The sequence below is a fragment of the Rapidithrix thailandica genome, from assembly GCF_039710355.1.
In the GTDB taxonomy this organism is placed as follows: Bacteria; Bacteroidota; Bacteroidia; order Cytophagales; family Flammeovirgaceae; genus Rapidithrix; species Rapidithrix thailandica.
Genome location: NZ_JBDKWZ010000028.1, coordinates 1 through 47,548 on the forward strand (window position 1 = coordinate 1; position 47,548 = coordinate 47,548).

Annotated in this window: 47 protein-coding genes; 13 read left to right on the forward strand and 34 right to left on the reverse strand. The window is 42.6% G+C overall.

Going from position 1 to position 47,548, the window contains the following annotated elements:
• Positions 1-270: 270 nt before the first annotated feature.
• From AAG747_RS28165 to AAG747_RS28195, 7 genes are all read right to left on the reverse strand, one after another.
• A complete protein-coding gene (locus AAG747_RS28165) occupies positions 271-708 on the reverse strand; it encodes a hypothetical protein (protein ID WP_346824606.1) in 438 nt (145 codons plus the stop codon).
• On the reverse strand, positions 698-1,939 hold the full coding sequence (locus AAG747_RS28170; protein WP_346824607.1) for an RHS repeat domain-containing protein: 1,242 nt from the start codon (positions 1,937-1,939) through the stop codon (positions 698-700). The genes AAG747_RS28165 and AAG747_RS28170 overlap by 11 nt, the downstream gene beginning before the upstream one ends.
• Complete coding sequence (locus AAG747_RS28175) at positions 1,887-2,039, reverse strand: hypothetical protein (protein ID WP_346824608.1); 153 nt, start codon at positions 2,037-2,039, stop codon at positions 1,887-1,889. The genes AAG747_RS28170 and AAG747_RS28175 overlap by 53 nt, the downstream gene beginning before the upstream one ends.
• Positions 2,040-2,835: 796 nt before the next feature.
• Positions 2,836-3,144, reverse strand: a complete 309-nt coding sequence (locus AAG747_RS28180) for a hypothetical protein (protein WP_346824609.1) — start codon at positions 3,142-3,144, stop codon at positions 2,836-2,838.
• Complete coding sequence (locus AAG747_RS28185; RefSeq protein WP_346824610.1) at positions 3,145-3,315, reverse strand: papain fold toxin domain-containing protein; 171 nt, start codon at positions 3,313-3,315, stop codon at positions 3,145-3,147.
• Entirely contained in the window at positions 3,312-4,199 is an 888-nt protein-coding gene (locus AAG747_RS28190; protein ID WP_346824611.1) for an RHS repeat domain-containing protein, read from the reverse strand. The genes AAG747_RS28185 and AAG747_RS28190 overlap by 4 nt, the downstream gene beginning before the upstream one ends.
• A gap of 60 nt (positions 4,200-4,259) precedes the next feature.
• On the reverse strand, positions 4,260-4,391 hold the full coding sequence (locus AAG747_RS28195) for a hypothetical protein (protein ID WP_346824612.1): 132 nt from the start codon (positions 4,389-4,391) through the stop codon (positions 4,260-4,262).
• A gap of 616 nt (positions 4,392-5,007) precedes the next feature.
• On the opposite strand from AAG747_RS28195, the gene AAG747_RS28200 reads away from it, so the two are divergent.
• The gene (locus AAG747_RS28200; RefSeq protein ID WP_346824613.1) at positions 5,008-6,258 is read left to right on the forward strand and encodes an IS256 family transposase; all 1,251 of its coding nucleotides are present in this window, start codon (positions 5,008-5,010) and stop codon (positions 6,256-6,258) included.
• Between the two features lie 405 nt (positions 6,259-6,663).
• On the opposite strand, the gene AAG747_RS28205 is transcribed toward AAG747_RS28200, so the two are convergent.
• Positions 6,664-7,221: an RNA polymerase sigma factor gene (locus AAG747_RS28205; protein WP_346824614.1), complete on the reverse strand. Its 558-nt coding sequence runs from the start codon at positions 7,219-7,221 to the stop codon at positions 6,664-6,666.
• A gap of 526 nt (positions 7,222-7,747) precedes the next feature.
• Here AAG747_RS28205 and AAG747_RS28210 point away from each other — a divergent pair.
• The 4 genes from AAG747_RS28210 to AAG747_RS28225 all read left to right on the forward strand — a co-directional run bounded on the left by AAG747_RS28210 (position 7,748) and on the right by AAG747_RS28225 (position 10,729).
• A complete protein-coding gene (locus AAG747_RS28210; protein WP_346824615.1) occupies positions 7,748-8,815 on the forward strand; it encodes a hypothetical protein in 1,068 nt (355 codons plus the stop codon).
• A 258-nt stretch (positions 8,816-9,073) separates the two neighbouring features.
• Complete coding sequence (locus AAG747_RS28215; protein ID WP_346824616.1) at positions 9,074-9,400, forward strand: helix-turn-helix domain-containing protein; 327 nt, start codon at positions 9,074-9,076, stop codon at positions 9,398-9,400.
• The gene (locus AAG747_RS28220; protein ID WP_346824617.1) at positions 9,397-10,134 is read left to right on the forward strand and encodes a hypothetical protein; all 738 of its coding nucleotides are present in this window, start codon (positions 9,397-9,399) and stop codon (positions 10,132-10,134) included. The genes AAG747_RS28215 and AAG747_RS28220 overlap by 4 nt, the downstream gene beginning before the upstream one ends.
• Positions 10,106-10,729, forward strand: coding sequence for an ATP-binding protein (locus tag AAG747_RS28225; RefSeq protein ID WP_346824618.1), 624 nt, complete (start codon positions 10,106-10,108; stop codon positions 10,727-10,729). The genes AAG747_RS28220 and AAG747_RS28225 overlap by 29 nt, the downstream gene beginning before the upstream one ends.
• A gap of 85 nt (positions 10,730-10,814) precedes the next feature.
• Here the strand turns inward: AAG747_RS28225 and AAG747_RS28230 are convergent, their stop codons facing one another.
• Positions 10,815-14,429, reverse strand: coding sequence for a T9SS type A sorting domain-containing protein (locus AAG747_RS28230; protein WP_346824619.1), 3,615 nt, complete (start codon positions 14,427-14,429; stop codon positions 10,815-10,817).
• 434 nt (positions 14,430-14,863) lie between these two features.
• Between AAG747_RS28230 and AAG747_RS28235 the strand changes: the two genes are divergently transcribed.
• The 5 genes from AAG747_RS28235 (at position 14,864) to AAG747_RS28255 (ending at position 19,486) form a co-directional block, all read left to right on the forward strand.
• Positions 14,864-15,283, forward strand: a complete 420-nt coding sequence (locus tag AAG747_RS28235) for a BfmA/BtgA family mobilization protein (protein WP_346824620.1) — start codon at positions 14,864-14,866, stop codon at positions 15,281-15,283.
• A gap of 5 nt (positions 15,284-15,288) precedes the next feature.
• On the forward strand, positions 15,289-16,323 hold the full coding sequence (locus tag AAG747_RS28240; protein ID WP_346824621.1) for a DUF5712 family protein: 1,035 nt from the start codon (positions 15,289-15,291) through the stop codon (positions 16,321-16,323).
• A complete protein-coding gene (locus tag AAG747_RS28245; RefSeq protein ID WP_346824622.1) occupies positions 16,320-18,149 on the forward strand; it encodes a type IV secretory system conjugative DNA transfer family protein in 1,830 nt (609 codons plus the stop codon). Before AAG747_RS28240 ends, AAG747_RS28245 begins: the two co-directional genes overlap by 4 nt.
• A 125-nt stretch (positions 18,150-18,274) precedes the next feature.
• Positions 18,275-18,667 carry a hypothetical protein gene (locus AAG747_RS28250; RefSeq protein WP_346824623.1) on the forward strand — a complete coding sequence of 131 codons (393 nt, stop codon included), beginning with the start codon at positions 18,275-18,277 and terminating at the stop codon, positions 18,665-18,667.
• A gap of 225 nt (positions 18,668-18,892) precedes the next feature.
• Positions 18,893-19,486: a 2OG-Fe(II) oxygenase gene (locus AAG747_RS28255; protein ID WP_346824624.1), complete on the forward strand. Its 594-nt coding sequence runs from the start codon at positions 18,893-18,895 to the stop codon at positions 19,484-19,486.
• 329 nt (positions 19,487-19,815) lie between these two features.
• Here AAG747_RS28255 and AAG747_RS28260 read toward each other — a convergent pair whose 3' ends face one another.
• The 10 genes from AAG747_RS28260 to AAG747_RS28305 are packed head-to-tail and all read right to left on the reverse strand — an operon-like array spanning position 19,816 to position 27,923.
• Positions 19,816-20,646 carry a BAR domain-containing protein gene (locus tag AAG747_RS28260; protein WP_346824625.1) on the reverse strand — a complete coding sequence of 277 codons (831 nt, stop codon included), beginning with the start codon at positions 20,644-20,646 and terminating at the stop codon, positions 19,816-19,818.
• A complete protein-coding gene (locus AAG747_RS28265; protein WP_346824626.1) occupies positions 20,643-21,488 on the reverse strand; it encodes a TrbJ/VirB5 family protein in 846 nt (281 codons plus the stop codon). The genes AAG747_RS28260 and AAG747_RS28265 overlap by 4 nt, the downstream gene beginning before the upstream one ends.
• A gap of 3 nt (positions 21,489-21,491) precedes the next feature.
• Positions 21,492-22,385, reverse strand: a complete 894-nt coding sequence (gene traM / locus AAG747_RS28270) for a conjugative transposon protein TraM (protein ID WP_346824627.1) — start codon at positions 22,383-22,385, stop codon at positions 21,492-21,494.
• Complete coding sequence (locus AAG747_RS28275; protein ID WP_346824628.1) at positions 22,382-23,164, reverse strand: DUF4138 domain-containing protein; 783 nt, start codon at positions 23,162-23,164, stop codon at positions 22,382-22,384. Before AAG747_RS28275 ends, traM begins: the two co-directional genes overlap by 4 nt.
• Complete coding sequence (locus AAG747_RS28280) at positions 23,161-23,769, reverse strand: conjugal transfer protein TraK (protein ID WP_346824629.1); 609 nt, start codon at positions 23,767-23,769, stop codon at positions 23,161-23,163. The genes AAG747_RS28275 and AAG747_RS28280 overlap by 4 nt, the downstream gene beginning before the upstream one ends.
• Positions 23,770-23,773: 4 nt before the next feature.
• Positions 23,774-24,652, reverse strand: coding sequence for a hypothetical protein (locus tag AAG747_RS28285; protein ID WP_346824630.1), 879 nt, complete (start codon positions 24,650-24,652; stop codon positions 23,774-23,776).
• Positions 24,649-27,069 carry a TraG/VirB4 family ATPase gene (locus AAG747_RS28290; RefSeq protein WP_346824631.1) on the reverse strand — a complete coding sequence of 807 codons (2,421 nt, stop codon included), beginning with the start codon at positions 27,067-27,069 and terminating at the stop codon, positions 24,649-24,651. Before AAG747_RS28290 ends, AAG747_RS28285 begins: the two co-directional genes overlap by 4 nt.
• The gene (locus AAG747_RS28295; protein WP_346824632.1) at positions 27,066-27,341 is read right to left on the reverse strand and encodes a hypothetical protein; all 276 of its coding nucleotides are present in this window, start codon (positions 27,339-27,341) and stop codon (positions 27,066-27,068) included. The genes AAG747_RS28290 and AAG747_RS28295 overlap by 4 nt, the downstream gene beginning before the upstream one ends.
• Positions 27,338-27,655, reverse strand: coding sequence for a hypothetical protein (locus AAG747_RS28300; RefSeq protein ID WP_346824633.1), 318 nt, complete (start codon positions 27,653-27,655; stop codon positions 27,338-27,340). The genes AAG747_RS28295 and AAG747_RS28300 overlap by 4 nt, the downstream gene beginning before the upstream one ends.
• Before the next feature lie 10 nt (positions 27,656-27,665).
• The gene (locus AAG747_RS28305; protein ID WP_346824634.1) at positions 27,666-27,923 is read right to left on the reverse strand and encodes a hypothetical protein; all 258 of its coding nucleotides are present in this window, start codon (positions 27,921-27,923) and stop codon (positions 27,666-27,668) included.
• A gap of 149 nt (positions 27,924-28,072) precedes the next feature.
• Between AAG747_RS28305 and AAG747_RS28310 the strand changes: the two genes are divergently transcribed.
• Together AAG747_RS28310 and AAG747_RS28315 are read left to right on the forward strand one after the other, a co-directional pair.
• Positions 28,073-28,270, forward strand: a complete 198-nt coding sequence (locus AAG747_RS28310; protein ID WP_346824635.1) for a hypothetical protein — start codon at positions 28,073-28,075, stop codon at positions 28,268-28,270.
• A 203-nt stretch (positions 28,271-28,473) separates the two neighbouring features.
• Entirely contained in the window at positions 28,474-28,836 is a 363-nt protein-coding gene (locus AAG747_RS28315; RefSeq protein ID WP_346824636.1) for a site-specific integrase, read from the forward strand.
• Positions 28,837-29,053: 217 nt separating this feature from the next.
• Here AAG747_RS28315 and AAG747_RS28320 read toward each other — a convergent pair whose 3' ends face one another.
• From AAG747_RS28320 to AAG747_RS28355, 8 genes are all read right to left on the reverse strand, one after another.
• Positions 29,054-29,773 (reverse strand): hypothetical protein, encoded by a 720-nt coding sequence (locus tag AAG747_RS28320; protein ID WP_346824637.1) that lies wholly within the window; start codon positions 29,771-29,773, stop codon positions 29,054-29,056.
• A 6-nt stretch (positions 29,774-29,779) separates the two neighbouring features.
• Positions 29,780-30,487 (reverse strand): hypothetical protein, encoded by a 708-nt coding sequence (locus tag AAG747_RS28325; protein ID WP_346824638.1) that lies wholly within the window; start codon positions 30,485-30,487, stop codon positions 29,780-29,782.
• A 6-nt stretch (positions 30,488-30,493) separates the two neighbouring features.
• Complete coding sequence (locus AAG747_RS28330; protein ID WP_346824639.1) at positions 30,494-31,138, reverse strand: hypothetical protein; 645 nt, start codon at positions 31,136-31,138, stop codon at positions 30,494-30,496.
• The gene (locus AAG747_RS28335) at positions 31,135-33,207 is read right to left on the reverse strand and encodes a hypothetical protein (protein ID WP_346824640.1); all 2,073 of its coding nucleotides are present in this window, start codon (positions 33,205-33,207) and stop codon (positions 31,135-31,137) included. The genes AAG747_RS28330 and AAG747_RS28335 overlap by 4 nt, the downstream gene beginning before the upstream one ends.
• Positions 33,208-33,229: 22 nt before the next feature.
• Positions 33,230-33,922: a type VI secretion system tube protein TssD gene (gene tssD / locus AAG747_RS28340; RefSeq protein WP_346824641.1), complete on the reverse strand. Its 693-nt coding sequence runs from the start codon at positions 33,920-33,922 to the stop codon at positions 33,230-33,232.
• Between the two features lie 232 nt (positions 33,923-34,154).
• Positions 34,155-34,814 (reverse strand): hypothetical protein, encoded by a 660-nt coding sequence (locus AAG747_RS28345; protein WP_346824642.1) that lies wholly within the window; start codon positions 34,812-34,814, stop codon positions 34,155-34,157.
• A gap of 2 nt (positions 34,815-34,816) precedes the next feature.
• Positions 34,817-35,440 (reverse strand): transglutaminase-like domain-containing protein, encoded by a 624-nt coding sequence (locus AAG747_RS28350; protein ID WP_346824643.1) that lies wholly within the window; start codon positions 35,438-35,440, stop codon positions 34,817-34,819.
• 2 nt (positions 35,441-35,442) lie between these two features.
• The gene (locus AAG747_RS28355) at positions 35,443-35,919 is read right to left on the reverse strand and encodes a hypothetical protein (RefSeq protein WP_346824644.1); all 477 of its coding nucleotides are present in this window, start codon (positions 35,917-35,919) and stop codon (positions 35,443-35,445) included.
• 144 nt (positions 35,920-36,063) lie between these two features.
• Here AAG747_RS28355 and AAG747_RS28360 point away from each other — a divergent pair, with 144 nt between their 5' ends.
• Positions 36,064-36,228 (forward strand): helix-turn-helix domain-containing protein, encoded by a 165-nt coding sequence (locus AAG747_RS28360; RefSeq protein ID WP_346820603.1) that lies wholly within the window; start codon positions 36,064-36,066, stop codon positions 36,226-36,228.
• Between the two features lie 95 nt (positions 36,229-36,323).
• Here the strand turns inward: AAG747_RS28360 and AAG747_RS28365 are convergent, their stop codons facing one another.
• From AAG747_RS28365 to AAG747_RS28395, 7 genes are all read right to left on the reverse strand, one after another.
• The gene (locus tag AAG747_RS28365) at positions 36,324-38,651 is read right to left on the reverse strand and encodes an AIPR family protein (RefSeq protein ID WP_346824645.1); all 2,328 of its coding nucleotides are present in this window, start codon (positions 38,649-38,651) and stop codon (positions 36,324-36,326) included.
• 4 nt (positions 38,652-38,655) lie between these two features.
• Positions 38,656-39,654, reverse strand: coding sequence for a PD-(D/E)XK motif protein (locus AAG747_RS28370; RefSeq protein ID WP_346824646.1), 999 nt, complete (start codon positions 39,652-39,654; stop codon positions 38,656-38,658).
• A complete protein-coding gene (locus AAG747_RS28375; protein WP_346824647.1) occupies positions 39,641-42,406 on the reverse strand; it encodes a Z1 domain-containing protein in 2,766 nt (921 codons plus the stop codon). The genes AAG747_RS28370 and AAG747_RS28375 overlap by 14 nt, the downstream gene beginning before the upstream one ends.
• A 1-nt stretch (position 42,407) precedes the next feature.
• Positions 42,408-43,880 carry an ATP-binding protein gene (locus tag AAG747_RS28380; RefSeq protein ID WP_346824648.1) on the reverse strand — a complete coding sequence of 491 codons (1,473 nt, stop codon included), beginning with the start codon at positions 43,878-43,880 and terminating at the stop codon, positions 42,408-42,410.
• Positions 43,881-44,108: 228 nt separating this feature from the next.
• Entirely contained in the window at positions 44,109-45,362 is a 1,254-nt protein-coding gene (locus tag AAG747_RS28385) for a DNA cytosine methyltransferase (RefSeq protein ID WP_346824649.1), read from the reverse strand.
• Positions 45,363-45,378: 16 nt separating this feature from the next.
• Positions 45,379-45,795: a very short patch repair endonuclease gene (locus tag AAG747_RS28390; protein ID WP_346824650.1), complete on the reverse strand. Its 417-nt coding sequence runs from the start codon at positions 45,793-45,795 to the stop codon at positions 45,379-45,381.
• A gap of 1,015 nt (positions 45,796-46,810) precedes the next feature.
• Positions 46,811-47,389 (reverse strand): glycoside hydrolase N-terminal domain-containing protein, encoded by a 579-nt coding sequence (locus AAG747_RS28395; RefSeq protein ID WP_346824651.1) that lies wholly within the window; start codon positions 47,387-47,389, stop codon positions 46,811-46,813.
• Positions 47,390-47,548 lie beyond the last annotated feature (159 nt).

Here is a 47,548-nt window from a genome sequence, read left to right on the forward strand (position 1 = left end):
CCACCAGGTAGCTTAGCAAAGTCATACGAGCTTTATTTCCTTTTAATTCTTCCTGTAAAATTTCCACTAATGTTTTATCTTTATACTGGCTTGCCATCTTTATTATTTTTAGGTGTGGTAACTTAAAAAATAACATATTGATGGCTTGCCTTTATTTTTTTGTCATGTACTTAGAAGCTATTCAATAAAAATACCCCTCAAAGAAAGCTTAATAGTTCTATGAGGGATAATTGTATATCATCCCAAGATTGGGAAACTCAATTTAGATTTTTATTTAGACGGATCACTGGGGACTTTTAGCACAAAATAACTCATTGCCAATGTATCTGTGGAATCAATCATCTGTGCTGGAAAAGAAACAACTTTAACTTTGCATCTAATAATTTTCCTCATCATCTTTTTTATACAAATATCTTCCGAGACCAAATCATCAAAATCATATATTAGTTTAGCTGTAACTTCATCTTCACTTATTCTGATAAAAGCAAGTTTCACAACAATTACAGTACTATTTTTATCCAAACCTAATTTGTTTCTACATTTCCTATATGGAATTAAAAAATCAGGTTTTAATTCTACTGTGGAAAATAAATTATTATTATTTTCATCATATCCTACTTCAATTTCCCTGGTTTTTGTTTGAGCAAATACAGGCATACACAAAAAAGGAAGAAAAAGTATAAAAAGATAGAATATATTACTTTTCATCTGAAACAAGTTTATTATATGCTTTTGGTTCTACTTCTTGTTGTTCACCTCCATAAAAAGCATTACCTTTTGTTCCACTATTAAAACTATCTAAATATTTTATATAATTATCCCAATATTGACTGTCCTTATTTATAACCTTATCTTCTGAAAAATTTATTAAATTGAATAAACTATTTTCATCAGCACTTGGCATTACCAAATCCATCATATACACAGGAGTAGGAATGAGTTCTATTTCTAAACTATTCAATAATACCATATCAAATACTTTAGCTTCTGATTCAATTGTTGGCGTCTTTCTTGCTTCTGTTCCATTCTTTTTTTCTTCTAATGTTATATTATATGTCATAAACTGAAATTGGTGAAATAATTCTTCACCTATTGCCATCGCTCGTTTTCCAAAACCTTCTTCATAATTATCTATAGTTTTATATACAATAAGTCCCCCATTTTCATCTGGTGCTCTCGCCATTGCCGCTCCTTGTCCTTGAGATACACTCTCAACAGCTTCTGTATTTATCGCTATATTAACTGTATAATCTACACTTTGATCTAACTCATTATATAATTTCTCAAAAACCTTTGATTTAGCTTTATAAGCATCTATCACTTTTAATAATGCTTTAAATTGTTCATTATTTAAATCTACAGTACCTGTTATATTACCTTTATTATCAACAATAACAAATTTAATAATTTCTCCATCAGGGCCTATAGCGATTATAGGCATATTTCCCACAAAATTATATGGGCTTAAAGTTGGATATCTTTTTTCAAGAGGGTCAGTACTTAACCACCTCCCAATCCTACTATCATAAATTCTGGCTCCAAAATCATAGTGCGTAAAACCATCTCCATCTTTGTTAAAGCTATTATCCTTTTCCTTCCCGTTGAACCCATAACGGTAGCTCTCATCCGAGTAGTTCCGCCCGGCCATTTGCTTGCCGAAGGGCGGACGGCTAGTTGGAAATAATCGGAAGCACTTAACACTTCGGAGGCCCGGCTGTTGTCTTTGTATTTCACCCGGTCGGTGATCGTGGCTAAAACGTTGGACTAGGCGTCTGCCCCAAGGTGGTTGCTCAGTTCGTACTGGCGGAGGCCCAGGGTCAGCTCTCCGGCTTGGGGTTGGCTGGCTGTCGGCTGTCCTTCCGGTTGGATCAGGCGTTTGAACAACCCTACCCGGCTGCTGCCGTAGACCGGTTGCCCGAGATTTCATCCGAGGCATCATAGCGGTATTCGGTAAAATACTCCCCCTTCACCACCTTGGCTACTTTGCCGTACACCGTCCAGTTGATTGGGGTTATGCCTCCTTTGGTGCCTTGGGGCAAGTTGCCGATTTCAACTCTTCAAGGTTTAGAGAACCAAGCCTGTGTTAAAACTAAAAAGCACTTCATTAAGAAACCTTGAAGAGTTTTTACATTCATACTGCCGATGACCCAGGGTCAGCTCTCCGGCCTGGGGTTGGTTGGCTGCCGACTGTCCTTCTGGTTGGATAGAGCGTCTAAATAGCCCTACCCGACTGCTGCCATAGACCGGTTACTCGCTCACCTGCCGGTCTTTGTAGATCGCCAGCACATTGCCCGAGCTTTCACCCGAGACATCCCATACATAGTGGGTCATCTTATACACCTTGCCCCCGACCGCCTTGATGGTACTGTCCTTATGCTGCTACTTTCTTTTGACAAAAATAACAGTCTTCTTTTGCGAGTATCATTGGCAGACAGCCCTGTTGGATTTTAGAGCAGGACTGGTGTAGACACACCTTTTAAAAACAAACCAACAGTGACTGCCTCTGGCCGCAAGGCGAGCCTAACTACAGACAGCTATGGCTGCGAGGGGAGGATATGCTGGAAAGGAAAGGGTCCCATGGCTGGCATGAACGAAAGGGGTGGCAAAACAAGCCAGGTAACAGTTTTTGTTGTTGGCCTTTGCCCTAGCCGTTTTGGTAAAAAACTGGCACCTAGTAAAGCAGGGATGGTATTGAACGGCCCTGTAGTGAATACATTGTTTCCTTGATCAGGGGTTGGAGGCTGACTCCAACCAACCCCAAAAATTTTAAAAAATGGATTGAAAATCTTATGATAACCTTCGACATGGCAAATGCCGAACTGCGGGTACAGAAAGTTATTCTGCACCCAGTGGGCGATAATCACCTAAAAAGTCCTTAAAATTTTTAAAAAATAATTCCATTGCATCTTTTTCGCTATTAGCATATAGATTAATAATTTTATCCCATGACATTACAGCATTTTGATTATACTTCTGTATAATAAAAGTTTGGAAATCATTCATTAAAATATATCCCTCACTTTGAAACCCTTCTTTAAATAACCATCCATCTAAAAAGGCTTTTAGGGTGAATACTGAAAAACACGAAAGGTACATTCCTGGTTTTTCTTGTATTTTGAAAACTAAATCGATTAAGATATTCATCTAGAATTTTTTAATTGTTTCAACTATATATTCTGGGGCTAAAGAAAATTTATCATTTATCCAGTCTTGATAATCTACCCCGGTTTTATGAATATTATCATATACTTTCCCATTAACTAAAACCCCTCTATGTAACCCAGATGGAGCAATCCCTCCGTCTCTCATGGTCATTGGGCAAAATCGCTATGTATTGGTGTTGAAATTTTTCGCCCATTAGCTGTAGTATGATATTGAATTATTTCACCACTTATCCCATGTTTTTTGAATTCTTTGGCAAGTGCATCAGAACATTCAATGTATTTTGAAGTAATTTGAAATGCAATCTCGTCAACACTTTTCTTAGCATTACCTGGATCAACTATAGACTTAACAAATCTTTTTTGAAGTTTTTCGGGTACTCCTTTTCTCACTGCGTATTCCAGCATTTCATTCCCTGTCCTTGTTAAACCCCACTGGACGCCTTTTCGAACGGCCTTGCCAAGCCCGAACGATGCGGCCAATTCTATGGCTTCGTATTCAATATTAACAGGTACTATACTCCCGTTTGGATACCACTGCCCATCGTATTCATGATAACCCCGTTTCTTCATATAAACTTTATAAGCAGGGCTATTCCTCCATCGCTCATATGCTATCCTATAGGCCTCTTGTTGTTCAAGTTCAGGAGCTACTTTTAATGCATATTCTATGTTCTCTGTATGTTGAGTATAGGGAACATGGTCACTTCCATGTGTATAGCCAAAATCTACACTGAATTTGCCTATGGTAGATTTCCTTTCAGCTCCCTCCAGGTCTATTCCATCAATTACGCGATTTTCAGCAAAGGCATAAGTACTATTCCATGGATAATCCGGGGCCAACGGATCCACCGACAAAAACTTCCCAATCTCCGGGTTGTACAAGCGGAAACCGTAATCCTGGATCAGGTGCTGGTTGCCGAAGTCCTTGTCGTTTTCCTTTCCGTTAAAGCCGTAACGGCAGTTCTCATCCGAGTAGTTCCGACCGGCCATTTGTTTGCCGAAGGGCGGACGGCCAGTCGAAATAGTCCGAGGCACTCAGGACTTCGGAGGCCCGGCGGTTGTCCTTGTATTTCACCCGGTCGGTGATAGTCGCCATTACATTACCCAAGCTTTCACCCAAGCTTTCACCCGAGGTTCATCCGAAGCATCCCGTACATAGTGGGTCATTTTGGTGGTAGTGCCTACTTTCACCCCCTGGGCCACTTTGCCTAAACTAAAAAATTTCACTACCAAAGGAGCCCCTCACAACGAACTTTAAACAGACTCTAATTGCTTTGCAACTTTAGTGATGTTTGCAACATTTTGATACATTTTTTACTATAAAATAAAAAACTAATCATTATACTAATGTTGTAAACTATTAGGATGATACAACCAAACCACAATTTAGACTTTAATTCTAAAGGAACAGCACTATGAATCCATATAAATAAAAAAACGGCTACTGAAAATAAATTTGCAAAAAAATGTGTCATTTTTTCAAAAAAAGACATTTGACTTTTAAGCGAAAGGTGAATACTTGACTTTTTTTCATCTAATGAAAGTAAAATCAATGGTCTAAATGGTGTCCACGTTGATTCAAATAATAAAAAGTCAGGAATCAATGTTATAGAGTTATTTTTGACTTTTAACTTAAAAGGCAACAATGTTAGAGTATTTAATATATACTCTTTGGAACTCAAAGTAATAAAGCCATATTTCATGTTTATCATCAACTACCATTAGTTACAGATTCAACTTTATCAGAAATGTTTATTAATGCTTTGTACATGATATCTATCAATTCGAGACTGTAAATTAAACTCTGTCTAAGATAATTTTTATTAATTAACTTAGATAGATAATGAGACAAGAAGAATTAGAACAACTACAAATCAAAGCCCTGGAGCAGTTTAAGTCAGGCAAGTCACTGTTTGGCAAGGATGGAGCATTTGCACCTATGCTCAAGCAGTTTTTAGAAGCCGCCCTGGAGTCAGAGATGGAAGAGTACCTCGATGAGCAGGAACGCTCCGGAGGCAATAAACGCAATGGTAAGGGCAAGAAGACCATCAAAAGCTCCACAGGCACTTTTGAGATTGAAACGCCTCAAGACCGTCAGAGCAATTTTGAGCCTCAGATTATCAAGAAGCGCGAGACTGTCTTAGCAGACAACCTTCAAGACAAAATAATAGGGCTTTATGGCTTAGGGATGAGTTTACGCGATATCAGTGCCCATATCAAAGAGATGTACGATACCGACATCTCCCACACGGTACTCAGCCAGATCACCGACCGGATCATTCCAGAGGTCAAAGCCTGGCAAAACCGCCCTTTAGAGCCTGTATATTGCATTGTTTGGTTAGATGCGATGCACTATAAGGTTCGCTGTGAAGGCAAAGTTGAACACAAAGCCCTTTCCAACATTTTGGGCATCAATACTGCGGGCATGAAGGAAGTATTGGGCATGTATGTCTCAGAAAGCGAAGGGGCCAACTTCTGGCTGCAAGTACTTACAGATCTACACAACAGAGGCCTGAAGGACATCCTGATTGCCTGTACCGACAACCTGAAGGGCTTTAGCCAGGCCATACAAAGTGTTTACACCAAGGCCGAGGTGCAGAGCTGCATAGTCCACCAGGTCCGCAACTCGCTCAAGTATGTGGCCAGCAAAGATCAAAAGGAGTTTATGCGTGATCTAAAGGAAGTCTATCGAGCCGACACCAAGGATTTAGCAGAAATGGAATTGGACAGCCTGGCTAGCAAGTGGCAGGGTAAGTACCCCATTGTGATCCAGTCCTGGCAAAATAACTGGGAAAAGCTCACCACCTATTTTCAATACACAGCCCCGATCAGAAAGCTTATTTATACCACCAATGCAGTAGAGGGTTATCATCGACAGATCAGGAAAGTGACTAAGACCAAAGGTGCCTTTACCTCGGACATAGCCTTGCAAAAGCTTGTATACCTTGCAACAAAAAATATTGAAAAGAAGTGGACATCACCTCTGCAAAATTGGAGCTTGACCGTACAACAACTGGCTATTAAATTTGGGAATAGGCTGCCCCTCGATTTGGCACACAGCCCTGGTCAGGGGCTAGCCCCTGACCAGAACTGAAACAACCAGACAGAGTTTAGTTTACACTACCAATCATTGTACATTTATTATTTAGTAGCTTTTCTTTGTTCTCTACCTGCTTCTTTCAAAGCTTCCATTGATCGGTTACTACAAAAGAATAACAGTTAACTTGGTCAAAGTCGGTTTGTTTCAACCGGTACCTGATTATTCAGTATTGTAACTTGTTTATCCTTTTTGGTGAGTCTTTACAGTTGGCAACTCTAATGCAACCAACAGCAACACTTAAATGAATAGAGATACCCAGCTCTACAACCATATCAATGATTTTTCTACTTATTGGTTTTTAAATCAATCTATACATTGTTAAGAAATACACACACTCAATATGTGGATGCCCCTACTCTATTTTCGAAAATTTCACATTTTGTTTAACAAAGTACTTACTCAATTTTTCCAAAAATAAAACCAAATGATACTTACTTTGAGCAGTTTCCGGAACATCTTCAGAGCGATGGAAATATTTTTCTCTACCGCTTTTTGGCTCACTTGAAGGTGAGCGGCAATTTCCTTATAGCTCATTTTGCATTCTCTACTCAATAGAAAGGTAAGCCTTGCCTTATAAGGTAATTGCTTCTGAATAGCCCGAAAACGCCATTTAAGTTCTTTTTCTGCCAAATCTTTTTCTATGTCCGGAGGAACGTCCAGTACGATATAATCCAGATTGTCCGGAAGTTTGCGACTTTTCAAATAGTTAACCGAACGGTTATAGATAGCCCGTTGCAGGTAAGCGATGACCGGTTTCCGGATTTGTAATGTATGCCGTTTCGTCCAGACTGTGATCCACAATTCTTGCACTACATCCTGTGCAGCATCCTCATCCTGAATGAAATGGCTTGCCTTCTCTAATAACAAAGTATGGTACTGTTGGTAAAGAAGTGTCATGGCCTTTTCGTCATCCCTGGCGAGAAGACGTAAGACCAACTCATCATTGTCTGTGTTCATTTGTTTGTTTGTTTTTGTTAGGAAATAGGCAATAGTTTGCCTGGCTCTTTCTTTACGATGTTAAGAGCAGATGATACTTCCCCTAAATAATGCATTTTCACCTCCCTTTACCAAATAGGTTATTTCGTAGTATAATGCAGCGGGACGGCCATTTATATGACCATCCTTCATCTTATTTTGAGAGATGAAAAGCCCTTGTGAGAAAATAAAATAGATAAAGTTAGTAGGGCAAACAGCTATTTTGGTGTATTTGACAGGGGTACTATCAATTTTGGAATTCTATATTTTATTACGTAAATATAGGTAATAAAAAAGCAAAACCTATCAATCTGGTATAAAACAAACTTCTTAGAATCAAAGATATAGCACTAAAAGCCACCACCATTAGAAGCATTGGTTGATTTGATCGCTATTATCATCCAATGCAATACCTATAGAAAAATTACAAGGCTTCTTTGTTATCAAACAAAGTTGTCTGTCTATTGTAAATCGGATCACTCCACCTTTTTAACAAACTGCTTTTACCATGATACTTGACATTAATGAACTATTCCAACTGGCCAAAACAGACTTACACCCTCACCCCTTGTCTCATTTGGATAAGGCACAACTTGACGTTTGGTTAAAAGTTGTAGAAAAAGAAATCCGGAAAATCAAACAATCGTTGGAGCCCCTTCCCAAAGAAAAAAAACTCAAAAAAAGCATCAGGGGCTTAGTCCAGACAATGGATCTATTGATCAGTTACGACCGGGAACCTTCCTTACAACCTTTCTATCATGCGCTTCTAAAAATGCTGGATCAACTCTTAACAGCTCTTAGAAGCGATCCTTCTTCCACTCTGGATGAGAAAGCTCCGGAATTACACCGGAAAACCCTTATTCATGCTTCTCAAGAGATATTACAAAGTTTTAATCAACCTGATATTCCAATACAACATTTACTTACACAACCATTTCGGGAATTACCACTTAAAAGTGTCTATAGTTTTCAACAAATGGATTACTTAAGAAGCCTCCTCCCCCACCTACTCACTAACCTTCTTGAAAACAATGAAGATCAACTGCTTCAAAGCGTTATCCAGTACAACCTGAATTCCCTGGGAGTCTATCAATATTTTTCTGATAAATTTTCAACTGAATTAGAGGCCTTGGAAACCACTCAGGGCAAATTGGGTTATCTTGCTTATCATTACAAAACCCTTTCTCAACTTCCTGTCCTCCCGGAGATGGAATACAAAAAGAAAAACCCTCCTTTAAAAGAATGGATTTGCCACTGGCTAGCAGTAGAAATCAGTTACCGGTTATTTTCACAATCAACAGTCCCTCATCACTCAAGCAAACTTCAAGTTGGTTTGTCCGTCCCACAACTAGCCTACTTGTTCAAACTTTTCATGAAATCCGGAATTATTTCTACAGAAAATACCATGGAAACCTTGCGTACAGTCATCAACACTTTCTCTACCCAAAAGACCAAGGTTATTTCCCTGGAAAGCCTCAGAAGAAAATTTTATGACAGCGATGAAGGGGCAAAAAACCAAGTCAAAGCCCTGCTACAACAATTGCTCAAAATCGCTCAACAACAAGAGGAACCCTGATAGCCTGGAAAGGGTCCCTAACAGTCCCGGGACCGAACCTACTTAGCGCTATTCAAAAAGAAGGATATACCACTGAAATAGGTACACAACCATTGGATTTTATCCGATAGTAATAAATGATGCGATTAAAAATATTTTTCAAGGTTTTTACTACTGACAATCAATAACTTACCTCAGTCACAGGACCCCTTTATGACTGGTTTGGAACGATAAAAAATATTTCCTTTGAAACCACATCAAACCTCAACAAATACTACTATGGCGACACAAATTATAACCACCGATGACTTACTCGAGTTTAAATTGGAACTCTTCCGGGAATTAAAAAACCTCTTAGAAGAAACCTCTTACCATAAGCGTAAAAAATGGTTAAAATCAGGCGAAGTCCGGGAGCTATTGGGTATTTCCCCGGGCACCTTACAAAACATGCGGGTCAATGGTTCCTTACCCTATACCAAGATCGGAGGGGTGATCTTTTACGATTATCAGGACATCTGTAAGATGCTTGAAGAAAACCGGATAACCCGTCCTCAACAAGCTTCTTCATTCATATTTCACTCATCTTCTAACCGGTTCGGACAATGAATTTTATCCGGCATTTTAACGCTGTGGTGGAAAAATTGTCTGCCGATGAACGCTTGCACAACACCCATGTTAGTTTATATTTCGCCTTGTTTGCTCTCTGGAACCGGCACCGTTTTCAAAACCCGCTTTCCGTGAACCGTTCCGAACTGATGACGTTGAGTAAAATCGGTTCGAAAAACACCTATCACAAATGCATGAAAGCCCTGGATGCATACGGTTACCTCCACTATCAACCCTCCCGGTCAGCTTTGAAGGGAAGCCGGGTGTATATGCAGGAATTTACCAACACCCTGAAACAAACACAGGAAGAAACAGGGTACAAAAACGGGACAAGCACCAAGTACAAAAGTGGGACAGGCCTTGGGCAAGTCTGTCCCACTACCGGGACAAGTAGTGGGCAAGTGTTGGGACCTTATATAAACAAGAAAAACAATACAAACGTTAAACATTCTTTAAAAGAAAATTTACTTGTCTCAGAACTGGGACGGGTTTCCTCTTTCCGACCTCCCGGAGAAGAAGAGGTCACCGCTTTTTTTCTTGAACAAGGCCAGATGAAAAGGGAAGGATTGAAATTTTATCATTATTTTCAATCAGTGGGTTGGGTAGTAGGCAAAGCCAAACCCATGAAAGACTGGAAAGCTGCGGCACAACACTGGATACTTCAGGCTAAACAAACCGGCAGGCCTTCTTACCTGGAAGTAAACCTTGACAAAAACTACCATGAACCGCTTTGACCATTACCTGCCCCGTTTGGAGCAAAAAGGCAAAGAGCTTTTTGGAAAAGCCTTCAGGATTTATCCGGAAGACCGGAGACTGGTCTCCCACCTGTTGGCCTATTTTCTGAAAAGCAAAGTACCCCAGGGCCTGGACCTGCACAAAGGCATCCTGTTGACCGGCCCTATCGGCTGTGGAAAAACCTGCCTGATGAGCCTGTTGCGTTTTACCTTACCGGAAAAAGAGCGTTTTGTCCTGAAACCCACCCGTAGGATCGCCATGGAGTTTTCCTCCGGAGGCTTTCCGGTGATCGAAAAGTATTCCTACGGCTCTTTTCACTCCGGACCACCTGCACTTCAAGCCAAAGCCTACTGTTTTGACGACTTGGGTTTGGAGCCCCCGGTGCGGCATTTCGGCAATGAACTCAATATAATGGCCGAAGTGCTGCTGGGGCGGTACGAGCTGTTTGTCAACCAAGGTATGCTTACCCATGCCACCACTAATCTGAGCGCCCGGGAACTGGAAGCCTTCTACGGCAACCGTGTGCGAAGCAGGCTTCGGAGCATGATGAACCTGGTGAGCTTCGGACAAGAAGCTGTGGATAAACGGAAGTGAAGGGTTATCTTTAGGTTTCCAGGTCAACCGTTTAACGCTAGTAGCGGAAGAAAGTGACATTATTTTAAGACAGAAGTCCTTATCACTATTTCACAAACCGTTGAACGACTGCATCCTGCCCATTGGTAATTTGAAGAAAATACACACCTTTGGTCAACTGATGTACAGGAATCGTACTTTGCCTTCCGGTAAGGATACCTTCCCATGCTAATTTTCCATTGATATGATACACCTTTATGGAAGCCGGCAAAGCCTGTGCTTCTGTAATCCCAATATGTAAACTTTGTATAGCCGGATTGGGATATACTTTGGGGGCATTGGCAAACGTTGAAGTTCCAAGCTCATCGCTTCCCCTCTGATATAACACTTCGACCAAATTGGATTCCCAATTATATATCCCGGCCCGGTCCTGTACCACATTGCTTGGCAATTGCACTTGCACCCGCCCCCCGGTTTGAGGGGTAATCCATACCTGAAATCTCTGTCCACTGCCCTCCAACTGACCGGCCAGTCCGTTTTGTACAGTAAAATCAGTGGCTTCCAAGCCAAAGACAGGTTCGGAGAAATGGACATATACCAGAAAGGGGGCATGGGTGATTATTTTCTCTTCGGGTGGATAGAGTTGTATCATAGGCCGGGTTTTGTCCGCAACCACTACCAAGGAGCTGTCATAAACGATATTGCCGGTAACATCCCCTGCCCGGATGGGAATCCGGTAGGTACCTTCCTGCATGTTCCCATTGGCATCCAAAGGGGCTGAGACCAACTCGTATGTTCCATCTTCCAAACCAGTAAACAAGCTTGTTCTGTTCAGGTCTTTATCCAACCCAGAGAGATCGGCGGCCAAGACCAGTCCGGGTTCGTTCATGTCCACATTCAATACAAGTACTTCTCCGGGTTTGTAATAATCATCGCCCTGTTGCATCACCGACACAAATTCCGGAGGAACGGCATCGACCAGGATTTCCTTGTAAGCCACCAAAGAATGTCCACTTCCCGGATCCGGCAAGGTTAGCTTGACCGGCAAGCCGTTTTCAGATAAGAGGCTTGCATTATTTGTAATTTCCAAGGCATGTTCCGAATGATAGTCCAACCACTCGGCATAATCGCCCGCTTGTACGGTGTATTCAAAGGTAAGAACTTTCCCCCTACTCTCTTTGTACTCGGCATAACGTAGAGTCTCCCCGGTTTCCAAAAGGAGTCTGGGAGGACCCTCCGGATTTTGAAGTTTTACATTTTGGGTAAATATCAATTTAATGGGAATGGTCTTACCTGCCCTGTTGTAAGAATGTGCATCAGAGAGTGCATAGGAGACCTCAGCAGGCTTGGGTTTAAAAAAATAGGCAGCGCCACTGCCAATAAAATCACCATCTTTTGCTGGAGCTCCTACCAGCACGTTATCTCCGGACATCGCAATGGAATACCCAAAGGCATCCAAAACAAACTCCTCGGAGTCGGAGGGCAAATGATAACTTTGTCCCCTTGCTTTTTCCCAGCCCTCTTCGGGTTTTTGAAAATGGTAAAACGCACCTTCTCCATTAAACTCATCATACCTGGCCCCTGCCACCAGCTTTTCATCATCTAAGACTAAGGATATTCCTAATAACGTGCCCGACCCACTGGGATACAATGCTTTTGTACGAACACTCTCCCCCCATCCGGCTGCCGGCCTTTCATAAATATATATTGCCCCGCAACTTTCACATGTCGGATAATGGTGGTTATCTCCGTATAAACTCACCCCTGGAGCACCAATGGCAATAGTGGTTCCGGAAATAGCCACACTTACCCCAAAAACAGTCTCACCCGCATCCACATGAATCATTTTCTGTTCACTCCAATAAGGCCATTCTGCAAGATTCCTTTCAAAAATGTATACAATACTACTTAGAACATCAGATGGATTATCCCCCAAGAATCCTCTGGCACCTATCACCATTGTTTGATGTTCAATGGCCAAAGACGTTCCAAAAGCATCTTTGGTCCTTCCATTGCTGGCAGTCAATTTCACCGTTTCAGTCATATCCATCCAGCCCCCTTCAGGCATTTCATAAACATAAACCGCCCCTTGCCCGGATAGATATGCTTTGTCACCCACAATAATAGTTTCTTCTGAAATCGCCAAGGTTTCTCCGAATTCACTTTCTTCCGTGGGGTCGGAAGGATAAAGACGTACAGTCTCATGCATATCCATCCAGCCTTGCTCCGGTTTTTCAAAGAGATACACCAAACGCCCCTCTTTGTCAGAGCCCCCTGTAAGAATAATCCCTCCTTCTATGGCCACACTTGTGCCGAATGCTTGTGCCGAATCGGGTTCAGAAGGTGAAAGCTTGGCTTTCAAATGCCATGTTTTCTGAACAAACTCATACACATACAATTGGCGTTTGAAAGGATTTTTGTAATGACCGGGTGCCCCTACCACAGCGATATTTTGGTCCATGGCTACGGAGGTTCCAAACCTATCATATAGATTACTATAGTATACTTCATGGGGAGGAAGTAAAATTACTTCTGTAACGGCCTTCCTCCAATTATTGTCCTCTGCGGTATACATATATACTTTTTCCCCGGTTTTAGAGCGTTCGAAAATACCCACCATCACAGCTTCCCCATTGGTACTTACTCTCCGTCCAAACATTTCAGTGGGAGTACTATTGGAGGCTTTCAGCCGCTTGGTCTCGGTAGAAGTAGTCCAACCCGTAACGGGTTTGGAAAAAACATATACCTGACCTGCTTTGTTGTCCCTTCCTTGAACGCCAACAACTACAAGATCACTGGCCAATGCCAGGGTGCTTCCAAAACGATCATAGCGAATGCCATCCGAAGCGTAAAGCCGGGCAGTTTCGGTCATATCGGTCCAGCCGGACTCCGGTTCAGAAAAAAGGTAAATAATTCCCCTTGCCTCTCCGGCAATCACATCATAACTCGCACCGGCAAGGATAGTTTCACCCTCTATAGCCAAAGACACCCCGAAACTATTCGATGAGACTTCCGAAGGAGTTAGCACAGCCGTTTCAGTCATATCCCTCCAGCCTCCTTCAGGCATTTCATATACATACACAGTATTATTTTTTCCCGAAGCGATGGCAGTATTGTCATCAATAGCAACACTTCTACGAAAAAAACTTTGTGCAGAATTTCTCAAATAAGCCGTTGGAGTATCCGTACTGATCCAACCACTTTCGGGCTTTACATAAATTTCACAATGCTCTTCTGTTCCGGTCAGGAGCGTATTACCGGAGTTACTTAAATCAAACCCTCCGGAAAGTGGGATCCGGGCGGTTTCGGTCATGTCAGTCCAACCCTCATCGGGCCTGGTAAATATACAAACCATATCTCTTTTACTGATGGCAACCGTATTGCCGGAAATAGCCACATCATAGCCAAAATAGTCTCTGGCAGCATCGCCGGAAGCGGTTAACCGGGCCACCTTTTTCCAGGTGTCGTTGTTGTATTCAAAAATATAGGCAACACCTTTTTCATAACTTCCTCCACGATTATGTTTGGGGGCACCCACCACTGCTGTCGTTCCATCCACCGCAATGGCACTACCGAATTCCGTATCCACATTATAATTTTCATGGGGTTGAGGAAGTACCTTGGCGACTTCCTCCCAGTGTTGAGCGGTCACTGAATGGTAGAAATTGAAACAAAATACAAAGACAAAAAAATGCAAAAAATAAGCAGCTAACTTGTACATGGTATTTTGGTTTAGAAATATAAGGAAAATTGGTCGTAGCTGCGCATGTTTGAAGCAATATTAAAAATACCTTATAAACAGTATATTTTATAAACAATAAAGTTAATAAATTCAAATACACAAAGGATACCTATTTAGTATTCTTGTCTTTTGCAGCATCATAATTATTCCGTCATTATTGAATCTTACAATTCTTTCTAAACTGTATATAGTTGCCAAATCCCGGCAATTTCCACCTCTTCCCTCCTTTTCCGGTTTTCGGGCTTTGGATTTCCTGTTGTTGGGCTGTTCTTTTGAACAGGGCGAAAGCAAGAAGGGCTTTTGAAAAACAGGTATAAATACCTGATTTTCAAAAGCTTTTATTTTCAGCAGAGCTAAAAATGTCGACAAATCTTCAAAAAGGAGCCTTTGAGCCCTGTGAACCTCGAAAATGGATGACTAAAGACCGACAAATACGCATTGAAAGGGCGGTGTATACTCAGGCCCAACAGGAAGCCAAGACCTATCAACTCAGCCTAAAAGCCTATACCCAGGCGGCCCTACGGTTTTTCGCTTCCCGGAAACTGAACCCCATCGCTTACCGGCCGGGCATGGAATACGAACTGAGCCGGGACTTGAACAAAGCCGTAGACCGCCTCTTTGGCTTTTTAATCACCCAGGAGAAATCGGTACTCAAACCCCTGTTGACCGAGACAGTCCGAAGCCGTATCCTCTTGGAACTGACCATCGACAATTTGCACCGCGTATCGGAAGTCGATCCAAATACTTTGCAAAAATTGAAAAGGGAAAACGAGCAGTACATGCATACCGTGGCAGGGCAGGTGCTGGCTGCTTACTTTCCTGCCAAAAAATAAATACCATGCATTCCAAAATCATCGATCCGGCCCGGCATGGTAGCAAGGTTTACGACAACCGGAGTACGGCAGCCTTTGCCGTCACCTACCTGGGACACGAACAGGGAGACAAGCTACGCTTCTTCAACCAAGAAAGGGAAGCGGTGACAGCCGAAGAAGTTATTCAGGCTTTGGACCACAATATAAAAGGCTTGCGGAAAGAGGAAGAAAAATTCCACTGTCTTGTGCTCTCCCCCAGCCAGGAAGAACTCCGGCACATCGGCAATGAGGAAGCCAAACTCAAACAGTTCACGCAAGCCGTCATGGAAAACTACGCCCGGAACTTTCAACGCAAAAAGCTCACAGAAAAAGACCTGTTGTGGTTTGCCTGTATCCACCACGAACGGACCTATAGCCACCGGGAGCTTCAACAAATGCAAGCGGAGGAAAAAGAAGGTCTGCAACCGGGAGACAAAAAGCCTGGCTTGCAAACCCATATACACGTTTTAGTTAGCCGAAGGGACCGCTCCATGCGGCATACTCTCAACCCCCGGGGGCAGAAAAAGACCTTTCCCATCAAAACTTGGCAAATGGCCAACGGAAAGACTTTTCAACAGCTCTTTGACTACCACCGGGAAGTCACCGCATCCCGGCTTAAAGCCGGCCCTTCCTGGACGGAACCGGACCGGATCCGGCACGACAAGCGCATCGGGCAGAAAGTCGACCAACTCAACAACTGGCTACCTCTTCCTTTACAGCTCTCCCAAGAACGGATCCGGGAAATCGGTCGGCAGACGGAGTATTCCAAGAGCTTTTTCCTTAATCTCTACCGTTTGGAAAAAGGGGCACGGCAGGGCAAATTGCCCGAAAACCCCTACTGCTATTTGGAAAGCTCCCACAAAAAGGAACAAAGCCACTCTAAGGCCAGAAGCTTAAGCCTGGAAATGGCCGGGGTTCTCCGCAAGCTCTCTGCAGCCTTCCAAGGTAAGGACGGCTATACCGAAGACCTGACTCCCCGAAAGAAAAGAAATAAGGAAATAGACCCCTCCTATGAACTATGAAACCGCAAACACTCTCCTCCACAGATGCTACCCTGTTAGCAGTTGTGCTACTCTCCGGATTTTTACTATTGGACTACCTGTATTGGGCCTACCCGGATTACTTGATTTACCGGATTCACCACGAACGACTACTGGAAATACTGGAAACATTGATTCTAAGATGGGCAGTATGGGTCCGGGTGCTAACCTGGATGCTGATTCCTTTGTTGACGTACTCTCCCTCCCGGATTCAAAGAACAAAAGCCAAGCCTTTATCCTTGTTTACTTTGTTACCGATCTATATCCTTAGCGGATTATGCTGGATAAACCTTGAATGGTTGTTTCCCCAATGGGCCGGTTTCCTGTACCCGGCTTTACTGCTCACCGCGGTGATGAGTGGAAGTATACTGCCTTCGGTGATCCGGTTGTACTCCCGCCAAAGCAAACCCTTGCCCGGGGACCGGAAAAAAATCGACACCTCTTGGGGTTTTCATCTTCCCACCAAAAGGGGGTATATCAACCTGAGCAATCCTCAGCGGGGCATCCTGGTCATCGGGGCACCGGGTTCGGGCAAGTCTTACAGCGTGGTCACCCCGATTCTTCACCAGGCGGTGGCCAAGGGTTATACCGGATTGGTGTACGACTTTAAGTTTCCCAGCCTGGCCGAAGAACTTCATCAAGCCCTGTTTGCTCGTAAACAATACCATCCTTATTTTATTTTAAACTTTAAGGATGTGCGCTACAGTCACCGGGTCAATCCCCTGGCCCCTCAAAATCTGCCCACCATCGCCTATGCTGAGGAGTACAGTAAGGCCCTTTTGTATAACCTGTACCCCTCTTCCCAAAGACAGATGGGCTTTTTTGAACTTTCGGCCAGTGCGTGGCTGACGGCTATTATCTGGTATTACCGGCAGAAATATCCTCACTACTGCACCCTGCCTCATGTGATCAACACAGCCTTGTACGAGGATTTCCACCAAGTATTGGAAAAGCTGGAAGAAGAACCCCAAGCGGCTGATATGGCCCGAAGCATCACTACTGCCGTAAAAACGAAAGCGGACAAACAATTAGCCGGGGTGATCGCCTCCTTACAAGTCCTTTTAGCCCGGATCAACAGTCCGGAGATTGCCTGGGTGTTGACCGGGAAGGACTTTGATCTGGACTTAAACAGTCCCCAGGCTCCCAAATTGCTCTGCATCGGTTCCGACCCCACCTTAACCGAAGTCTTCAGCCCGGTGATTTCCTGTATCATCACCGTAGCCCTGAAACTCATGAATCAGCCCGGTAAATTACCCAGTATGGTACTGGTGGACGAAGCCAGCACTCTGTACTTGCCCAAGTTGGAAGTGGTGCCGGCTACAGGGCGAAGCAACCGGATCGCTACCATCCTGGCAGCTCAGGATTTTCATCAGTTGAGCGATGCCTATGGCCGGGAAAAGGCCCAGGTGCTGGTGGCCAACCTGAACAACCAGTTTTTCGGCAAAATCAACTCTCTGGAGACCGCTCGCTACGCCTCCGAACTCATTGGTAAGGAAGAGGTATTGGTGGAATCCCGTTCCGTAGGTCGAAATACAGGCAGCCGGCACCGACAGGAAAACGTTTCTTTTCACTTTCAGGAAAAGTCCCAGGTACGCCCCCAAGACCTGGCCCGGCTGAAAACCGGAGAGTTTATCGGCCAAACGGTAGAAACCCCAGAGCCTTTCTTCTGGGCAGACATCCAAGTAAAAGGCTATCAGCCACCCTGTCCAGTCCCACCCTTCCAGGAATTTGAAGGAGCCTTGGATCAAATCCTGCAAGCCAATTTCTTAAAGGTAAAACAGCAGGTGGAGGAAGTGATGAAAATGTAGACAGATTGATAGGAATGTCTTTGTTGCGACCAATCCCTTAAAAAGGACTACGTAATTTCACTTAAAGAAAATAACAAGCAAGTCAAGTATAAAACTAAATGTAACATTTATAAACTAAACAGACCATGAAAATACAATCCCTTTTTAATCTGCCAAAACTTTACTCTCACAAGGGTACGCTTGTCAGACTGATTCTTCATTTTGACAATACTGAAAACTTGTTAGTCGAGCCTTTAAAACATCAGGCTGGGGGACTGGTCTTAAACCCAGATAACATGGAAACCCTCAAGTTTCCCTACCCTCAAATAAGTTTGCTTACGGATAACGGGAAACCCTTGACTACCTTCCCTTTAAGTATCCTCACAAAGATTGAATCCTTTGTTATATATCCGGACGGTTCTACTTGGGAAGGGCGTATATTTGAAGGGTACGAACAACGTTTACATTTACTCCTTTGGTCATGGGAATTGGTCAAGCACATGGGGTTCTCCCAAGGGCTTGACTTCCAACTACCCTAGTGGAATATGCCTACTACGTTGGGAGTAACCGAAGGAAATCAAATACTTACAGCCTGTGATGCAAGCAGCCACCCTCCGGTAACATCCCGACAGCAACTTAAAGTAAAACAACCCACTTTCAAGTATTCCTAAATAGTATTTATGTTCTCCTCTCAACATTTAAACTGGAAAGCAAGAAGTCCGGAAACACTTATTTTCAGTTTTTTATCTCTAAATATATACATCATGAATTGGGAAGTCTATTCGGACAAATTGGTCACCTATGATCCCAGATCCCCGGATTTCATTACAGTCAACACTTTATTTACAAAGGGAGAGTGTGAGGTTATCAGGGGGCTTCATACAACACTACCCTTCAAAAAGAGTCAACTATCGTGGGGACTAAATAAAGATCAGAAGAGAGATACGGACTTGTATTGGATTCAATCAACAGAGGACTCACTATGGATATTTGAGCGTGTACTCAACGCAATCGCTCATATTAACCGGACACATTTCAATTACATTCTGGATGGGAGAATCAGTGCTTTCCAATTAGGCCGATATTCTCGCAATCAAGGTTACGATTGGCACCTGGACCTGGGGCCTAACCAGGCTTCCCGAAGAAAACTTTCTCTCAGTATAGAACTTAGTCCGGAATCAGATTACGAAGGCGGTGAATTGCAATTTTTCAGGAATGGAATCCAAGCTATACGGAGCCGTCAAAGCCTTGGTAACATGACTGTTTTTCCCAGTTGGATGTTACACCAAGTTACGAAAATCACGAGAGGAGAACGGTGGAGCTTGGTTAATTGGATAGAAGGCCCTCCTTTTAAATAGTTTATATAAATATGATTTGCCTATGTTCTATCATAAAATTTCCCAAGGGATATCAGGTTAGAGACAAAGAAATAGATCCACCTCTGTATTACTAATGGAATTAAATTCCAATCTTTATTAAGATATAAATTGTAATAGTTATGACTTAATCTGACAAGATTAGTAAATTAGTTTAACTGTTCCATAAGCCTGTTTGGTTGTATTCAGGCTTTGACTTTAATATTCCCTTATAGGGTAGAAAATATAATAATTAAAACAACCCTAAGCCCCCCTTCTCACAACCTTTCTTTTAAACGACTAACCAGCTATTGCTATTCAACACAATCAACTCAAGGCTTCCACTGAGGCACTTTCCGTATCCCTTCTCCCAACAAGCGATAGTAAAGACTGGAAATCACTTTGTTTTTTGCAGGATTCCGGTTTTTGATCACCGAACGGATCATCTGATCGGCTTGGGTTTTCAATTCCAGGCTTTGAAGCAGATAGGTTTTGCATTGTTGAAGCCCTTGAAGCCGTTCGGCTTCGGTCATGGAAAAGCGGGATTTTTTCCGCAAAGCAGCCTGTAGGCTTTCAGCCTTCTGCAACAGTTCTTCCGAAAGGGACTGATAACTCAAAGCCAGTTGTATTTTTTGCCGGTCTCCGGCTTCCTCTAAAGCAAAACCCATCAATGCCCGTTGTTTCTCCCGTTCTTTTCCCGGACGAAAAGGATGGCCGGAATCCATGCCTGTTACCCAAGCGTACAATTCCTTCACATGACCGTACCGGTTGCCATCTGCCTGGAGTAGTTGCCCTACCTGTCCCTGGTAAGGAACCGGCCCCAGGTAAGCGTCCAGATGGGTAGGCACTTGTCCGGATAAACGGGCAAAACTGCGCAAGTCGGCCCAATCCAGGTTCCGGACCGAAAACACCTTTTTCAAATCCTCCCGGACCTGCCATTGCAACTGGTATTTCTTTTCCAACTCCTCTTTGGAACGAATCAACACCTTCAATGTGGTTCTGAGTTTTTGCAGGTGTTGGGTATTTTTTACCAGGTCGGCCAAGGTATGGGAAAGACTTTTTTTGTTGTTTTTGTGCAGGATGGGGTCATAGACTTTGAATTGCGCCTGAACATTGGCACATAGACAAAGTGCCATAAAAGTGATGAGAAACAGCTTTTTCATTTTACTCCGAATTTATGTTGAGGGGTTTGGGTAATCCCCTTGTGCAACACATGGGTTTTAAAAATGTCTTCCACCTGCTTTTTTACCGGAAGGGCTTGTGTAGCCACGTCTCGCAACAGGTCTGCGGCCCGGCTTTTCAAGTCCATACTTTCCAACAAATAATCCTGACAAGTTTTAAGCAAGGACAGCCGTTCGGCTTCGGTCATAGAAAAGCGCCCTTTCGTCTTCAGGGCTGCCTGCAATTCTTCGGCACTTCGCTCCAACTCCCGGGCTAGCTTTTGGTACGACAGGGCAATCTGTAAACTTCTTTTATCGGAAAATTCTGCAAAGGCAAACTGATGCGCCACCACACTTTTTTGCTGCCGGTAGACTTGCTCATAATTTTTTGGTGGAGACGCTTCCGTAGAATAGCCCACCAACATCCGGTACAAATCCCGGGCATCTTCAGGACGGCTCCCTTGTTGTTCTAAAATCCGCTGCATCCCCTGGATACCGGGTACATGCACCCGGTAGGCTCCGGGGTCTGACCGGATCCCTATGGCTTTTTCCAAAAAAACTTTCAAATCTGCCCAACGCAAATGTTGGATGGAATATACTTTTTTCAAATCTTCCCGGATTTGGTATTGCAACGCAAAGGTCTTTTCCAACTCCTCTTTCGCTTTCCGGCTGACCTGAAGCGTTTTGCGAAGTTCTTCGAGTTGTTCGATATGCTTGAACAAGATTTTTTTCTGACTGATGGAAGTCGACAGGGTCGTAGCAAAATTGGCCGGATCAAAGACTACAAATTGGGCCCTGCTCTCCAAGACACAAAGACCCAGTAATACTAAAAATACTGTTTTCATGGTTTAATCAGGGTTTGTGGGAAATAGGTATACTTCATAGCCATCGGGCAAAAAAGCTTGAGGTACCCGACGGGCCCGGCTTTGACTGCGGAGCAAATCACTGCCCAAACGGGCTACACTCCCAAAAGGCACTTCGGAAAGGGCCTCGTCCAATAAATCTTCTCCACTGTCTTCCAGAGACTGCCTCAGAGGATTGTGGTTTTCCAGAAAAAGCCCCGGAGTGAAATCGTGATCATACACCTGGTAATCTACAGCCAGGGCCTGAATCCGGTGCACGGAAATCCGTATCCTGTCTCCTGCGGTTTGAGCCGTCCCGTAAAAAACCGTATTGCGGGGAAAAAACTGTCCCTGTATCCGGCAATCTTCATCCAGCCGTAGGGATACGGTGCTCTGTCCCTTCAGTTGTTGATCCCCATTTACCCGGATTTTGATAAACTTCTCTTGTGAAAGGCTGTCTTTTTCTTGTAAGGGGTTCAACTGCTTTAATGTGTAAAACCCTTCGTTGGCAACCTGCTTCTTTTGCTTGAGCTTTTTTCTCAAAGGTTGTTCTTTTTGTATATACTCCTGTTCGGGTTCTATCCTTTCAGGTAATTCCGGTTCCATTTGTTCAGCCACTAATGATTCCTTATGGAGAGGATAGGTTTTACCAAAGTCCATTGCCACCGGGGAACGGGGTTCCCAATAGCCCTGTTTTTCCGTATCTTCTTGTTGCTGAAAAACCTCAATCTGGGAAGGCAGTGTTTGGGTATGCAGTTCAACCTTCGGTTCCATATAAGGAACCGGAGTGTCTACTACCTTGCCTGTTATCCAATATTTATACCCATAGGTTCCTGCCAAAAGCAAAACACCTGACAAGAGTAAGCCGTAGCGTTTCAGCCAAGGAAGCATACGGTTCATGACAAGCGAAGGGCTTTACGAAGGCGTTTTCCCTGTAACTTCAGCGACAAGTTGCGATTGCCTTGCTGTTCCCGTAATGTAATCGACAAGTGCCCTTCATCTCCTACGGCAAATACCGGCAGGGCGATATAAAAGGCTTCGGAGCTGCCTGCCGGGACAAGTTCCGGAGACTGAATTTCTATAGGGACCGCTTGCCGGATACTGGACTTTTTCTTTTTAAACCAGCCCCGCCGGTGGAACTGAGCCCAGTAAAAAGCCAAATGGTCCGGCCGGTAATCCATTGAAGTCGTGTTGATCAGGGATAGCTTAAGATAAATCCCCCGTTTGCCAATCAGCACTTTGTCCACTTGCATGCTTATCCCGTCTTTTTTCCGTTTTTTATTCCTGAACATCTCAGGGAATGCATCCAATTTTTTTAATTCTATTTCCGGCAAGAATTTCTTTTCTTTCTTGGGTTTGGCCAATGGTTTCTTCCGGTAATCGTATAGAAACTTCCCCGGATGGGAACGGTATACCAACAAGGTCATGACAAAGCGATTACCCACTTGTACCAAAAGCGGGGAAGGCCGCCACAGCGGACGCTTGGCTTTGACAAAGACCACTGGGCCTTCCATCTTACAATGGTAATCTGCCCCCAAGCCAATGTCCACCAGATCTACCGGCTGGTCAAACACTAAATATAACGTGGCAGAGTCAGAGACGTAAAGGGTATCCATTTCTGTAGCCTGCACATACGACAGGGGCATCACCAAGAAAAAAGTATACAACAAAGGTTTCATGGCTGTTCGGTGTTTTGAGGTTCGTAAAGGATAAAATCGAAATCCCGGATCATTAAACCAAAGGGGTTGGCTGCCGTACGGTAAACTTTTTCCAGAGAAAAGCGGGCCCCAATGGGCAAGAGTTCTTGTTGCTCATCCACATGGACCCATTGCCGCGCAAAGACTTGCCCACGGAAAGGCCTGTTGCTTAAATCCACTTGTATGGAGTCCACAGTCAAGGTGGTATAAGACCGGTAGCGCACATAGTTTTCCGGCACTTCCCCTCGCAGGAAATCCTGATAGATCCTCCGGCCATTGTGGTCGTCAATCAGGTGCAATGCCGCCTCCATATGAGGCTGAAAAGTGCCGGCATCGTGGGCAAACATGAGTTGCATAAACGTTTTTATATGTTGCCGGGCTTCGTGGGGGCTTACCTTTCTGGGATCTTGCTCCAGTGCGGGAAATGTTCCGCTCTCCGAGATGACATATACCTTGGCCTCTTTATCCTGCCGGACCAACAGATACCCCATTAACCCGGACACAATAAAGCTACCCAGCAAGCTGGTAAAGGTCAAGGCCTTGAGTAAGCGAAATGAACGGTTGACATGGTGAACAGGTTCCTTCATTTTTTCAAGTTTTTTTCGTAGTATTTTTGGAATACAGGTATCGGGCTCCGGCACCCAACAACCCGGCACCGGCAGAAGCTATGCCTGCCATACGGGAAGGAAACTGGGAGGAAGCCACCGTTCCCATAAACAAGGAAGTCAAATAAGGCACCATCAGGTACAAGAGGGTGGTCGTTACACTAACAATGATAAAATTCAGTTGTGTAAATTCCTCCCCCGGATAAGCAGAGGTATATCCTTTGGCAAAGGTTTTGGCATACAATGCCACCATATTGTCCAGTACGATCAGGGTAATACTCCAACATTGCACCGACAAGTAGTTCTGGAACCAACGCAAAGCCAAACCTTCCAGAGCCGGTACCACACTCAAGGTCAAGGCCAATGGCCCCGTCACATACAGAAACCCTAAAAGGGATTGACGCAAGAGTTCCAGGATCCTTCTGAGCACCGAAACCACCCCGGTAGACAGAAAATTGCCTACCAGTTGATAGAAGTCCAGGCGAAAGACCCCTGCCACCGTATCAAGGTAGTCCTGTAAACTGTTGCCCGACACGTCTTTGCCGGTGCGTTCCTGAATCATCTGGTGAAGGGAGGCGTGAATGTTTTTGGTTTGAGGCAAAAGCCCGGCAAAACCTCCGATCCCTCCGGAAACCACGCCCATCAATTCTCCATAGAAAAAGACCGTAAACAAGATGACAAAGCCCCGGACCACCGGAAAATAGTTGACCCGCAAGCCCCTGTTTTGCGTCAACCCCCGGGCCAATGTCGCAATCAACGTCAGGGTAATCAAAGTAGGCAAAAGCCAGTAACATTGTGTCACGACCAATTCACCTAGCTGCAACATGGCCTGTATAAAAGCGGTATCGTGAGAAACATTATTCATTGGGCAATTGTTTTTTTAGGTTCCTCCTTATCTTCCAGGTATTGATGAACAGCATAATCCACCCTTCCGTAACGCTGGATAAGCTTTTGCAAATAATTGCGTTCATGGGGCTTGGAGGACAGTACCGCATCCAGTTCCGGAGCGGCTTCCAATACAAAGACTTTTGCCGATTCTCCCTGACGGATCAAGAGCTCCCGAAAACGCCCTTGGGCCCTAAGGGAGCGTACCTGTTCTTGTTGATGTCGGGTAAACCCCAGTACCTTACCCAGCTTCTCCAAACGGCTGGAATCGGTATGAAAGAGAATCAACTGTGTCTGTGCATTGTTGAGAATAGCCGCTCCGATGGCTGAATTTTCAATTTCCTCCAAGCCTTGGGTGATTATACACATACTACCTTTGTTTTTCCGGATGGTGCGGTACATGCTTTCTACCCAGTCGCCCAGGGCATCGGAAAGCATCGCCCAAGCCTCATCCATATATATGTATTTGACCTGATCGGGAAATTTGCGCAATTGATCCAGTGCCAAACCGGTCACGAGCAGTGAAACAATAGGATACAAGGTGGCATCCCCTTTGATCTTTTCCATGTCAAAACAGGTCAGGGGATAATCGGAAATATCCAACTCCCGTTGGGCATTAAGCACCTCTTTGTAAGAGCCGGTAGCAAACGGCTTTAACACCACCAACAACTGAGGAAGATTGAAAAATGCCATCTCCTGGCGGTATTCTTCACTTTCAGCCCGTTGTTGCCGGTCCTGAGTTTGCAACCAGGCATAAAAGCTACGCATCCCGGGAAAAGCTTGTTCTCCTGTTTTGTTTAAATACCCATAGTACTCCGGAATCAATCGGGTCAGGATGGCCCGCTCCGCCGGAGTCAGGGGATGGCCTACTTCCGGGCCCTTCCAGATCACCGAAAGTAACCCTACCAAGAAACCCACCTTTTCAGGAGGCAATTGCCAACGACCCTTGACTTTAGGCACCAAAAAGGGATTAAATGCCAAAGGGCTTTCCGTCTCATAGGTAAAGTAGGTATGGGGAAAGTCTTTGCCGTTCAAGGCCGTAAGCGTATTTTTATACGAGCCTCCGATGTCAATGATCAATTGGCGGGCTCCCCGTTCGAAACGCTGTACGATCAAATGGCCAATAGTATAGGACTTCCCCGAACCCGAAGGCCCCACCACCAGGGCATTCTGATTATTTAAACTGGTATTGAACAAATTCACCAGTACAGGCGCACAATGCCGGTCACAAAACAAATCCCCTTCCTTGTCGCTGCGATAAGAAGTGGTAAAATGCACATACCGGACCGCCCGGTCGGCTGTGGTCAAGAGCCAACGGTAATTTTGAAAACCGTTACCGGGCAGACAGGCAAAAAACAAGTTGGCCGTATCGTAAGATTCTACCAGGGCATGGGCACCCTGAATACTCCGGAAAGCGGCCAGGGTCTGTTCCAAAGCCCTCTTCCGGTGTTCCCCGAACAAAAGTACAGAGAGGTGAAAACTTACCAAGCGTTTGTTTTCCAACCGCACCTCCCCGGTAAAGGCATCTATTTCCTCCGACTTGATCCGGTTATCCTGTGTGGAAAGAAAATCCAAGGAGCGGTTGATCTTCTTGTCCATATCCAAGCGTTGAAGTTCTTTTTCGGTATCCTCGATCAACAGGGACTGGGTCAACACATGCTCCGTGTCCAATGTCCGCGTCAAGGGGGCTACCATAGAGGCGGAAATCCCAAAGCTGTTTTTTACACTGGCATGACTTTCCACTGCCTGACTTTTGAGAGAGACCATATTGACTTTTTTCTCTCCGATGATCAGGGCAGACAGATCGTTGTGGTATTCCCGATGCATTCTTTCCGGCTCCAAGGCAAATTCCAACTGGAAATATTGCCGGTATAAGGTTTCCAGTTCCCTATTGCCCAAACGGGTAAAGTGCAGGTCTTTATAACCCAGGGCCTGAACAAACTCTCCGGCCTGGGCTTCCGCCTGTTCCAAACGTTGCCGGATACCGGCAAAGGGATTGGACAGCAAGACTTTACGGGCGGTAAAAAAAGAACTAAAAGCATTGGGCTTGACCGAACGGTGAGTAGGAAAAGAGATAAACAAATAACTTTGTTGCAAAAGCAAAGGCCGGCCCTGGAAATAGCGGGCCGTTTTTTGAAAAAAATAGCCTTGTTGCGTTTCAGGACAATGCCTTTTCCGGTAATAACAATCGGTTTTTTGGATGAGGGCCCCTATAGGCAAGTTGTGCAATGCCTGCGTAAATAGCCTTGCCTGTTGCTCGTAATCTTGTTGCGACCAGGTTTCCTCCTCTACTGCTTCTACCCGGAAACCTACTGCTACCCGGCCATCTTTAAAAACTACCTTATCATCTTCCAGGCTGTACACCGGGTTGACAGAATCAAAATCAGCACTTTTCATGAGACTATTTTTTTAGCTTGTACCAGATGAAATGAGAGAAAGGAAAACAAAAAGCCCGGGTGTTGTTGTTTATTGGCTTTTTGAACGACCCACCCTACCAGGCTGATCAGCAGTAATATAGTCAGATAATACCCCCGTGGCACAGGGACAAACAGGTTGACCATCCCACCCAACAAGGTCAAGCCTACGACCAAACATCCCAGTAGTATCCAGTCGTTGACCGGAAGACCTAACACCCGGGATTTTTTCTCCAAAGACAAATACGTTTTCATCGCCCCTTCCCTCCTACCAGTTTGGCAATATCGTCTTCCACCAGTTGGAAACCGCCCCAAAGGCCACAAGCGATGATGAGTTGAAACAGCGCTCCGATGGCATCCGGCTCTCCCTTGATAAACTTGGTTACGGTACGCACCAGGCCGATGACCACCACGATGGCAAACACAGCATTGCCCAAAGTGCTCACCCAGGTGCCGATATTCTTCAAGGCCCCGGCAGAGCCTTGGGCTCGCACAGCTTGAGAAAGCAGTAAAAGGCACAAGGTAAACAGGTCTTTACGGGCAAATTTTTGGAAAAAGGTAGTTTTCATGGTTTTTCTATCATGTAGTCGGTGAATAATCCTGTTGCTGAAGGTTTGAATAAAGCGTCTCCCCGATGGCTTTGGATACCGGTTCCGGCTTGTTTTTCGAAACCGTATTTTCTCGGAGCAAAGCCCGGTCGGCTTCTGTCAACATATGTTTCCGGGAAAGCAAGGCTGGATGCTTGCCCATCCCAGCCGTTTTTTTCCGGGTAAAAAGCCGGGAATAGGTAAGAACGATTCCTCCGGCAACCATCAGAAATAGGGCAATAACGATCATGGAAGATTGCTTTTTTGTTACAAGCATACCGGAAGAAAGGGAAAGAAAAAAGCTACCGGTTCCGGCTTGGGTGGAAAAGGGAGGAAATGACCGGATTTTCCTTAGGGAAAGTTTTTATCTTTATTTGGAAAACCTAACCCCAATACATCATGCATCGCAAACGCTTATGTATTTATCCCAAAGATGTACAGGTGATCACCGGGAAAAGTGAAAAGACTGCCCGGAAGCTTTTGCATCAAGTGAGGGATTACTTTCACAAAGAGCCCCATCAGTTGGTGGCTGTCTCTGAATTCTGTGCCTACACCGGCCTGGATGATGAAGAAGTCAAAAAAGCCATTGGCCTGTAAATAAGGTCAAATGAATGCTTTGAACGGAGCAGTCCCTGCGATGTCATAAAATTTGAAGGAATTTGGAGAGAATTGGGAGGGGTAATTTTCAGAAGGCAAGAGAATTAGTTGGGTACTAACACCTTTTGGAGCTTCAAACGGTTTACAAATACCTTAAAAACTTTGAGTATGTCAGAGTAATCGAGTGATATTATATTCAGTAATTGGGAACAGATGCTACAAGAATTGCTACAAATTTCGAGATTCCCAACAACAATTTTGGACTGGAAATTCCCAAGCAACATTACCTCTTCGGGGCAGATAAGATGAAACCGGGACCGGACTCACTACTTCGTGTGCGCGTCACCGAGCGGCATATCAAAGTGCTCCGGCATTTGGAGATCTATGACGGGTTGGTGACGTTGTACTCCTGGAAACATACGGGCGTGGTCAATGCATACCGGGCCGGAGTGGATATCAAGACCCTACAAAGCCAATTGCGGCACCATTCTTTGGAAATGACGGATATTTACCTGAGAAGTTTGGGGATGGTTCTGAATAACGAATTGAAAGATAAGAGTTGGTAGGTTTTCACCGGATTCACAAACAACAAAGGATTGAGGCTTTCAGGCTTCAATCCTTTGTTGTTCGAAGCCTCAAATCCCCCTGATCATGACGGGGGTGAGCCACTTTGCCCTTTTGGTTTTTAGGCCTTTGTTCTTTCTTCAACCCTCTATCTCATAAATAAGAAAAGCCGGATTTGTAGTGGATTGCTACAAACCCGGCTTTTTTCAGGTTAGTAAGTTAGTATCTTCCTTTATACACCTCATACAGTACCTTTTCGATGTCTTCAAAGGACTTTCCTTCATATACCGCAGCAATGGCTTTGTCTAACTTCTTGCCCATTTTCTTATGTAACTTACGATAATTAATTTTTGACACTTTATACATGGGGGATGGAAAGAGATATTTATCAGAATAATAATACCTCCCATACCACTCCTCTAAACACCGGTTTCCTTTAATAGGCGTTTCCCCTATAAAGCCTATTTCTCCTTCTGCTTTATCACGAGCGTAGAACCGAACCCTGTATCTAAGGTTTTCTTCTTCATAGTTTTCATGATACTCTTGTTCACATATGCCAGCTGATCTTCCCGAAATCATAAATACATCATAACGGTAACCAAAATCTAAATTTACACGGTCTTTATTGTATGAAGTTGGCAAAGCATAACCAGGTTTGGTTCTTATTCCTATAATGTTTCGGTCTAACTCTACAAGATAGGTAAGTACCCCCGCTTTCTTGTTTTGTATCACTACAGCATAAGTATCTGTCGACTTATCATAACTTTCATAAAATATGACCTGTCCTTCTGTAGTTTTACTCTCAATACTGCGACAAGAACTACTAAATAGTAATACGATGAAATAAAAAATGATTGAATTTCTCATAGAGTTCTTTTGAGAGAAAAAAGCCGGGTTTACAGCAATCACACTACAAAACCGGCTTTTTACACTTATCATTGAGCCTTATTTTTTATAAATCTTTTTCAAAAGATCATTCACTTCTTCGATAGACTTTCCTTCATACAAGGCCACAATAGCTTCTTCTATCTTCTTACCCTTCGCTTTACTCAACATTCGATAATTGACCTTCTTCACTTTTTTCATAGGAGATGCAAAAGGATAACTTGTGCGAACCCCATACCATTCCTCTAAGCACCTATTACCTTTGATGGTTCTTTCACTTATAAAACTAAGTTTACCTTTGGATTTATCATGTGAATAGAACCTAACATGATAGTTATAATTCTCCTCATTAAAAGTTTCAAAATTCCCATAGGGTTCACAAATTCCAGCGGTGTTCCATGAAACCATAAAAACCTCATAACGATAGCCAAAATCCAAATCCACATCCTTAGAAGGGGAAGGAGGCTTATATCCTGGCTTTGACTTGGTTCTTATACCAATAAGGTCTGGGCCTATTTCGACAATGTATGTAAGAATCCCTGCTTTCTTGTTGTGAATTAATACCGAGTAAGTATCAGACGATTTATAGTAATTCTCATAAAAGACAATATCCTCAGCTTCTGTTTTGCTGTCGATGCTGCGACAAGAACTACTAAATAGTAATACGATGAAATAAAAAATGATTGAATTTCTCATAGAGTTCTTTTGAGAGAAAAAAGCCGGGTTTACAGCAATCACACTACAAAACCGGCTTTTTACACTTATCATTGAGCCTTATTTTTTATAAATCTTTTTCAAAAGATCATTCACTTCTTCGATAGGCTTTCCTTCATACAAGGCCACAATAGCTTCCTTTACTTTCTTTCCATTCTTCTCACGCAACATGCGATAGTTAATTTTATTGGCTCTATCCATTACTGTAGGAAAATAACTCACATAATTACCTTCACTCCATTCTTCTAAGCACCTATTGCCTCTGATGGTTCTTTCACTTATAAAACTTAGCTCTCCTTTGGATTTATCATGTGAATAGAACCTAACATGATAATTATAATTCTCTTCATCAAAGGTTTCAAAATTCCCATAGGGTTCACACTTTATAGCTTTATACCCAGAAAGCATAAAGACTTCATAACGATAGCCAAAATCCAAATCCACATCGTCAGTAGGAAGAGGAGGCTTATACCCTGGCTTTGACTTGGTTCTTATACCAAGTAAATGAGAATTTACCTCTACTATATATGTCAACACCCCTGTTTTCTTGTTGTGAATTAATACCGAGTAAGTATCAGACGATTTATAGTAATGCTCATAAAAAACAATACCCTCAGCTTCTGTTTTGCTGTCGATACTGCGGCATGAACTAAAAATCAAGATTATTGACAGTAGAACCGGATAATACAAAAACTGCTTTCTCATGGCATTAGGGTTAAATATCTAAGTTGCATCGTACCATTTCTCACTATATCCCATTGAGATTTGTAAAAACTCTTGCGTTGAAACTTGGGAACAACTTGGCCCTGCGCATCAAAATCGTAATCCATATAGTTCTCCATCGTTTCACTCAATGGTTTATAATTAGGCTTATGAGGTTTCTTAGAGGCGCCTTTCCTCTCAGCTTGGAGCTGTGTCAACTCTGTCTGTCTTTGAACAAGCTCAACCTGGGTGGCCTGGTGCGCTGTGGCTTTTACCGCAGGATTGATTTCGGCTCCTTTTAAATCCACAAGGTTAAGGTTACTTTCCTGGAGTATCACCTCTTGAATTTTTTGTAACTTGTTTTTAAAAGAAAGATAAGTGTTGAACTGTTGATTACTCAAAGGAGCTAAACAAGACACATAATCCCCTCCTAAATTGTCAAAACGGACATAATCCCCCAATGAACTCATCCCAAGGGCTTGCATATTGTGTTGTAAGTCGTTATAGCTTTTAATTTTTGTATTTAATACATCAATTTTCATTTTTTTACCTTTAATCTCTTGATCAATTTCCTCCCTGGTCCGTTCAGGAACAACCTTACTGGATTTTAATTCCTCACTAAATGTATGTGGAAGACCCAAACCATGACCCACCTCGTGTACAATAGCATCTACAATAGAAAAACCGGAGGAAAAGATATGCGATATCCCACCTCCCCTGTATGTATAACCCGGCACACACTTGCTTGTATCCGAATTGGTTGATTCGGCAAATGAAGCATATATATCCTTGTAGTAGAATACATAAATCGTTTTGGTGACACTGTTTACCAACCTGTCCGTAGGGGTAATTGTTTCATTGGTAACCCCCTGTTGAGTGAGCAAAGCTTTCATCCTTTGTTCCGCTTTTAAATACGCATCGTACTTTCCATTGACCCCGTTGTTGATAAGCGGATTGTTCCAGGCCTGAGTAAAACGCTGTTGGGTATGTGCGGCTTGTGCAGCCCGAATTTGATCCACCTTTGTACTGGCCTGGGTATTGTAGTTTACCAGCCTGGAAAACTCTGTCATAAAGTCCTGAACCGCTTGGTACATGCCACTTTGGGTATAGGCATTTTGCTTGGCCGCTATTTCAGCGGTTTGCTGGGGTGTCCGGGTCAACCTCACATACTCCTCTTTTACAAGTGTATTAAACCGTTGGCGATCTGCATTTTTATTCGATAAATAAGTTTTGTTTCCCGGAGGGGTAGATAAGAATGCATTCAAACCGATTCCCCGGTTCAGCCTGATATGATGGGTGGTACTGGCCACTTCACTGTAAATGAGTGCCTGGTTAAAGGATTTGTTGTTGAGGTAATCTTTGAGCTGCGCCTCTTGGATATCCGGAATCGAAGAAGTAGGAACGGACTTAATCGTACTTGGATTGTTGCTAAACGAAACATACACAGGTTGTATGGTGGTTTTAAAACGCTGATCATTCGGATAGATAATCAATTTCCCGACCACCTTGTTACTGATCTCCGCAGTGATATAGACCTCCGAGGAAAAGGGTTTCAAACACTCCAGTTTAATAGTGGGTAACTGGCTTTCCTTGGTATCGAGGTTGAGGGTAAGGGACTTGTCCGGCCCTCCATCAATGGTTATACTGGATGGGTCGGAACTGATAAGTTTGGCAGTGCCCTGTTTGCCGCATTTGCCTTTAAACCCCTTGCCTTTTTCCAAGCGCACCACTACCTCCACGGTATTCTTGGTGTTGTTCATATTCCCCTGTACATTGGGTGGCCATATCGACAAGTACGGACAGAGGTAATCGCGGTTTCCGGAGATGTTTTTGTCCTTTTGTACAATACCTGCAAGCTTGGGGTACTCATTGATCCGTCCTTCGGCGGCCACATCCTCATCAAAGCGGTCAAAACCAAAGGCTCCGTCATAGGACTTGTCTCCTTTGCCGTACTTTCCGTCCGCCTGTTCCCGGGAACGGTAAAAGTCTACCACAAAAGGGTCTATGGGCAACCCCAATGGTTTTACTTGGATATAATTACTGGGATTGCCTGATTCGGATACGATAAACATAGTGAATTCGGTTTAATAGTGATTAATGGGTTTTGGGAATGGCTTCTAACAGGACTCTTGTAATACCCCCTGTGATAGTGACGTCTTTTAACAGACCGTCTTCCAGGGGCTTGCCGTCCCGTTTGAAGTCGTGTTTGCGGTTGTCCAGATTGATGTCCAAGTTTTTACCCGGCCCGTTTTCTGTCTGGATGACCAAGGTTACTTCGCCCTCCAGGGTTTTATCCATTTCCTCCCCGTTTTGGTCTTCGTAATGCATTTTGATAATCTCCAACTCCTTCTCCGGAGCAATAGTCGTTACCGGGGTATCCCGGGCGCTCAGGTCGGTTTCCTTCCAGTAATGCTCCAGGATTTTATACCCTCCATCGTAGAGGATGGCCGGGGAGAGTTTGATTTGGGTGGTCATGGGTTCCCCATTCACCCCGTTGAAATTATTCTTAAAGAAGACGCAATGCACATCGTAGAGTTCGAAAACCCGGCTTTTGCTGTCCTGCGTCACCGGGGAAACGACAATCTTTACTTTTTTCACCATGTCCATGCCCACCGACCAGGCAAAAAAACTCTGATCCGAGGTCGTTTCAAAGGTGATATCAAAGATTGTCCCGTTGGGTTTGCCCATCGGTTTGCCGTGTTCGTCTACCGAACGGGTAAAGCGGAATTTGAAGTCAAGAATGTTAATTTCCTTATCCTCAACATACATTTTAGCAATTAAGCTCATAATGCAATTGTATTTATAGATGGTTGAAATAATGGTTTATAGGTAAATGTATAAAACATTTTTCTAAATACAATTACCTGGTAACAGGTAAAAACACAGAAGATTATTCCTAAGATCTATAACTGTATAAAAAGAAAAGCAAACCTATCGGCTTGCTTTCTTTCTATAAATACAATTCCCTAGTAATATGAGTTTAATGAGGCAAATGTAGAAAATAAATGCGTAATTCTACTTAAACAAGTAATTTCCGGATTTGATGGGCAAAGTTCCGGATGCGGGTCTTGTCCCGTTCGGACAGCGGGGTTTTCCGGTTAAAAACCAGGATCAAAGTGTACAATTTTTCCGGTTCCGCCTCCAGGTAAAGGTGGTATACCGCTTTGGCTTCCGTGGATAACAGCTCCAGCTTGGCCCGGCCCGAGGGCATCAAGTCCACGTTGTCGATGTACAAATCCTTGTCCAGGCTTTTGAGCATTTTTTCCAGGTAGTTCAAGGCCTGTTTGTTCAAAGGCTGCTTTTGTTTCAGGGGTTTTAAGGGCTCTACCAACCTTCCGTCTTCGTACTTGCCAGTCAGCTCCACAAAGATGGACAGGTGCAAGTCCTCCGGCTTTTTGCGCTCCCCGTGGATCTTGAGCACCGCTACCTGCATACAGCTAAACTCATGGGCAAGGCGGTTCATCAGTTCGTATACTCCGGAGATTTTTTGCAACACCTCCTGCCGCAGATGAAGGGCAAAGGCCCTTATCGCTTGGCTGCAAGCCTGGAACAAACCCACTAGGGCAGTGGCCAGGGCTTTACGTTGTTGTAGCAAGGCAAACACCAGGACCCCGCAGAGCACCTGCACCAGGCCAAACCGCTTAATGATCTCCAGCAAGGGGGTCAGTTCTTCCGGCATGATTAATACAAATTTTCAAGGCGTTCACAGGCGTTTTTGACGGCTTGCAACTGCTCCTGGAGATAGTCTCCGGGAAAGCCCCATACTTCCGCGTCCCAATCCCCGGGACGGGTAGCCGAGCCTATGGGAAAGCTGCTCTCCGGGGCCAGGTTCCGGACTTTCACCGCGCTGCCGTCTTCGTAATAGCTGCCCTCCTGGTGCTGGTAGTAGTCGCGGCCATTGTATCTGGTCATCCGGTAGTAATGCGGAACCTTTAAATTGCTTAAAATACTGGAAATAAAAATCGTATAATCATCGCAGGCCACGCCCCGGGCCCGCTCCTTCCAGATACGAAGCGGTCTATGCAACTGCTCCGTGCCGGGATCGTCCTTGCGGTACCGGATATGCCGGCAGATAAAATCAAAGATATTTTTCGTGGTCGTCTCCAGGTACTTGCCCTTCAGGTGCCCGGCCAGTTTCCGGGTATCACCCAACGTCTCTTTGACAATCTTCTCAATCAGGTTCAGGGTGTCGAAGACGTCCCCGTGCTGTAAGATTTTATCCGTGCCCTCCAGCTCGCTGAAAGAGGGAAACAGCCGGTTATATTCCCTGCCGGACCTTATTTCCCGTTTACCTGTGGCTACCATCCCTAAATCCCGTTGACGGTTTGCGTTTTACCTAACTGCTTGGTAAAGCTCTCCGAGAAGGGATAGCCGTTGGCCTCGCCCTGAACGTCTACCTTGATTTCCATCGAGGACAAAAAGGCAAAGAAGTTCAGCCCTAAAGAGAGCAACGAGGCCTGTAACGGAAAGCGCTCTACGCTGCTATCCCGGGGCAAGATCCGGTAGGTAGACCCCGCAGGGGGCGACTTCACGATCAGTTTCCATACCCCCTGCCCGTCTTTGACGTATAAGGAGATAACCAGATGGCTTAACTGTAAGCTGTGGGTGGAGTAATTGGAAAACCGAAAGGCCGGCTCAAAGTACACCTTGCCCTTGCTGATCCGCGGCCAGTCGATCCCGGCAAAGCCGATGTCGATCTTTCCGGCCGTGTATTTGGTCTTCAGGGCATCGCCGGCCACCAGGCCCGCCAGCAAAATCCCCCCGGTGATTAAGAATACATTCATACGTTTTCGAATTGGATAAGGCAAGTATAAGAAGGGCGGGTTTTGCATTGAACAAACCTAGCCAAACTCGCTGATTTTCAATGAAAAATGCGTATTTTTAGCTATCTTTACACCGATTAAAAAACCAAAAAATCCTGTAAAAAAATGAGCATGATCACTAGAAAAGAAATGGCCGATATGTACGGGGTGAGTTATTCCACCATCCGAAGATATTTAAAGGCGATTGGCATTGATAACCCCAGGCGTATCAGCCCCAAAGAGATGAAACAGTTTGTAGAACATTACGGAGAACCGGACGGATGGGAATAGGCATAAAAACAGAAAACCCCGGCTGCTGAGAGCTGGGGTTTATTAGAATACAAAATAGTTTTCCATATATAACAATCTTAGAAAGTAGAAAATGATTAATTCACAAAGCCATATTTCTCAGCCTTTTTGAGATTTAATCTTGCAATAAATTTATTTCTTTTCGTAAATTCTTTTTTGCCAGCAGCAAGGTCAGCCATAAAACGATATTCAAAAGGTTTAAATCGCTTATTCTTTTTATCCCACTGAACAATTTTTTCTACCAGATCTATAGTAATCTCCCGTTCATTGTTTTGTTCATTTTCTTCTTCTGAGAAAAATTGCTCCATATCAAAGAAAATTTCAGGAACCTGATCTGAAACAAGACCAAGTATCAGTTCACCTTGATGACGTTCTATATCTGATAAATTTCTGCTATTCCTGATTCTATTTCCGATTGTGTTAGCCATGTCATATTGGTACAGAGATAGTTTACCGGATTCTCTTCCCCAATCCTCAATTTTTTTCCATGTTTTTGGGTGTACAGACTTAATTCTCTCAATGGAAGCATTTACCAATGCCTGAACTGTTTCATCTTCGGTTACTTTACTTCGACTGACAGATGATTTATTTGTTCTGACCTCATTTAAAGAATCAAGGTTAATTCCAAACTCATGCTCTTTAATTGCATTCCAACAGTCTTCTTTTTTAGCCCATTCACCATATAGAGAACCAGGAGCATTTTCTTTGATGTATTTTTCAATACTCACCATTAATTCATACAGCTTATCTTTTAAATGAGAGCTTAATTTCTGATTTTTCCATATTTTATATAAATCAAGTGAATACTCTAATTGTATTCCTAACCATGCAATGGAATATGGAACTGTGATATAACGCATGTCACCTATTGAATTCGGCCTAACACCGTATATTTTTTCAGCAGTCTTAAAAAGTATAGCTAACGCAATGGCATCTTCAAACCAAATATTATCCGGTTTGGAATCAAAATTATAACTCAAGAACTGTGCATAGTTCTTTTGACTTCCTCTTACGACAAAATGTGGGCCTATGACCAATTTCTTTCCATTGTAAACCTCCCGATAAGAATTGACATATTTTGCCAGAAGTTCTTTGGTAAACATCTGACTTCTTGGATTCTGCTTGTCAAATTGTTTTCGTCTGGAAGGGGTAATTCCAAATCTTATTTTTTCATTTTTATACTGTCCTCTTGATCTTTCGAAGAACCAACGGGTTTGATGTGATCCTCCTGTCTGTGGGGGTGCCCAAATAGTTCGTGAAAACTTTTCCAGAATTACGTGGTTTTCCCTGTTTGAACTTAGGTCCGAAGCAGAAACTCTGTTTTGGGTATTAGCATATTCCGCTATTCTGCCTACAATTTCACCAAAGTTCTGCCGGTTATTTACAATGGTCAGCTTTACAGGAACAAAAATTTGTGAAATATCAGCTTTATCTTTTTTCCAGGTATGGTAGATTGAAGCTGTTGTTTGTCCTCCGTTTACAATCTGAAAGTCCTTTACATAACCAATTGCTTTGCCTTGATTGTTAGGGAGGGTAATAATTTCTACTTCTTCGGCAGTCGCGGCAATTCCATTATTGAATGCCATGAACATATGCTGTTCATTCAGGATGGTCTTTCTGATTCCCTTGTTGATTTTTCCTGTAAATTGCAGAAAGGAACGGACATTTTGTTCTAAAAGTCTTGGCCCATATTGTTCGTATATATCGGCCAGAACTGATCCTGGCATAATCGCCAGATGCGACTGATAATCCTTGTTTTCAATTCTATTGTCTATACAGGGTACAGTAACATTATTGCTTTTAAAATCAATCTCAATTGGAATTCTTGATTTTTCGGAAAGGTTAAAGAGATAATTAATGTCAATAGCACGATAAAATACTGGATAACCGGCTACTTTATCTGAAAGTTTCAAATCAGTCTTTACCTCTCCATTAGTGACCAAGAAGACGTTGACTCTTGTAAGAAACTCTCTTATTTCCGGCACATTAGCCAATGTTTGTGCTAAATCAAATATTTCCGAACTTTCTTCCAGTTTGTTCACATAATCTTTGTAAATGGCATTTCGGAAAAATTTTGCAAGACGGTCAATAGCCTTTTCAGCTTCTGCTTTTGAAACAGACTGTATACTTTCATCAGGCCTATAGATGGTAACAAACAGATCCAGAGTTTCGTAATTTTCGTAAAGAGCGTATGCATTTATTTTGTGCTCAACACCCCTTTTACTTATTTTTTCATCATAGCAAACCCGGTAATTTTCCGTTTCACCGACATCAGAAAGTAATGACAGTGCATAATCAGTAAATATCTGTTCAGGAGTAGCTCCTTCTTCTGCGGATAGAAGACTTGTTTTTACATCCTCTTGGATCTCAGTATAAAATTTGATTAGTTCCCTGTTTTCAAGCATAAAATCAATAGTTTGCTATCTCTGAGAATAATTGATCTTCACTTAACGACCAAGAATTATTTGAAATGATAACAGTGTATTTCACATCACCAACACCTGAAGGCACAAGACTTTCAGTAATTCTGGGGAAGTCTTCGGTTATACGGTAAATATTTTCCTGTCTTATTGAATAGCCATTTTCATTATACAAATCAAGGTGTATATCAAAATAATTGGCTTCCAGAAGTTTAACTTTAAAAGCATTCAACACAACAGGGTTGTTGCTGATAAGTCCTTCTACCCCTTCAACAATTTCATTTAGCGTTTCTCCATGATGTCTACGGACATCAAGTGATAGATGGTAGAGAAAAATACTTGGGACGAACGAGGTGTCTAACTGACGTTCACTTGTGATTTGTAGTTTTTGATGATTTTTACCATGTGTGGTTTTTACTTCTACCGCCCAATCGGAAAATTGAAAATCCTGGATGGCCTTTTCTGGTCCCTTCCAACTGGAAATACAAAATTCATGATTATCCGAATGAGTTAGAAATTTTCTCAGAAAATAAAGTTCACCATACAATCCTCTTTGTGCTTCATCTGATAGTCCCTGTTGTCCAAGTTTTTCAAATAGCAACCTCCATTTTTCTAGCCTGAGGAGGAGTTGATTAATCAAGCTGCTTTCTTTTGTAGTCTCAGAAACCTCGCTGATTAAATCTTCACATAAGGCTGAGAAGATATCTTTATGCTGATTATTAAGAAGCAAAATTAGCATAAACTGCTTTTGAGGTTGTTTTTCGTCAGGCAGAATTTCAATCTTAATATCTCTAAACTTATCACAGTTTTGTAGTTGTAGATCAAAGCTTTTATCAAGGTGTACGGCAATGCACCTAAGCCTTTCCGGTACTTTCAGGCTAACATATACGTCAGGTTTAACTTTTCCTGAAAATCTTTTGTAAAGCAAGCCGCTTTGCAAAAATTTATCGCCTTCAAGTTCATCCCATATTTTCTCAATTTTCATCATCAATAAAATCGTCTACGTTTTCTTCCATGTTAAATCTGTCCAGCAGTTGTTCATTCACAGCATAGGCAACATATGCACTAAAGTCACTACCAGGAAAACTGATTGCGTAACCAACAAATGGATTTGAACCAGTAGGCATTCCGGCACCGGCAGGATCAAGTAAATAAATGAGCAATAAAGGTTTTTTGGGATCTCTTATTTTGTTTCGAACAATTTCTCCATTGGGATATGAAGGAGTTCCTTCTTTATTCTTCTTTGCCCGATCTTCCGCAGTCAACTCCATAGCCCTCGTATATTCTTCAGAGGTCAAGTCTATGAATTCATCTTTCGGGCTGATTATGTGTGATTTCCTAAGGTAATAAATGTTGCTATCCGAATTATTTTCGTCTTCTCGTCTCATGAAACAGCCAATATCAATCGGATTACTGTTAATTTGAAATACACTGGTATAGGAACTGTTTCGTTTTGACATAAGAGCGACCCGCCAGCTTGTTAATTCACCATTTGGCAGTTGTGCGTTAATAAACCGGATAAGGTTTTGAGGATCATACGCTTTTAGGTTTTCCGGTGTTCTTATCCCATTTAAATAATCAATAACCTCATTCGCAGATCTGTCATACCAAACAAAATTGTTATTAATTGTACTGTAACTATCCGACAGCCCGGATATGAATGTGTTTGTAGAATCCAGATTATGGTCAATAATTGATTGTTCTTTCTTAAGCTCATATGATTCAACCAGACGACCTGCCCAAGTTACATGAACCATTACTGCAGAACGTAATTTGTTGGTTGCAGAAATTTGTAATACTCCCGGATGAGTTCGAACTTTCAATGCATATTGTTCGGGAGTAGAGCCGGCAACATCAGCCATATAATCAAATTCCTCGCGTAATTCTTCTGTCGCATGAGTAATGTGACAAAACCATTCATTCAGTTCCCGGCTTGTAAATAATCTACAAAGATCAACATAGCCCGGTCTATAACCAAACCAGCGTCCCATTTGCATCAATGTATCATACATTTTTGATGAACGTAAGTAATAGCTGACAGACAGCCCTTCGAGGGTCAGTCCTCTTGATAATTTATTTCCTCCAACAGCTATAACTGATAATCCATCACGGTGATCATAGTAATTCAATGCCTCGCGGGAGCCACCATGAATTGCCTTCACTTCTATCCTAGAGGCAGCATCATTAAGATGTGCTAACACATCTTCCCATAAATGAACCTGAATTTGCAGGTCTGTTGTTGCAAGCGGGGAATTTAATATTTGATTTGAAACGGTTATGTATGACTTATAACTTGGTTGATCATCTTCAAATGTTGCTCTGAATTCTTCCAGTGTATCTCTGTCATTCTGGTCTATTCCCCTTCGGTAAAGATCAAACTGATTTTGTACAAGGTCAGCTATGTGATCTTGCCACAGCTGAAAACGAGAAACATGGATCAGCATAGAATTGTGAACAGTCGTTTGTCCTCTTAATCTCCTAACAGCACATGTCAGAATGAAACAACGAATTGCCCGTTTCAACGAATCAGGAATTGAAGATGGTAGCTGGTCAAGTTGTTTATGCTTGTCGGGAACAAATGACTGATGGTCTTCAATTCTGTTGATTATTGGATAAACGGTATTGGATTCGTCCTCATCTTCGACTGGTTGGAATCCGAATATTTTTTCAGGCCCAACATAATTTGAAGGGGCCGGAATATTTATGATGAAGTCCCGTGGAAACAGGTTATCCTCTTCAAGCGGAATAAAAATGTTTGCAAAAGGTGTAGCTGTATAACCAACATATCCAGATTTTCTGAATAAACCCAAAATATCCCTGATCTGACCATTGATTCTTGTCGGTTCCCATTCTGGTTTATTTGTGTTAATAGAAGCATTATCAGCCTCATCATCAATCAGTAGTAATGACTTATTCGTAATAATTCTCCTCCCATCTGCATCAACAAGATTAACCTTTGATGACAACCACTGATGTAACCGTCTCAAAACATGAGGGTTTTTCTTAACCACAGCAACGATAGGTTCATTGGTGTCGAAATTTAACCCTAATGCATTTGCTGCTCCTTGTGTAAAATCCCCGTTACCCAGGCTGGATGTCAGGGAATGAGCTGTGCCCGATTTATTTATTTTCCCTACTCCAATCCTGATATTATTATTCAGGTTGAATGCTCTTGTATGTTGTGTATCAAAACCAAGAAACCCTTCATCAAGCCTTAACTGAGTCTGACTTCTAAGATTATTGTGTATTCCAGCCAGTACAATGATGAGTTTAAATCCCGCATCAGCAGCTTTACAGATAAGGCCAGTGTAGTTTGATGTCTTGCCGGACTGAACCTGTCCAACAACCAGTCCTTTTTTATCTATTTGAATATTAGCAGTGGGATCAAAGAGCCCATCCAATATTCTGTCGGTAAGGCGATCAAGTTTATTTAATGTGTCTGGTGCGAAATTTTTTTCGTCCTGTAAATAAGCACGATATCGCGACCAAAAATCCCAGTTGATTACACCTCTTTTTTCATTTAGCCATGGCAGACGTCTTTCTTCCCTCTCAATTATCCTGTAATCCTCTACACGAACACTATATATACTTTCAATTTCCCTGATCAACTGCTTCCTGTCGCAGTCTTGAAAATCAGACATCTGAAGAACTTGGGTTACCCGTTCTTCTATTTGCTCTCTGCTTACAGATGTAGTATTACCGAGCAACACCCTTATAATTCGTATAGCTTGTTCAATCATTTTATAGCTGTTCGAGAAATTCCAGATAAAAATTAAATGGTTCTATATTCGCAATTCTAGCTTTAGCCTGCTCGGGTTCAACGCCTTCAGAAATCATGTTCTCATACATGATTTTCATTACCTCTGAAACAACTTGCTGATTCTTTCCTTCAAATGGTTGTCCGTGTGGAAACTCATTTTCATTCTCCTTTAGTGTAATAAGAGGAACCGGAACGGTTTCTTCGATAAATTGAAGGACTTTTTCTATTTCACCGGAAAGCCCATTATTTTTTTGAAAAAGTTCCTTTAACAGTGGGTGATTCCTATTTAATTTATAAAACCGTTTGCCATGTCTTGTCCTTTCTTCCCAAAAAGGGAAATATTCATTAACAATAAGTTTTCTTTTTATGACTTTGCCTTTGTGCCTGTATACTTCCAATGCCTGTCCTCTTGCTTCTTTCGCAACAGAAAGTAACTGCTCTTTCAATCTCCCTGGTGGCCGGGCTATTGATTTTTTTATATCAACCTGCCATTCATCATCCATAGTATTAGGTAGGTCAACACTAATTCTGCACAAATCATAATGAACTTCTTTTTTAAAAATGCCTAGCCAGTCGCCTGCCACAAGCAGTCTTTTGTTCCTATATACATAGAATCCCTGATGTGCTGTCCAGCTATCTTCCGGGCCTTTCCCATAATTATATTGTTCAGTTGTTAATTTTGACCTATGAGGTAATATGAATCCCTTAATACGAATTTTACCACCTTCTAAAACCGTCTCCGGTTTTGGTTGAAGTCCTTCATAACCGATCATAAAAGGATCCCAAACAGCAATCTTCCTACCTCTGAAAAATACATTTAACCCTTCTTCCATGTACCTGTGAAAAACCATTGAGAGGTGCTTCTTTACCCGCTCCATAGTCTCCAGGAATTTGGCTTTGGAAGTAACACTACCAGATGAGGTGTTTTTTGTTAACCGGTCTATATCATGCCATATGACGGTTGTGCATGAGTTAAGATCACCTAATTTCTGTTTAAAACCTTCAATATCCGGACAGAATTTAATCAGTTTCCATGCTTTTGCATAATTGACATAATCCAAATCCCAGGACCAGTAAACAATTGGAGTGTCTTTCGTTTTTGATATGACACAAAATTTTCGACATTGAGAAAAAGAAGCTGTTTTAAGTCCAAGCCCAAACCTTCCCAGGTCATTTTCACGTCTTTTTGTTAAAGGACTGACACTACCTGGTTTCATGGCCTGAATTAATGTATCATTAGTCATCCCAAAACCGTCATCCGTAATAGAAATTACTGTATCAGGACCATTCCAAGAATAGTCTACCCAAATATTTTTGGCTTCAGCAGAAATGGAATTATCAATGATATCAGCAATTGCAGTTTCAACAGAATACCCGATTGCACGGAAGGTTTCTATCATTGAACTCGCTTCTGGTTCAGCTGAGATGGATTCTATTTTGGAATAGTTAATCATCAATATCCATTAGTTCGTTAGGGGAAGGCTTTATTAAACTTTTGTTTTCCTATATTTTTGATCTTATTTTCAAATTTGAAATAAACCTACCTAGTTTTAGGCTTCATTATTTAAGAAACAATCACATTCTTTTTTTATTATACCCTATTATTACTTCCTATTCCTACTCTTTTTAGTCTATAGTAGACCTGATTATGTTTTTTTTGCAATAAGCTTTTTGAAAAAAGCTTATAAGATGCTTTTTATTCTTTTCGCAATCTCATACGCCATCAATGGCGGGACAGCATTTCCAATCTGCCTGAAGCCTGGAGTTCTGTTAATGCCTTCCCTAAGACCTTCAAAATAATAATCGTCCGGAAAGGATTGCAGTCTGGCAGCTTCACGAACTGTTATCGACCTGTTCTGACTGATATCAGGATGAATATAATAGTGTCCGTCTTTGGCTATATGGGCAACTACAGTTTGAGAATAAGGCTCATCCGGAGCTACTACCTTAAATCTGTCATAGAATGAATCTCTGTTTTTATGAGTTTTCAGACGATCCGGCAAATCATTATAATTCAGACGCTCTCGTTTTTTATTCCACTTTTTCAAAGCAATCCTGTAAATCTCTTTGTCTTGGTCTGTATGAGGCCGGGCAACATGCTGAGTCAATACATCAATTCCATTACGGATTAAGCTTTGTTCCAAATAACTGTTGGTGTCAGACTTATATGTTAAAAACTTGTCTTTTCCCTCTCCTGCCTGAATTCCAGGCAAATCCTCAAACAAGTGCCTCACCTTATAATCCGTGTTGATTTTGATTGATTCAAGATCAGGGATATCCAATGACAATTCTTTTCTCCAGCCAATAATTATAATCCGTTTCCTGTTTTGTAACACTCCGAAGTTATTGGCTTCTACAATAAATAGCTTGAGAAAGTACCCTTTTGTCAGAAAGAGCTTTCTCATATCTTCCAGATAAATCCCGTTACCAGCTGATTTCAGTCCGACAACGTTTTCAAATACAAACATTTTAGGTTCGTATTTTCCAAGAAACTCGGCATAAGGTATATAAAGGTAGTTCCTCGGGTCATCTGACATACTTGTTTTAGACCTTGCCCTTCCTACCAATGAGTAGGCCTGACAAGGAGGCCCTCCAATTATCAAATCAACTTTCCTTACTCTCAGTTGTTCTTCAATTATTTTATTGATTTCAGAGTAATGTTCTGCCCCAATCGGCAAATTGATTATTGTATCCAATACTTCAGACGGTACAGAGGAATACAGTTCCTTTCTTGATATATCTCCTTTCAGATAAGCTATATAAAGGTCATATTTGTTAATGGATTTCAGATAATGATAAACTGCACGGGTTCTGAGCGTATAGCAGGCGGCATTGTCAATTTCAACATGTGCAACAGGTTTGAAACCAGCTCTGATAAACCCTTCAGAGAGGCCTCCCGCTCCTGCAAATAGATCTATGTATTTCAATTCACTCATTTAATTCTGGTCTTATTTATTTAGTTAGTTTGCGCACAAGGGATTGAAGGGTTCTTTCTCTCTTTTCAGGTTTTAGCTCACATTCCCATACAATAATTACCTTCCATCCTTCCTTAAACAGTAAATCGATATTTGCGAGATCTCTCTGTTTATTTTTATTGATTTTATCAACCCACCACTCTGTTCTTGTTTTGGGTACAACAAAATACTTGCATCCCTCATGGCCATGCCAAAAACAACCATGGATAAATACCACGGTTTTGTATTTGGGAAACACCAAATCCGGTTTTCCAGGCAATTTTTTATCATGCAGCCGGTATCTGAACCCTTCAGAAAATAAAAACTTTCTGACCAACATTTCAGGCTTTGTGTCTTTCCCTTTTATCCGGCTCATGTTGTAACTTCTTGTCACTGGTTTGTGTACATCAGCCATTTAATATAGTATTTTTAAACAGGTTGACATTACTGTTAGTCCGGTTTATCTGATCAAATAATTTTGATTTATTACTTCCTGACTTTAAGGTATTATCAACCTTATACATTATCACAATTAATATTTTAAATATTTCATATAACCCCCTCAATAGCAAACAAATACATTATTTTTAATTTTTATTTGCTATAAAAATACAGCATAAATATATAATTTGAAATTTTATATAAACACACATTGTTTTTTATGATTAAAAAACATTAAACTTTTCCAAGAAACCACCCAGTCACACCTTTTTCAACATTATTCTCTCCCACCCCCTCAAAGCCCCACTCCCCAAACACGACTTGCATTTTTGCATACTTTGCACACCTCGCGAGTATAACCACTGTAAAGTGCTGTATTTCAATACTTTGTAGCATGAAAGTAAAATGCAAAGCCCTTGCATACTACGTTTTACTTTTTGTTGATTATCAATAACTTAGCGCTTTTGTAGTATGCAAACTGATTTTGCATACTTGCCGGGCAAGTGTGCAAAATGCAAATCGACAATTGCACACTTCACGCTTGTATCTTATTGATTTAAAACTAGTTGTAACAAAGTGTACAAAAATGCAAGTAGTATTTTTATAAAAGTTAAGAGTGAATAGGAAGAAAAGGGAGCCTATAGAAAAATCACAGCCCCTTTTTTGTACTTTAGAAAGTTTTAACCCCTTTCTACTCTCTTAGAAGTACTTTACTACATTTTAAAACCTTTCTAGTCCCTTAGAAGTGATTCTATATATGATTCTACAGGCCTTAAAAAGCTCTCTCCCCTTTAAGGAGAACTAAAAAGCCCCGGAAACGATGTCCCAGGGCTTTTTGTAAGCTCTTCTCTACTTAAAGGAAAATTCTTATTGGTTTAAGATATACACGCTTTTACGGTCTATCCGGCCTCCGTAGCGTAAAACACCCGTTTTCCGGGCATTGGTCAGGTAATTGGCCGCCGAACGCTCGCTCATCTTGTACTCCCGTTTTAAGGTCTGTTTGATTTCCGGGCTTCCAGCTGGCTCTTGCCACCAAATACCTTTCGCCAGTTTACCCGGAAGTGTCCGGATTGGCCTTTATAAGGAGAGGCATTGATAAAGTTAAACACCTTTAAAATCTGCTCTTCGTAGTACTCACAGAGCTGTGCAGCTGCATACGAGGACGGATAGGTCACATACTCCAGGTTGGATTCGTGACAGGCCGCTCTCAGGCATTCCATCACTCCCGCCAGCCGGATATAATGCATCTTCATCCGGCTGTGTACAGACTTGTAAAAGGAGCTTTTCTGTGGGTCCCGCAAGCTGTTGATAAAGTCTACCTTCTTGTCGTCCCATTCGTAGTAAATCTCCATTGCCCGCTTGTCAAAGGCCAACACATGACTTTCCAAATTTTCCTCTTTGGCTAGCTGGGCGGCCAGGCGGAGGTTCTGTTCTCCACCAGACCACATTGAGCTTTCGTTCAACACAATTCGGTCTGTCGCTATGCCACCTAAATCCATGGCGCCAAGGCGCCCGTTTCCTATGGGGCACGACTCTTCAAACGATTTCCCTGGCTTATCAAACCAAATACTTGTTGATGTCTTTGTAGAAGAGGAGGTATTTTACCTGGTTTCAGTTTGTGACAAGGTATCTTGATAGCGAAACCAGTCGAAATCGGCAATACCATCTACACCGTCTTCCGTTGTACTAAAATTAAATAAAGCAAAACGATTGGCGGTCCATGGCCA

Coding starts and splice junctions, on each gene's coding strand:
- AAG747_RS28165 (WP_346824606.1), bottom strand. CDS start 708: ATGAAAAGTAATATATTCTATCTTTTTATACTTTTTCTTCCTTTTTTG.
- AAG747_RS28185 (WP_346824610.1), bottom strand. CDS start 3,315: ATGACCATGAGAGACGGAGGGATTGCTCCATCTGGGTTACATAGAGGG.
- AAG747_RS28305 (WP_346824634.1), bottom strand. CDS start 27,923: ATGATCGTTATTGCCCTATTTCTGATGGTTGCCGGAGGAATCGTTCTT.
- AAG747_RS28370 (WP_346824646.1), bottom strand. CDS start 39,654: ATGATGAAAATTGAGAAAATATGGGATGAACTTGAAGGCGATAAATTT.
- AAG747_RS28170 (WP_346824607.1), bottom strand. CDS start 1,939: ATGATGCCTCGGATGAAATCTCGGGCAACCGGTCTACGGCAGCAGCCG.
- AAG747_RS28275 (WP_346824628.1), bottom strand. CDS start 23,164: ATGAAACCTTTGTTGTATACTTTTTTCTTGGTGATGCCCCTGTCGTAT.
- AAG747_RS28200 (WP_346824613.1), top strand. CDS start 5,008: ATGAGACAAGAAGAATTAGAACAACTACAAATCAAAGCCCTGGAGCAG.
- AAG747_RS28215 (WP_346824616.1), top strand. CDS start 9,074: ATGGCGACACAAATTATAACCACCGATGACTTACTCGAGTTTAAATTG.
- AAG747_RS28345 (WP_346824642.1), bottom strand. CDS start 34,814: ATGCCGGAAGAACTGACCCCCTTGCTGGAGATCATTAAGCGGTTTGGC.
- AAG747_RS28210 (WP_346824615.1), top strand. CDS start 7,748: ATGATACTTGACATTAATGAACTATTCCAACTGGCCAAAACAGACTTA.
- AAG747_RS28375 (WP_346824647.1), bottom strand. CDS start 42,406: ATGATTGAACAAGCTATACGAATTATAAGGGTGTTGCTCGGTAATACT.
- AAG747_RS28285 (WP_346824630.1), bottom strand. CDS start 24,652: ATGAATAATGTTTCTCACGATACCGCTTTTATACAGGCCATGTTGCAG.
- AAG747_RS28310 (WP_346824635.1), top strand. CDS start 28,073: ATGCATCGCAAACGCTTATGTATTTATCCCAAAGATGTACAGGTGATC.
- AAG747_RS28350 (WP_346824643.1), bottom strand. CDS start 35,440: ATGGTAGCCACAGGTAAACGGGAAATAAGGTCCGGCAGGGAATATAAC.
- traM (WP_346824627.1), bottom strand. CDS start 22,385: ATGAACCGTATGCTTCCTTGGCTGAAACGCTACGGCTTACTCTTGTCA.
- AAG747_RS28245 (WP_346824622.1), top strand. CDS start 16,320: ATGAAACCGCAAACACTCTCCTCCACAGATGCTACCCTGTTAGCAGTT.
- AAG747_RS28330 (WP_346824639.1), bottom strand. CDS start 31,138: ATGAGAAAGCAGTTTTTGTATTATCCGGTTCTACTGTCAATAATCTTG.
- AAG747_RS28240 (WP_346824621.1), top strand. CDS start 15,289: ATGCATTCCAAAATCATCGATCCGGCCCGGCATGGTAGCAAGGTTTAC.
- AAG747_RS28390 (WP_346824650.1), bottom strand. CDS start 45,795: ATGGCTGATGTACACAAACCAGTGACAAGAAGTTACAACATGAGCCGG.
- AAG747_RS28255 (WP_346824624.1), top strand. CDS start 18,893: ATGAATTGGGAAGTCTATTCGGACAAATTGGTCACCTATGATCCCAGA.
- AAG747_RS28280 (WP_346824629.1), bottom strand. CDS start 23,769: ATGAAGGAACCTGTTCACCATGTCAACCGTTCATTTCGCTTACTCAAG.
- AAG747_RS28230 (WP_346824619.1), bottom strand. CDS start 14,429: ATGTACAAGTTAGCTGCTTATTTTTTGCATTTTTTTGTCTTTGTATTT.
- AAG747_RS28260 (WP_346824625.1), bottom strand. CDS start 20,646: ATGAAAAAGCTGTTTCTCATCACTTTTATGGCACTTTGTCTATGTGCC.
- AAG747_RS28320 (WP_346824637.1), bottom strand. CDS start 29,773: ATGATAAGTGTAAAAAGCCGGTTTTGTAGTGTGATTGCTGTAAACCCG.
- tssD (WP_346824641.1), bottom strand. CDS start 33,922: ATGAGCTTAATTGCTAAAATGTATGTTGAGGATAAGGAAATTAACATT.
- AAG747_RS28235 (WP_346824620.1), top strand. CDS start 14,864: ATGACTAAAGACCGACAAATACGCATTGAAAGGGCGGTGTATACTCAG.
- AAG747_RS28265 (WP_346824626.1), bottom strand. CDS start 21,488: ATGAAAACAGTATTTTTAGTATTACTGGGTCTTTGTGTCTTGGAGAGC.
- AAG747_RS28300 (WP_346824633.1), bottom strand. CDS start 27,655: ATGAAAACTACCTTTTTCCAAAAATTTGCCCGTAAAGACCTGTTTACC.
- AAG747_RS28180 (WP_346824609.1), bottom strand. CDS start 3,144: ATGAATATCTTAATCGATTTAGTTTTCAAAATACAAGAAAAACCAGGA.
- AAG747_RS28325 (WP_346824638.1), bottom strand. CDS start 30,487: ATGATAAGTGTAAAAAGCCGGTTTTGTAGTGTGATTGCTGTAAACCCG.
- AAG747_RS28250 (WP_346824623.1), top strand. CDS start 18,275: ATGAAAATACAATCCCTTTTTAATCTGCCAAAACTTTACTCTCACAAG.
- AAG747_RS28335 (WP_346824640.1), bottom strand. CDS start 33,207: ATGTTTATCGTATCCGAATCAGGCAATCCCAGTAATTATATCCAAGTA.
- AAG747_RS28360 (WP_346820603.1), top strand. CDS start 36,064: ATGAGCATGATCACTAGAAAAGAAATGGCCGATATGTACGGGGTGAGT.
- AAG747_RS28205 (WP_346824614.1), bottom strand. CDS start 7,221: ATGAACACAGACAATGATGAGTTGGTCTTACGTCTTCTCGCCAGGGAT.
- AAG747_RS28295 (WP_346824632.1), bottom strand. CDS start 27,341: ATGAAAACGTATTTGTCTTTGGAGAAAAAATCCCGGGTGTTAGGTCTT.
- AAG747_RS28385 (WP_346824649.1), bottom strand. CDS start 45,362: ATGAGTGAATTGAAATACATAGATCTATTTGCAGGAGCGGGAGGCCTC.
- AAG747_RS28355 (WP_346824644.1), bottom strand. CDS start 35,919: ATGAATGTATTCTTAATCACCGGGGGGATTTTGCTGGCGGGCCTGGTG.
- AAG747_RS28220 (WP_346824617.1), top strand. CDS start 9,397: ATGAATTTTATCCGGCATTTTAACGCTGTGGTGGAAAAATTGTCTGCC.
- AAG747_RS28365 (WP_346824645.1), bottom strand. CDS start 38,651: ATGCTTGAAAACAGGGAACTAATCAAATTTTATACTGAGATCCAAGAG.
- AAG747_RS28290 (WP_346824631.1), bottom strand. CDS start 27,069: ATGAAAAGTGCTGATTTTGATTCTGTCAACCCGGTGTACAGCCTGGAA.
- AAG747_RS28380 (WP_346824648.1), bottom strand. CDS start 43,880: ATGATTAACTATTCCAAAATAGAATCCATCTCAGCTGAACCAGAAGCG.